Origin of the sequence: Aquaspirillum sp. LM1 (assembly GCF_002002905.1) — a bacterium.
Classification (GTDB): domain Bacteria; phylum Pseudomonadota; class Gammaproteobacteria; order Burkholderiales; family Aquaspirillaceae; genus Rivihabitans.
Window position 1 is genome coordinate 227,956 of sequence record NZ_CP019509.1, and the last position, 55,128, is coordinate 283,083.

At 59.6% G+C, this 55,128-nt stretch carries 64 protein-coding genes, 1 tRNA gene and 1 pseudogene (2 of these 66 cut by a window edge); 48 read left to right on the forward strand and 18 right to left on the reverse strand.

What is annotated here, in order from left to right; all coding sequences use genetic code 11:
• The 36 genes from rpoC to BXU06_RS01140 all read left to right on the forward strand — a co-directional run.
• A protein-coding gene (gene rpoC / locus BXU06_RS00965; protein ID WP_077296088.1) for a DNA-directed RNA polymerase subunit beta' crosses the window boundary here: on the forward strand, positions 1 to 677 show its final stretch. Its footprint begins 3,520 nt before the window's first position; 677 of the gene's 4,197 nt are visible here — the last part of the coding sequence; its start codon lies beyond the left edge, outside the window; it ends in the stop codon at positions 675 to 677.
• Between the two features lie 154 nt (positions 678 to 831).
• The gene (gene rpsL, locus BXU06_RS00970) at positions 832 to 1,206 is read left to right on the forward strand and encodes a 30S ribosomal protein S12 (RefSeq protein WP_077296089.1); all 375 of its coding nucleotides are present in this window, start codon (positions 832 to 834) and stop codon (positions 1,204 to 1,206) included.
• Positions 1,207 to 1,321: 115 nt separating this feature from the next.
• Complete coding sequence (gene rpsG / locus BXU06_RS00975) at positions 1,322 to 1,792, forward strand: 30S ribosomal protein S7 (RefSeq protein ID WP_077296090.1); 471 nt, start codon at positions 1,322 to 1,324, stop codon at positions 1,790 to 1,792.
• A gap of 30 nt (positions 1,793 to 1,822) precedes the next feature.
• Complete coding sequence (gene fusA / locus BXU06_RS00980) at positions 1,823 to 3,922, forward strand: elongation factor G (RefSeq protein WP_077302533.1); 2,100 nt, start codon at positions 1,823 to 1,825, stop codon at positions 3,920 to 3,922.
• 80 nt (positions 3,923 to 4,002) lie between these two features.
• A complete protein-coding gene (gene tuf, locus BXU06_RS00985) occupies positions 4,003 to 5,193 on the forward strand; it encodes an elongation factor Tu (RefSeq protein ID WP_077296091.1) in 1,191 nt (396 codons plus the stop codon).
• A 17-nt stretch (positions 5,194 to 5,210) separates the two neighbouring features.
• Complete coding sequence (gene rpsJ, locus BXU06_RS00990) at positions 5,211 to 5,522, forward strand: 30S ribosomal protein S10 (RefSeq protein WP_077296092.1); 312 nt, start codon at positions 5,211 to 5,213, stop codon at positions 5,520 to 5,522.
• Positions 5,523 to 5,674: 152 nt separating this feature from the next.
• Positions 5,675 to 6,319 (forward strand): 50S ribosomal protein L3, encoded by a 645-nt coding sequence (gene rplC / locus BXU06_RS00995; RefSeq protein ID WP_077296093.1) that lies wholly within the window; start codon positions 5,675 to 5,677, stop codon positions 6,317 to 6,319.
• Entirely contained in the window at positions 6,319 to 6,939 is a 621-nt protein-coding gene (gene rplD / locus BXU06_RS01000) for a 50S ribosomal protein L4 (protein ID WP_077296094.1), read from the forward strand. The genes rplC and rplD overlap by 1 nt, the downstream gene beginning before the upstream one ends.
• On the forward strand, positions 6,930 to 7,232 hold the full coding sequence (rplW, locus tag BXU06_RS01005) for a 50S ribosomal protein L23 (RefSeq protein ID WP_216352518.1): 303 nt from the start codon (positions 6,930 to 6,932) through the stop codon (positions 7,230 to 7,232). The genes rplD and rplW overlap by 10 nt, the downstream gene beginning before the upstream one ends.
• Positions 7,233 to 7,244: 12 nt before the next feature.
• Positions 7,245 to 8,078: a 50S ribosomal protein L2 gene (rplB, locus tag BXU06_RS01010; protein WP_077296096.1), complete on the forward strand. Its 834-nt coding sequence runs from the start codon at positions 7,245 to 7,247 to the stop codon at positions 8,076 to 8,078.
• 6 nt (positions 8,079 to 8,084) lie between these two features.
• Entirely contained in the window at positions 8,085 to 8,360 is a 276-nt protein-coding gene (rpsS, locus tag BXU06_RS01015; RefSeq protein WP_077296097.1) for a 30S ribosomal protein S19, read from the forward strand.
• A gap of 9 nt (positions 8,361 to 8,369) precedes the next feature.
• Entirely contained in the window at positions 8,370 to 8,699 is a 330-nt protein-coding gene (rplV, locus tag BXU06_RS01020) for a 50S ribosomal protein L22 (RefSeq protein ID WP_077296098.1), read from the forward strand.
• A gap of 10 nt (positions 8,700 to 8,709) precedes the next feature.
• Entirely contained in the window at positions 8,710 to 9,414 is a 705-nt protein-coding gene (gene rpsC, locus BXU06_RS01025) for a 30S ribosomal protein S3 (protein ID WP_077296099.1), read from the forward strand.
• Complete coding sequence (rplP, locus tag BXU06_RS01030; RefSeq protein ID WP_077296100.1) at positions 9,398 to 9,814, forward strand: 50S ribosomal protein L16; 417 nt, start codon at positions 9,398 to 9,400, stop codon at positions 9,812 to 9,814. The genes rpsC and rplP overlap by 17 nt, the downstream gene beginning before the upstream one ends.
• A complete protein-coding gene (gene rpmC, locus BXU06_RS01035; protein ID WP_077302535.1) occupies positions 9,814 to 10,002 on the forward strand; it encodes a 50S ribosomal protein L29 in 189 nt (62 codons plus the stop codon). Before rplP ends, rpmC begins: the two co-directional genes overlap by 1 nt.
• A gap of 1 nt (position 10,003) precedes the next feature.
• Positions 10,004 to 10,270 (forward strand): 30S ribosomal protein S17, encoded by a 267-nt coding sequence (rpsQ, locus tag BXU06_RS01040; RefSeq protein WP_077296101.1) that lies wholly within the window; start codon positions 10,004 to 10,006, stop codon positions 10,268 to 10,270.
• A gap of 177 nt (positions 10,271 to 10,447) precedes the next feature.
• Complete coding sequence (gene rplN / locus BXU06_RS01045) at positions 10,448 to 10,816, forward strand: 50S ribosomal protein L14 (protein ID WP_077296102.1); 369 nt, start codon at positions 10,448 to 10,450, stop codon at positions 10,814 to 10,816.
• A 13-nt stretch (positions 10,817 to 10,829) separates the two neighbouring features.
• Positions 10,830 to 11,144: a 50S ribosomal protein L24 gene (gene rplX, locus BXU06_RS01050; protein ID WP_077296103.1), complete on the forward strand. Its 315-nt coding sequence runs from the start codon at positions 10,830 to 10,832 to the stop codon at positions 11,142 to 11,144.
• A gap of 9 nt (positions 11,145 to 11,153) precedes the next feature.
• On the forward strand, positions 11,154 to 11,693 hold the full coding sequence (rplE, locus tag BXU06_RS01055; protein ID WP_077296104.1) for a 50S ribosomal protein L5: 540 nt from the start codon (positions 11,154 to 11,156) through the stop codon (positions 11,691 to 11,693).
• Between the two features lie 4 nt (positions 11,694 to 11,697).
• Positions 11,698 to 12,003: a 30S ribosomal protein S14 gene (gene rpsN, locus BXU06_RS01060; RefSeq protein WP_077296105.1), complete on the forward strand. Its 306-nt coding sequence runs from the start codon at positions 11,698 to 11,700 to the stop codon at positions 12,001 to 12,003.
• Between the two features lie 14 nt (positions 12,004 to 12,017).
• A complete protein-coding gene (rpsH, locus tag BXU06_RS01065; RefSeq protein ID WP_077296106.1) occupies positions 12,018 to 12,413 on the forward strand; it encodes a 30S ribosomal protein S8 in 396 nt (131 codons plus the stop codon).
• 12 nt (positions 12,414 to 12,425) lie between these two features.
• A complete protein-coding gene (rplF, locus tag BXU06_RS01070; RefSeq protein ID WP_077296107.1) occupies positions 12,426 to 12,959 on the forward strand; it encodes a 50S ribosomal protein L6 in 534 nt (177 codons plus the stop codon).
• A 13-nt stretch (positions 12,960 to 12,972) separates the two neighbouring features.
• A complete protein-coding gene (gene rplR / locus BXU06_RS01075; protein ID WP_077296108.1) occupies positions 12,973 to 13,326 on the forward strand; it encodes a 50S ribosomal protein L18 in 354 nt (117 codons plus the stop codon).
• A gap of 13 nt (positions 13,327 to 13,339) precedes the next feature.
• On the forward strand, positions 13,340 to 13,855 hold the full coding sequence (rpsE, locus tag BXU06_RS01080) for a 30S ribosomal protein S5 (RefSeq protein ID WP_077296109.1): 516 nt from the start codon (positions 13,340 to 13,342) through the stop codon (positions 13,853 to 13,855).
• The gene (rpmD, locus tag BXU06_RS01085; RefSeq protein ID WP_077296110.1) at positions 13,852 to 14,037 is read left to right on the forward strand and encodes a 50S ribosomal protein L30; all 186 of its coding nucleotides are present in this window, start codon (positions 13,852 to 13,854) and stop codon (positions 14,035 to 14,037) included. Before rpsE ends, rpmD begins: the two co-directional genes overlap by 4 nt.
• A gap of 2 nt (positions 14,038 to 14,039) precedes the next feature.
• Entirely contained in the window at positions 14,040 to 14,474 is a 435-nt protein-coding gene (gene rplO / locus BXU06_RS01090; RefSeq protein WP_077296111.1) for a 50S ribosomal protein L15, read from the forward strand.
• A gap of 11 nt (positions 14,475 to 14,485) precedes the next feature.
• Positions 14,486 to 15,811, forward strand: a complete 1,326-nt coding sequence (secY, locus tag BXU06_RS01095; protein WP_077296112.1) for a preprotein translocase subunit SecY — start codon at positions 14,486 to 14,488, stop codon at positions 15,809 to 15,811.
• Positions 15,812 to 15,830: 19 nt separating this feature from the next.
• On the forward strand, positions 15,831 to 16,049 hold the full coding sequence (gene infA / locus BXU06_RS01100; RefSeq protein WP_077296113.1) for a translation initiation factor IF-1: 219 nt from the start codon (positions 15,831 to 15,833) through the stop codon (positions 16,047 to 16,049).
• A gap of 32 nt (positions 16,050 to 16,081) precedes the next feature.
• Entirely contained in the window at positions 16,082 to 16,195 is a 114-nt protein-coding gene (gene rpmJ / locus BXU06_RS01105) for a 50S ribosomal protein L36 (RefSeq protein ID WP_077296114.1), read from the forward strand.
• Positions 16,196 to 16,254: 59 nt separating this feature from the next.
• Entirely contained in the window at positions 16,255 to 16,617 is a 363-nt protein-coding gene (gene rpsM, locus BXU06_RS01110) for a 30S ribosomal protein S13 (RefSeq protein WP_077296115.1), read from the forward strand.
• 16 nt (positions 16,618 to 16,633) lie between these two features.
• Complete coding sequence (rpsK, locus tag BXU06_RS01115; protein WP_077296116.1) at positions 16,634 to 17,026, forward strand: 30S ribosomal protein S11; 393 nt, start codon at positions 16,634 to 16,636, stop codon at positions 17,024 to 17,026.
• Positions 17,027 to 17,044: 18 nt separating this feature from the next.
• Positions 17,045 to 17,665 (forward strand): 30S ribosomal protein S4, encoded by a 621-nt coding sequence (rpsD, locus tag BXU06_RS01120; protein ID WP_077296117.1) that lies wholly within the window; start codon positions 17,045 to 17,047, stop codon positions 17,663 to 17,665.
• A gap of 23 nt (positions 17,666 to 17,688) precedes the next feature.
• Positions 17,689 to 18,675 (forward strand): DNA-directed RNA polymerase subunit alpha, encoded by a 987-nt coding sequence (locus tag BXU06_RS01125; RefSeq protein WP_077296118.1) that lies wholly within the window; start codon positions 17,689 to 17,691, stop codon positions 18,673 to 18,675.
• Between the two features lie 26 nt (positions 18,676 to 18,701).
• Entirely contained in the window at positions 18,702 to 19,100 is a 399-nt protein-coding gene (rplQ, locus tag BXU06_RS01130) for a 50S ribosomal protein L17 (protein ID WP_077296119.1), read from the forward strand.
• 250 nt (positions 19,101 to 19,350) lie between these two features.
• Positions 19,351 to 20,136 (forward strand): ABC transporter substrate-binding protein, encoded by a 786-nt coding sequence (locus BXU06_RS01135; RefSeq protein ID WP_077296120.1) that lies wholly within the window; start codon positions 19,351 to 19,353, stop codon positions 20,134 to 20,136.
• Entirely contained in the window at positions 20,133 to 22,016 is a 1,884-nt protein-coding gene (locus BXU06_RS01140; RefSeq protein ID WP_077296121.1) for a diguanylate cyclase domain-containing protein, read from the forward strand. The genes BXU06_RS01135 and BXU06_RS01140 overlap by 4 nt, the downstream gene beginning before the upstream one ends.
• 82 nt (positions 22,017 to 22,098) lie before the next feature.
• Here the strand turns inward: BXU06_RS01140 and BXU06_RS01145 are convergent, their stop codons facing one another.
• From BXU06_RS01145 to adh, 13 genes are all read right to left on the reverse strand, one after another.
• Positions 22,099 to 23,145, reverse strand: coding sequence for a DUF475 domain-containing protein (locus BXU06_RS01145; RefSeq protein ID WP_216352519.1), 1,047 nt, complete (start codon positions 23,143 to 23,145; stop codon positions 22,099 to 22,101).
• A gap of 195 nt (positions 23,146 to 23,340) precedes the next feature.
• Complete coding sequence (gene lnt, locus BXU06_RS01150; RefSeq protein ID WP_077296122.1) at positions 23,341 to 24,819, reverse strand: apolipoprotein N-acyltransferase; 1,479 nt, start codon at positions 24,817 to 24,819, stop codon at positions 23,341 to 23,343.
• Entirely contained in the window at positions 24,816 to 25,670 is an 855-nt protein-coding gene (locus BXU06_RS01155; RefSeq protein WP_077296123.1) for an HlyC/CorC family transporter, read from the reverse strand. The genes lnt and BXU06_RS01155 overlap by 4 nt, the downstream gene beginning before the upstream one ends.
• A 6-nt stretch (positions 25,671 to 25,676) precedes the next feature.
• Positions 25,677 to 26,180 carry an rRNA maturation RNase YbeY gene (gene ybeY, locus BXU06_RS01160; protein WP_077296124.1) on the reverse strand — a complete coding sequence of 168 codons (504 nt, stop codon included), beginning with the start codon at positions 26,178 to 26,180 and terminating at the stop codon, positions 25,677 to 25,679.
• A complete protein-coding gene (locus BXU06_RS01165) occupies positions 26,167 to 27,138 on the reverse strand; it encodes a PhoH family protein (protein ID WP_077296125.1) in 972 nt (323 codons plus the stop codon). Before BXU06_RS01165 ends, ybeY begins: the two co-directional genes overlap by 14 nt.
• Before the next feature lie 19 nt (positions 27,139 to 27,157).
• Entirely contained in the window at positions 27,158 to 28,498 is a 1,341-nt protein-coding gene (gene miaB, locus BXU06_RS01170; RefSeq protein WP_256364055.1) for a tRNA (N6-isopentenyl adenosine(37)-C2)-methylthiotransferase MiaB, read from the reverse strand.
• Positions 28,499 to 28,611: 113 nt separating this feature from the next.
• A tRNA-Met gene (locus tag BXU06_RS01175) sits at positions 28,612 to 28,688 on the reverse strand.
• Positions 28,689 to 28,935: 247 nt separating this feature from the next.
• On the reverse strand, positions 28,936 to 29,868 hold the full coding sequence (locus BXU06_RS01180) for a quinoprotein relay system zinc metallohydrolase 1 (protein WP_077296126.1): 933 nt from the start codon (positions 29,866 to 29,868) through the stop codon (positions 28,936 to 28,938).
• Between the two features lie 23 nt (positions 29,869 to 29,891).
• On the reverse strand, positions 29,892 to 30,671 hold the full coding sequence (locus BXU06_RS01185; RefSeq protein WP_077296127.1) for a quinoprotein dehydrogenase-associated SoxYZ-like carrier: 780 nt from the start codon (positions 30,669 to 30,671) through the stop codon (positions 29,892 to 29,894).
• 50 nt (positions 30,672 to 30,721) lie between these two features.
• Positions 30,722 to 31,549 carry an ABC transporter substrate-binding protein gene (locus BXU06_RS01190; protein ID WP_077296128.1) on the reverse strand — a complete coding sequence of 276 codons (828 nt, stop codon included), beginning with the start codon at positions 31,547 to 31,549 and terminating at the stop codon, positions 30,722 to 30,724.
• A 32-nt stretch (positions 31,550 to 31,581) separates the two neighbouring features.
• On the reverse strand, positions 31,582 to 32,010 hold the full coding sequence (pedF, locus tag BXU06_RS01195) for a cytochrome c-550 PedF (protein ID WP_077296129.1): 429 nt from the start codon (positions 32,008 to 32,010) through the stop codon (positions 31,582 to 31,584).
• A gap of 78 nt (positions 32,011 to 32,088) precedes the next feature.
• Positions 32,089 to 32,478 carry a DUF779 domain-containing protein gene (locus BXU06_RS01200; RefSeq protein WP_077296130.1) on the reverse strand — a complete coding sequence of 130 codons (390 nt, stop codon included), beginning with the start codon at positions 32,476 to 32,478 and terminating at the stop codon, positions 32,089 to 32,091.
• A gap of 174 nt (positions 32,479 to 32,652) precedes the next feature.
• Positions 32,653 to 34,173, reverse strand: coding sequence for an aldehyde dehydrogenase (gene adh, locus BXU06_RS01205; protein ID WP_077296131.1), 1,521 nt, complete (start codon positions 34,171 to 34,173; stop codon positions 32,653 to 32,655).
• Positions 34,174 to 34,514: 341 nt separating this feature from the next.
• On the opposite strand from adh, the gene BXU06_RS01210 reads away from it, so the two are divergent.
• From BXU06_RS01210 to BXU06_RS01220, 3 genes are all read left to right on the forward strand, one after another.
• Positions 34,515 to 35,645 (forward strand): porin, encoded by a 1,131-nt coding sequence (locus BXU06_RS01210; protein WP_077296132.1) that lies wholly within the window; start codon positions 34,515 to 34,517, stop codon positions 35,643 to 35,645.
• A 293-nt stretch (positions 35,646 to 35,938) separates the two neighbouring features.
• Positions 35,939 to 37,192, forward strand: coding sequence for an ATP-binding protein (locus BXU06_RS01215; RefSeq protein WP_150125059.1), 1,254 nt, complete (start codon positions 35,939 to 35,941; stop codon positions 37,190 to 37,192).
• Positions 37,189 to 37,713 (forward strand): response regulator transcription factor, encoded by a 525-nt coding sequence (locus BXU06_RS01220; RefSeq protein WP_077296134.1) that lies wholly within the window; start codon positions 37,189 to 37,191, stop codon positions 37,711 to 37,713. The genes BXU06_RS01215 and BXU06_RS01220 overlap by 4 nt, the downstream gene beginning before the upstream one ends.
• 188 nt (positions 37,714 to 37,901) lie before the next feature.
• Here BXU06_RS01220 and BXU06_RS17970 read toward each other — a convergent pair whose 3' ends face one another.
• Positions 37,902 to 38,159, reverse strand: a complete 258-nt coding sequence (locus BXU06_RS17970; protein WP_253189591.1) for a hypothetical protein — start codon at positions 38,157 to 38,159, stop codon at positions 37,902 to 37,904.
• Here BXU06_RS17970 and BXU06_RS01225 point away from each other — a divergent pair.
• From BXU06_RS01225 to BXU06_RS01255, 7 genes are all read left to right on the forward strand, one after another.
• Positions 38,064 to 39,221, forward strand: a complete 1,158-nt coding sequence (locus tag BXU06_RS01225; protein WP_374754338.1) for an AAA family ATPase — start codon at positions 38,064 to 38,066, stop codon at positions 39,219 to 39,221. The genes BXU06_RS17970 and BXU06_RS01225 overlap by 96 nt on opposite strands.
• Positions 39,218 to 39,976, forward strand: a complete 759-nt coding sequence (locus tag BXU06_RS01230; RefSeq protein ID WP_077296136.1) for a hypothetical protein — start codon at positions 39,218 to 39,220, stop codon at positions 39,974 to 39,976. The genes BXU06_RS01225 and BXU06_RS01230 overlap by 4 nt, the downstream gene beginning before the upstream one ends.
• A 343-nt stretch (positions 39,977 to 40,319) precedes the next feature.
• On the forward strand, positions 40,320 to 41,966 hold the full coding sequence (locus BXU06_RS01235) for an acyl-CoA synthetase (RefSeq protein WP_077296137.1): 1,647 nt from the start codon (positions 40,320 to 40,322) through the stop codon (positions 41,964 to 41,966).
• Between the two features lie 76 nt (positions 41,967 to 42,042).
• A complete protein-coding gene (locus BXU06_RS01240; protein WP_077302541.1) occupies positions 42,043 to 43,839 on the forward strand; it encodes an acyl-CoA dehydrogenase in 1,797 nt (598 codons plus the stop codon).
• A 37-nt stretch (positions 43,840 to 43,876) separates the two neighbouring features.
• Positions 43,877 to 45,532: an electron transfer flavoprotein-ubiquinone oxidoreductase gene (locus tag BXU06_RS01245; protein WP_077296138.1), complete on the forward strand. Its 1,656-nt coding sequence runs from the start codon at positions 43,877 to 43,879 to the stop codon at positions 45,530 to 45,532.
• Positions 45,533 to 45,778: 246 nt separating this feature from the next.
• Positions 45,779 to 46,090, forward strand: coding sequence for a DUF485 domain-containing protein (locus BXU06_RS01250; protein WP_077296139.1), 312 nt, complete (start codon positions 45,779 to 45,781; stop codon positions 46,088 to 46,090).
• Positions 46,087 to 47,763 (forward strand): cation acetate symporter, encoded by a 1,677-nt coding sequence (locus BXU06_RS01255; protein WP_077296140.1) that lies wholly within the window; start codon positions 46,087 to 46,089, stop codon positions 47,761 to 47,763. Before BXU06_RS01250 ends, BXU06_RS01255 begins: the two co-directional genes overlap by 4 nt.
• A gap of 142 nt (positions 47,764 to 47,905) precedes the next feature.
• On the opposite strand, the gene BXU06_RS01260 is transcribed toward BXU06_RS01255, so the two are convergent.
• The 4 genes and pseudogenes from BXU06_RS01260 to BXU06_RS17975 all read right to left on the reverse strand — a co-directional run.
• Positions 47,906 to 48,619, reverse strand: coding sequence for an HNH endonuclease (locus BXU06_RS01260; RefSeq protein ID WP_077296141.1), 714 nt, complete (start codon positions 48,617 to 48,619; stop codon positions 47,906 to 47,908).
• Positions 48,620 to 48,621: 2 nt separating this feature from the next.
• Positions 48,622 to 50,061, reverse strand: a complete 1,440-nt coding sequence (locus tag BXU06_RS01265; RefSeq protein WP_077296142.1) for an AAA family ATPase — start codon at positions 50,059 to 50,061, stop codon at positions 48,622 to 48,624.
• A gap of 268 nt (positions 50,062 to 50,329) precedes the next feature.
• The gene (locus BXU06_RS01270) at positions 50,330 to 51,481 is read right to left on the reverse strand and encodes a transposase (RefSeq protein ID WP_253189492.1); all 1,152 of its coding nucleotides are present in this window, start codon (positions 51,479 to 51,481) and stop codon (positions 50,330 to 50,332) included.
• Positions 51,482 to 51,500: 19 nt separating this feature from the next.
• Positions 51,501 to 51,551, reverse strand: a pseudogene (locus BXU06_RS17975) (hypothetical protein); the annotation flags it as partial.
• A 151-nt stretch (positions 51,552 to 51,702) separates the two neighbouring features.
• On the opposite strand from BXU06_RS17975, the gene BXU06_RS01275 reads away from it, so the two are divergent.
• Together BXU06_RS01275 and BXU06_RS01280 are read left to right on the forward strand one after the other, a co-directional pair.
• Positions 51,703 to 53,259 carry a P-loop NTPase fold protein gene (locus BXU06_RS01275; RefSeq protein WP_077296143.1) on the forward strand — a complete coding sequence of 519 codons (1,557 nt, stop codon included), beginning with the start codon at positions 51,703 to 51,705 and terminating at the stop codon, positions 53,257 to 53,259.
• Positions 53,260 to 54,186: 927 nt separating this feature from the next.
• A protein-coding gene (locus BXU06_RS01280) for an IS481 family transposase (protein WP_077296144.1) crosses the window boundary here: on the forward strand, positions 54,187 to 55,128 show its 5' portion. Its footprint extends 105 nt past the window's final position; 942 of the gene's 1,047 nt are visible here — the first part of the coding sequence; its start codon is at positions 54,187 to 54,189; its stop codon lies off the right edge, out of view.

Consider the following 55,128-nt stretch of genomic DNA (forward strand, 5'->3'; position numbering starts at 1 on the left):
AGCAGCGCCTGATCATTACCGATCTGGACGGCAGTGCCAGCGAAACCCTGATTCCGAAGGACAAGCATGTGCTGGTCCATGATGGTCAGGTGGTGAACCGTGGCGAAGTGATCGTTGACGGTCCGGTCGATCCGCACGACATTCTGCGCCTGCAGGGCATCGAAGCCCTGTCGCGCTACATCGTGCAGGAAGTGCAGGAAGTGTATCGCCTGCAGGGTGTGAAGATTAACGACAAGCACATCGAGGTGATCATTCGCCAGATGCTGCGTCGTGTGGTGATTTCGGATTCGGGTGATTCCGACTTCATCCAGGGTGAACAGGTGGAACGCGCGGAAGTGCTGGAAGCCAATGATCGCCTGAATGCCGACAACAAGATTCCGGCGCAGTACGAAAATGTGCTGTTGGGGATTACCAAGGCATCGCTGTCCACCGATTCGTTCATCTCGGCGGCTTCCTTCCAGGAAACCACCCGCGTGCTGACCGAAGCGGCCATCATGGGCAAGCGCGATGACTTGCGTGGCCTGAAGGAAAACGTGATTGTCGGTCGTTTGATCCCGGCAGGCACCGGTTTGGCCTATCATAACAACCGTCGTCGGCAGAATCAGGCCGGGGGCGCACGGATGCCGGCTGACCTGATGCTGGATGACAGCCCGCAGATTCAGGAACACAACGCCTGATGCGCTAACGAAAAACACAGCCAATCCAAGGTTTTACCGAGGGTTGGCTGTGTGTCATTCGTTGACGGTGGCAAATCTGTTCCCCTATAATGCCGGGTCTTTTGCGGCGGCATGTGTGCATGTCGCCATTGACTTTTCTAGGAACCAACCATCAATGCCAACAATTAACCAGCTTGTCCGTAAGCCGCGCACGCCGGTGCGCGAAAGCAGCAAGGTGCCGGCGCTTGAAGCCTGCCCGCAAAAACGTGGCGTATGCACCCGTGTGTACACCACCACCCCGAAAAAGCCGAACTCGGCGCTGCGTAAGGTGTGCCGTGTGCGCCTGACCAACGGCTTCGAAGTGACCAGCTATATCGGCGGTGAAGGCCACAACCTGCAGGAACACAGCGTGGTGCTGATCCGCGGTGGTCGTGTCAAGGATTTGCCGGGTGTGCGTTATCACACCGTGCGCGGTTCCCTGGATACGGCTGGCGTGAAAGATCGTAAGCAGTCGCGTTCCAAGTACGGTGCCAAGCGTCCCAAGAAGTAATCGGGCGGTGCTGTACAACTAGGCGGCCAGCAGCGCCGTCGAGTAAGTGGTCGACCCCGGATGGGCGACCGAGAGCGGGTTTCGCTCAACTGAATTGAAATATCTAGAGGTTATTATGCCAAGACGTAGAGAAGTACCGAAACGCGACGTATTGCCGGATCCGAAGTTTGGCAACGTCGAATTGTCCAAGTTCATGAACGTGGTGATGATGGACGGCAAGAAATCTGTTGCCGAACGCATCGTCTACGGCGCACTCGCCCAGATCGAGAAAAAGACCGGCAAAAACGCCATCGAAGTGTTCTCCACCGCCATCGGCAACGTGAAGCCGATCGTTGAAGTGAAGTCCCGTCGGGTTGGCGGCGCCAACTACCAGGTTCCGGTTGAAGTTCGTCCGTCCCGTCGTCTGGCTCTGGCAATGCGTTGGCTGCGTGAAGCCGCTCGCAAGCGCGGTGAAAAGTCCATGGACCTGCGTCTGGCTGGTGAACTTCTGGATGCAGCAGAAGGTCGCGGCGGCGCAATGAAAAAGCGTGACGAAGTGCATCGTATGGCAGAAGCCAACAAAGCCTTCTCGCACTTCCGCTTCTAACCGATCTTTATTGCTGAAAAGGTTTTGGCTGTGGCTAGAAAAACCCCTATTGAGCGCTACCGTAATATCGGTATTAGCGCACACATTGATGCCGGTAAGACGACAACCACCGAGCGCATCCTGTTTTACACCGGCGTGAACCACAAGATTGGTGAAGTGCACGACGGCGCTGCCACCATGGACTGGATGGAGCAAGAGCAAGAGCGTGGGATTACCATTACGTCGGCCGCAACCACGACGTTCTGGAAGGGCATGGGCCTGCAATTCCCCGAGCACCGCTTCAACATCATCGACACCCCGGGCCACGTGGACTTCACCATTGAGGTGGAGCGTTCCATGCGCGTGCTGGACGGCGCGGTGATGGTGTACTGCGCGGTAGGTGGCGTTCAGCCGCAGTCCGAAACCGTGTGGCGTCAGGCCACCAAGTATCAGGTGCCGCGTCTGGCCTTCGTGAACAAGATGGACCGTCAAGGTGCCAACTTCTTCCGTGCCGTTGAACAGATGCAAACCCGTCTGCGCGCCAACCCGGTGCCTATCGTGGTGCCGATTGGTGCCGAAGAAGGCTTCCAGGGCGTGGTTGACCTGCTGAAGATGAAAGCCATCATTTGGGACGAAGCCAGCCAAGGCATGAAGTTCGAATACGGCGAAATCCCGGCAGATCTGGTCGAGCTGTCGGCCAAGTGGCGCGAAAAGATGGTGGAAGCTGCCGCTGAAGCCAGCGAAGAAATGATGGACAAGTACCTCGAAGGCGGTGAGCTGACCGAGGAAGAAATCGTGTCCGGTCTGCGTACCCGTACCCTGAAGTGCGAAATCCAGCCGATGCTGTGCGGTTCCGCTTTCAAGAACAAGGGTGTGCAGCGCATGCTGGACGCCGTGATTGAGCTGCTGCCGAGCCCGCTGGATGTTCCGCCGGTTCCGGGCGAGCTGGAAGACGGCACCCCGGCTTCCCGCGAAGCCTCCGACGAAGCACCGTTCTCCGCGCTGGCATTCAAGCTGATGAACGACCCGTACGTGGGTCAGCTGACCTTCTTCCGCACCTATTCGGGTGTGGTGAAGTCGGGCGACACCGTGCTGAACTCGGTCAAGGGCAAGCGCGAGCGTATCGGTCGTATCGTGCAGATGCATGCCAACGATCGCAAGGAAATCGACGAAGTGCGCGCGGGCGACATCGCCGCCGCCATCGGCCTGAAGGATGTGACCACGGGTGAAACCCTGTGTGACACCGATTCCCCGATCATTCTGGAACGCATGGAATTCCCGGATCCGGTGATTCACGTTGCCGTTGAGCCGAAGACCAAGGCTGACCAGGAAAAAATGGGCGTGGCACTGAACCGCCTGGCCAAGGAAGACCCGTCGTTCCGCGTGCGTACCGACGAAGAATCCGGCCAGACCATCATTTCCGGTATGGGCGAACTCCACCTGGAAATTCTGGTCGATCGCATGAAGCGTGAGTTTGGCGTGGAAGCCAACGTGGGTGCCCCGCAAGTGGCTTACCGCGAAACCATCACCAAGAAGGTCACCGACGTTGACGGCAAGCATGTCAAGCAGTCTGGTGGTAAGGGTCAGTACGGTCATGCCGTGATTACCCTGGAACCGTCTGGCGAAGGTAAGGGCTACCAGTTCTTCGACGAAATCAAGGGTGGCGTGATTCCGCGCGAATTCATCCCGTCGGTGGACAAGGGCATCCAGAACACCCTGGGTAGTGGTATTCTGGCAGGCTTCCCGGTGGTGGACGTGACCGTGCGTCTGACCTTCGGTTCCTACCACGATGTGGACTCGTCGCAAATCGCCTTTGAACTGGCCGGTTCCATGGCCTTCAAGGAAGCCATGCGTCGCGCCAGCCCGGTGATTCTCGAGCCGATGATGGCCGTGGAAGTGGAAACGCCGGAAGACTACATGGGCGACGTGATGGGTGACCTGAACCGTCGTCGTGGTATTGTCCAGGGTATGGACGACGATGGCCTGGGTGGCAAGAAGATCAAGGCCGAAGTGCCGCTGGCCGAGATGTTTGGCTACTCCACCGACCTGCGTTCCGCGACCCAAGGCCGCGCAACCTACTCGATGGAATTCAAGCATTACTCCGAAGCCCCGCGCAACGTGGCTGAAGCCGTGATGGCCAGCCGCAAGTAATACGCTGCAACCCGGTTTCCGCTGGTGCGGGAGCCGGTTTTATCTCTCTACTATGCTCTTTATCGAAGGAATTTAGCGAAATGGCTAAGGAAAAGTTCGAGCGGAACAAACCGCACGTAAACGTAGGCACCATCGGTCACGTTGACCACGGCAAGACCACCCTGACCGCTGCGATCACCACGATCCTGTCGAAGAAATTCGGTGGCGAAGCCAAGGGTTACGACCAAATCGACAGCGCGCCGGAAGAAAAGGCTCGCGGTATTACCATCAATACCGCTCACGTCGAATACGAAACCGAAACCCGTCACTATGCTCACGTTGACTGCCCGGGTCATGCTGACTATGTGAAAAACATGATTACCGGCGCAGCCCAGATGGACGGCGCTATCCTGGTGTGCTCGGCTGCTGACGGCCCGATGCCGCAAACCCGCGAACACATCCTGCTGGCCCGCCAGGTTGGTGTGCCGTACATCATCGTCTTCCTGAACAAGGCTGACCTGGTGGACGACGCCGAGCTGCTGGAACTGGTGGAAATGGAAGTGCGCGACCTGCTGTCGTCCTACGACTTCCCGGGCGACGACACCCCGATCGTGACCGGCTCCGCCCGTCTGGCGCTGGAAGGCGACCAGTCCGAATACGGCGAACCGGCCATCTTCCGTCTGGCCGACGCCCTGGACAGCTACATCCCGACCCCGGAACGTGCCATCGACAAGCCGTTCCTGCTGCCGATCGAAGACGTGTTCTCGATTTCCGGTCGCGGTACCGTGGTGACTGGCCGTGTTGAGCGTGGCGTGGTCAAGGTGGGTGAAGAAATCGAAATCGTGGGTCTGAAGGCTACCGTCAAGACCACCTGCACCGGCGTGGAAATGTTCCGCAAGCTGCTGGACCAGGGTCAGGCAGGTGACAACGTGGGCGTGCTGCTGCGTGGCACCAAGCGTGAAGACGTTGAGCGTGGCCAGGTGCTGGCCAAGCCGGGTTCGATCACCCCGCACACCGAGTTCGGCGCAGAAGTGTATGTGCTGGGCAAGGAAGAAGGCGGTCGTCACACCCCGTTCTTCAGCAACTATCGTCCGCAATTCTACTTCCGTACCACCGACGTGACCGGCGCAGTGAGCCTGCCGGAAGGCGTGGAAATGGTGATGCCAGGTGATAACGTGGCCATTACCGTGGCCCTGATTGCCCCGATCGCCATGGAAGAAGGTCTGCGCTTCGCCATCCGTGAAGGTGGTCGTACCGTTGGCGCCGGTGTGGTTGCCAAGGTTATCAAGTAAGCCGGAGAGGATTGAAAATGCAAAGCCAGAAAATCCGCATCCGTCTGAAGGCGTTTGACTACAACCTGATCGACCGTTCCGCACAAGAGATCGTTGACACCGCCAAGCGTACCGGCGCCGTGGTCAAGGGTCCGGTGCCGCTGCCGACCAAGATCGAGCGCTATGACGTGCTGCGTTCCCCGCACGTCAACAAGACTTCGCGTGACCAGTTTGAGATCCGCACCCACCTGCGCCTGATGGACATCGTCGATCCGACCGATAAAACGGTTGATGCGCTGATGAAGCTGGACCTCCCGGCAGGCGTGGATGTCGAGATCAAGCTGCAATAAGCTGCAATAAAACGACACTAGATGGCTTATATGGCGGTAAGTACTTGCGGTCATTGAAAAATCTGTGTTAGATTCGCGGGCTCATCTGATGGTGAGCCCGTTTTTTGTTATTGTCGGTCAATCGTAACCGGCACCTGATAAAGGAAATAACGATGAGTTTAGGTCTTGTCGGTCGCAAAGTCGGCATGACCCGCGTCTTTGCCGAGGATGGTGCAACCATCCCGGTAACGGTGCTGGACATGTCGAACAATCGCGTCACGCAAATCAAAACCGCCGAAACCGACGGCTACAATGCCGTCCAAATCACCTTCGGTTCGCGTAAAGCCAACCGTGTGAACAAGGCTGAGGCCGGTCACTTTGCCAAAGCCGGTGTTGAAGCCGGTCGTGGTCTGCACGAATTCCTGCTGGACGCCGCCAAGTTGGGCGAGCTGAAGGCTGGCGATGCAATCACCGTCGAAGTGTTCCAGGTCGGTCAGCTGGTCGATGTGACCGGCACCAGCCAGGGTAAAGGCTTCGCCGGCGCGATCAAGCGTCACAACTTCTCCTCGAACCGCGCCTCCCACGGTAACTCCGTGTCGCACCGTTCCCCTGGTTCCATTGGTATGGCCCAGGATCCGGGTCGCGTGTTTCCGGGCAAGCGCATGGCCGGTCAGCTTGGTAACGTCAAGAGCACCGTGCAGAGCCTGGAAGTCGTCCGCATCGATGTTGAACGTCAACTGCTGCTGGTCAAAGGTGCCGTTCCGGGCGCCAAGGGCGGTGATGTGGTCGTTCGTCCGGCAGTGAAGGCAGGTGCGTGATGGAACTGAAAGTAATCAATCAGCAAGGTCAGGCCGTTGAAAGCCTGCAAGCGTCCGACACCCTGTTTGGCCGCGAATACAACGAAGCGCTGGTTCACCAGGTGGTGACCGCCTATCTGGCCAATGCCCGTAGCGGCAACCGTGCCCAGAAGGGCCGCAGCGAAGTGGCCAAGTCCACCCGCAAGCCGTGGCGTCAAAAGGGTACGGGCCGTGCTCGTGCCGGTATGGCGTCCAGCCCGATCTGGCGTGGGGGCGGCAAGATCTTCCCGAACAGCCCGGAAGAAAACTTCGGCCAAAAAGTGAACCGCAAGATGTTCCGTGCAGGTGTGTCGGCCATCCTGTCGCAACTCGTGCGTGACGAGCGTCTGGTCGTGGTGGATTCCATCACGGTGGATAGCCCGAAGACCAAGGAATTCGCTGCCAAGGTGAAAGCCCTGGGCCTGGAACAGGCTCTGGTGATCACCAAGGAACTGGACGAAAACCTGTACCTGTCTTCGCGCAACCTGACCAACGTGCTGGTGATCGAAGCCGCTCAAGCTGACCCGTACAGCCTGGTGCGTTTCAAGAAGATCGTCATCACCCGTGACGCGGTGAAGCAACTCGAGGAGCAATGGGCATGAACCAGGAACGTCTGATGCAAGTAATCCTTGCTCCGGTTGTCTCCGAGAAAAGCACCCTCGTCGCAGACAAAAACGAGCAAGTTGTTTTCAAGGTGGCCACTGACGCGACCAAGCCGGAAGTGAAAGCTGCCGTCGAGCTGCTGTTCAACGTCAAAGTGGACAGCGTGCAAATCCTGAACGTGAAGGGTAAGGTCAAGCGTTTCGGTCGTTTCATCGGCCGTCGCAGCGACTGGAAAAAGGCTTATGTTTGCCTGACCCCGGGCCAGGAAATCGACTTTTCCGCCGCGCAGTAAGGGAGACAGAACATGGCATTAGTGAAAGTTAAACCGACGTCTCCGGGTCGCCGTGCGGTCGTCAAGGTTGTTACGCCGGACCTGCACAAGGGCGCTCCGTACGCTCCGCTGCTGGAAAAGCAAATCCAGAATGCTGGCCGTAATAACAACGGTCACATCACCACCCGCCACAAGGGCGGTGGTCACAAGCATCACTACCGTGTTGTTGACTTCCGTCGCAACAAGGATGGCATTGCTGCCAAGGTCGAACGCATCGAATACGATCCGAACCGTACCGCGCACATTGCCCTGCTGTGCTACGCCGATGGCGAACGTCGCTACATCATCGCCCCGAAGGGCGTGAAGGCCGGCGCTGTGCTGCTGTCTGGCTCGGAAGCCCCGATCAAGGCCGGTAACTGCCTGCCGCTGCGCAACATCCCGGTGGGTACCACCATCCACTGCATCGAGATGCAGCCGGGCAAGGGTGCGCAAATCGCCCGTTCCGCTGGCGCTTCCGTGCAGCTGCTGGCTCGCGAAGGCACTTACGCCCAGCTGCGTCTGCGCTCCGGTGAAATCCGCCGCGTGCACGTTGACTGCCGCGCGACCGTGGGTGAAGTGGGTAACGAAGAGCATCAGCTCGAATCGATCGGCAAAGCTGGCGCCAAACGCTGGAAGGGTATTCGCCCGACCGTGCGTGGTGTGGCGATGAACCCGGTGGATCACCCGCATGGTGGTGGTGAAGGCAAGACCGCTGCCGGTCGCGATCCGGTCAGCCCGTGGGGCACGCCGGCCAAGGGTTACCGCACCCGTCGCAACAAGCGTACGAACAATATGATCGTGCGCCGTCGCTATTCGAATAAAGGGTAATTGACAATGGCACGTTCGATTAAAAAGGGCCCGTTCGTTGACCTGCATCTGATCAAGAAGGTCGATGCGGCCCGTGCAACGAGCGACAAGCGCCCGATCAAGACCTGGTCCCGTCGCTCCACCGTGTTGCCCGAGTTTGTTGGTTTTACCATTGCCGTGCATAACGGCAAGACCCATGTGCCGGTGTATGTCACCGAAAACATGGTGGGCCACAAGCTGGGTGAATTTTCCCTGACTCGCACCTTCAAAGGCCACGCGGCTGACAAGAAGGCCAAACGGTAAGGTGATGCGATGAGAGTTTCTGCTGTTTTGAAAAACGCTCGCCTGTCGGCACAAAAGTGCCGTCTGGTGGCGGATCAAGTCCGTGGCCTGCCGGTTGACGCTGCGTTGAATATTCTGACGTTCAGCCCGAAAAAAGGCGCTGGTCTGCTGAAAAAAGTGCTGGAAAGCGCCATTGCCAATGCCGAGCACAACGAAGGTGCTGACATCGACACCCTGAAGGTGACGACGGTTTACGTGGACAAGGGCCCGAGCCTGAAGCGTTTCACTGCCCGTGCCAAGGGTCGTGGTAACCGCATCGAGAAGCAAACCTGCCATATCACGCTGACCGTGGGCAACTAAGGACAAGAACATGGGACAGAAGATTGATCCGCGGGGCTTTCGCCTCTGCGTAAACAAAAACTGGTCTTCCAAGTGGTTTGCCAATAGCCAGAACTTTGCCGGCATGCTGAAGGAAGACATCGAAGTGCGCGACTTCCTGAAAAAGAAGTTGAGCCATGCTTCGGTAAGCCGTGTGGTCATTGAGCGCCCGGCCAAAAGTGCCCGCATCACCATTCACAGCGCCCGTCCGGGTGTGGTGATTGGCAAGAAGGGTGAAGACATCGAGCTGCTGAAGCAGGAACTGGCCCGCCGCATGGGTGTGCCGGTGCATGTCAGCATCGAAGAAGTCCGCAAGCCGGAAATCGATGCGCAAATCATCGCTGACGGCATTGCCGCTCAGCTGGAAAAGCGCGTGATGTTCCGTCGCGCCATGAAGCGTGCCATGCAAAACGCCATGCGCATGGGTGCCCAGGGCATCAAGATCATGAGCTCGGGCCGTCTGAACGGTATTGAAATTGCCCGTAGCGAATGGTATCGCGAAGGTCGTGTGCCGCTGCACACCCTGCGTGCCGACGTTGACTACGCCACCTCTGAAGCCAAGACCACCTACGGGATCATCGGCATCAAGGTATGGGTGTACAAGGGTGAGGTGAAGCCGGGCCAGGTACAGGCCGAGCCGGTGCAACCTGAGAAGAAATCGAGAAAGGCAGGGGCGCGTCATGCTGCAACCAACTAGACTCAAGTACCGTAAACAGCAAAAAGGCCGTAACACCGGCGTGGCCACCCGTGGCAACAAGGTGAGCTTCGGTGACTTTGGTCTGAAAGCTGTGGGTCGTGGTCGTCTGACCGCCCGTCAGATCGAAGCAGCCCGTCGTGCGATGACCCGTCACATCAAGCGTGGCGGCAAGATCTGGATCCGCGTGTTCCCGGACAAGCCGATTTCGTCCAAGCCTGCCGAAGTCCGTATGGGTAACGGTAAGGGTAGCCCGGAATACTACGTGGCTGAAATTCAGCCGGGTAAGGTGCTGTACGAAATGGATGGTGTGGCTGAAGAGTTGGCGCGTGAAGCCTTCCGCCTGGCCGCTGCCAAGCTGCCGATCCCCACCACGTTTGTCGTGAGACAGGTAGGTCAATGATGAAAGCGTCTGAACTGAGAGCCAAGTCGGTCGATGAGCTCAAGTCCGAACTGCTGAGCCTGTTGAAGGCCCAGTTCGGTCTGCGCATGCAGATCGCGACCCAACAGCTGGCCAAGACCAGCGAGTTTAAGAAGGTGCGTCGTGACATTGCTCGCGTTCGTACCGTATTGCATGAAAAGGCAGCTTGATATGAGCGAAACCGCGAAAATCGTCCGTACGCTGACCGGCAAGGTGGTTAGCGACAAAATGGATAAGACCGTTGTCGTGCTGGTTGAGCGCAAAGTCAAGCACCCAATCTATGGCAAGGTGATCCGTCTGTCGAAGAAGTTTCACGCCCATGACGAGAAAAACGAGTTCGGTATTGGTGACACGGTGGTGATTGCCGAGTCCCGTCCGCTCTCGAAGACCAAGACCTGGGTAGTTTCGGCGTTGGTGGAAAAGGCACGTCAGGTGTAATGCCTGTTGCAGAGGACGCCAGTCCTCTGTATAATGCCGTTTTTTCAATCGCCAATTTTTCTGGCGACTTACCCGTACGGGTTCCAAAACTGGCCGTTTGATGCGCCGCACCGTCAGTGTGCGGCGCTTCACCAAATTTTGGTGAACGAGACGGGTTAAGTTGGAAAGGTAAAATTCATGATTCAAATGCAGACCATGCTGGAGGTCGCAGACAACACTGGTGCGCGTCAGGTTATGTGCATCAAGGTTCTCGGTGGCTCCAAGCGTCGCTACGCATCTGTGGGCGACATCATCAAGGTGAGCATCAAAGATGCTGCGCCGCGTGGCCGTGTCAAAAAGGGCGACGTGTACAATGCCGTGGTGGTTCGCACCGCCAAGGGTGTGCGCCGTCCTGATGGCTCGCTGATTAAGTTCGACGGCAATGCCGCCGTGCTGCTGAACAACAAGCTCGAGCCGATCGGTACCCGTATTTTTGGGCCGGTAACCCGTGAGCTGCGTACCGAGCGCTTCATGAAGATCGTTTCGCTCGCGCCGGAAGTGCTGTAAGGAGAGGCCCAGCATGCAAAAGATTCGCAAAGGTGACGACGTGATTGTTCTCACCGGCAAAGATAAAGGCAAGCGTGGTACCGTACTGCGCGTCCTCGAAGGCAAATTGGTCGTCGAAGGCGTCAATGTGGTGAAGAAACACCAGAAGCCGAACCCGATCAAGGGCGTTCAGGGCGGTGTTGTCGAAAAAACCATGCCGATTGATGTTTCCAACGTGGCTCTGTTCAACCCGGCAACGCAAAAGGCCGATCGTGTTGGCTTCAAGCTGCTGGAAGATGGCCGCAAGGTTCGCGTGTTCAAATCGAACGGCGAAGTTGTCGGTGCTTAAGGAGTGAACATGGCACGTCTGCACGATTACTACACGAGCACCGTGGTGCCGGATCTGGTCAAACAGTTCGGTTACCAATCGGTCATGGAAGTTCCGCGTATTGAAAAGATCACCCTGAACATGGGCGTGGGCGAAGCAGTCGCGGACAAAAAAGTTCTTGAACACGCCGTGGGCGACATGCAGAAGATCGCAGGTCAGAAGCCTGTGGTGACCACTGCACGCAAATCGATCGCTGGCTTCAAGATTCGTGATGGCTACCCGATCGGCTGCAAGGTGACCCTGCGCCGCGAACGCATGTACGAATTCCTGGACCGTCTGATCACCATCGCCCTGCCGCGCGTGCGCGACTTCCGTGGTATCAACGGCAAGTCCTTCGACGGTCGCGGTAACTACAACATGGGTGTGCGTGAGCAAATCATTTTCCCGGAAATCGAGTACGACAAGATCGATGCGCTGCGCGGGATGAACATCACCATCACCACTACTGCGAAAACTGACGAAGAAGCCCGCGCGCTGCTGGCTGCGTTCAAGTTCCCGTTCAAGGGTTAAGAAAATGGCAAAACTCGCACTGATCAACCGCGAAGAAAAGCGGGCCAAGCTGGTCGCCAAGTACGCGGCCAAGCGTGAACAGTTGATGGCCGTCATCAACAACGCCAGCCTGTCCGACGAAGAGCGCTTTGCTGCCCGTCTTCAGCTGCAACAGCTGCCGCGCAATGCCAGCCCGGTACGCCAGCGTAACCGCTGCGCCCTGACCGGTCGTCCGCGTGGCGTATTCCGCAAGTTCGGCTTGGGCCGTAACAAGCTCCGTGAAATTGCGATGCGTGGTGAAATTCCGGGCATCGTAAAAGCCAGCTGGTAATAGGAGAATAAACTATGAGCATGCATGATCCTATTTCCGATATGCTGACCCGCATCCGTAACGCTCAGCGCGCTGACAAGACCGCAGTTTCCATGCCGTCGTCCAAGCTGAAGGTTGCGATTGCCCAAGTATTGAAAGACGAAGGTTACGTCGAAGAATTCGCTGTCCGCGAAGTGGACAACAAGCCGGTGCTCGACATCCAGCTGAAGTACTACGCTGGTCGCCCGGTCATTGAGCGCATCGAACGTGTTTCCCGTCCTGGCCTGCGTATTTACAAGGGCTCCAGCGACATTCCTAAGGTGATGAACGGTCTTGGCGTTGCCATCGTTTCCACCTCCAAGGGTGTCATGACTGATCGCAAGGCACGCGCAGCCGGTATCGGCGGCGAACTGCTGTGCATCGTGGCGTAAGGGGAGGAAACAATGTCTCGCGTCGCTAAAAACCCGGTCGTTCTGCCTGCTGGTGTTGAAGCCAAGTTTTCCGCTACCGACCTGACCGTCAAAGGTTCGTTGGGCTCCATCTCCCTGCCGTTGAGCAGCGAAGTGGAAATCAAGCTGGAAGACAATGCTCTGACCTTTGCAGCCAAGAACGAAAGCAAGTTTGCCCGTTCCATGTCCGGCACCCTGCGTGCCCTGGTCAACAACATGGTGATTGGCGTGTCCAAGGGCTTCGAGAAGAAGTTGAACCTGGTTGGCGTGGGCTATCGTGCCCAGGCCCAGGGCGATACGCTCAACCTGACTCTTGGCTTCTCCCACCCGGTTGCCCACCCGATGCCGGCTGGCGTCAAGGTGGAAACCCCGACCCAAACCGAAATCCTGCTCAAGGGTGTCGACAAGCAAAAAGTGGGTCAGGTTGCTGCCGAGATCCGTGCTTACCGTTCGCCTGAGCCTTACAAGGGCAAGGGTGTGCGTTACGCCGACGAAGTGGTGGTTTTGAAAGAAACCAAGAAGAAATAACTGAGGCCCAGTCATGGATAAGAAAGAAGCTCGACTCCGTCGTGCACGTAAAACCCGTGCCAAGATTGCGGAGCTCAAAGTGGCACGCCTTAGCGTGCATCGCAGCAACTGCCACATTTACGCTCAGATCATTGACGAGACTGGCAGCAAAGTGCTGGCCAGCGCTTCCACCCTCGAAGTTGAAGTGCGCAAAGAGCTGACCAACGGCGGCAATGCCAAAGCTGCTGCCTTGGTGGGTCAACGCATCGCCGAGAAGGCCAAGGCCGCCGGCATCGAGAAAGTCGCGTTCGATCGTTCCGGTTTCCACTACCATGGCCGCGTCAAGGCTCTGGCAGAAGCCGCACGCGAGCACGGTCTCGTATTCTAATTCGGAGTGAATAATGGCTAAGCACGAAATCGAAGAACGCGGCGACGGCCTCATCGAGAAGATGATTGGTGTGAACCGTGTGACCAAAGTGGTCAAGGGCGGTCGCATCATGGCTTTCTCCGCGCTGACCGTGGTCGGCGATGGCGATGGCGGCATCGGCATGGGCAAGGGCAAATCCAAGGAAGTGCCGGTTGCTGTGCAAAAGGCAATGGAAGAAGCCCGTCGCAAGATGGTCAAGGTTCCGCTCAAGAACGGCACCCTGCACCACGCCGTGACCGGCAAGCACGGTGCTACCACCGTGTTCATGCAACCGGCAGCTGAAGGTACCGGCATCATCGCTGGCGGCCCGATGCGCGCTGTGTTCGATGCCCTGGGTGTCAAGAACGTGTCGGCCAAGTGCCACGGTTCGACCAACCCGTACAACATCGTTCGCGCCACGCTGGACGGTCTGTCCAAGATGTACACGCCGGGCGACATTGCCGCCAAGCGCGGCAAGACCGTGGCGGAAATCCTTGGAGTCGAAGAATGAGCGACAACAAAACCGTCAAAGTAACCCTGGTGAAGAGCCTGATTGGCCGTCTGGAATCGCACAAGGCCTGCGCACGCGGCCTGGGGCTGAAGAAGATTCGCCAGTCTGTCGAAGTGATCGACACCCCTGAAAATCGCGGCATGATCAACAAGATCAGCTACCTGTTGAAGTGCGAGGGTTAACCATGCAACTCAATACCATCAAGCCGGGCGCTGGTGCCAAGCACGCCAAGCGTCGCGTCGGTCGCGGCATTGGCAGTGGCCTGGGCAAGACCGCTGGCCGTGGTCACAAAGGCCAGAAGTCCCGCTCCGGTGGCTTCCACAAAGTGGGCTTCGAAGGCGGTCAAATGCCGCTGCATCGCCGCCTGCCCAAGCGCGGTTTCAAGTCGCTGACCAAGCACCTGACCGTGGAAGTGCGTCTGGACGAGCTGAACAAGCTGCCGGTCGATGAAATCGATCTGCTGACCCTGGCACAGGCTGGCCTGCTGCCGAACGGCGCCAAGGCTGCCAAAGTCATTGCGTCGGGTACCGTGGAACGTGCGCTCACTTTGCGTGGCATTTCGGCAACTGCCGGTGCCCGCGCTGCGGTGGAAGCCGCAGGTGGCCGTTTCGCTGAATAAGGCGCGATTAAGTGGCCACTCCTTCTCTAGCCGCGAACACCAACAAGTTTGGTGATCTGAAGCAGCGCATCTGGTTTTTGGTAGGTGCGTTGATCGTTTACCGTATCGGTGCGCACATTCCGGTTCCGGGGATCAATCCGGTCGAGCTAGCGAAGTTGTTCCAGTCGTCGCAGACGGGCCTCCTCGACATGTTCAACATGTTTTCGGGTGGGGCCCTGTCCCGGTTTACGGTGTTTGCCATCGGCATCATGCCGTACATCTCGGCTTCGATCATCCTGCAGCTGGCTGGCGAAGTGATTCCCAGCCTGAAGCAGCTGAAAAAAGAAGGTGACGCGGGACGCCGGAAGATTACCCAGTACACACGGTACGCCACCGTGCTGCTGGCAACCTTCCAAAGCTTCGGTATTGCCGTGATGTTGTTCAAGCAGCCCAATCTGGTGGTGGTCAGCTCGCCGTTCGAGTTCTACCTCACCACCGTGGTCACCCTGGTGACCGGCACCATGTTCCTGATGTGGTTGGGTGAACAGATTACCGAACGGGGTATTGGCAATGGTATTTCCCTGATCATCTGCGCGGGGATTGCCGCAGGGGTGCCGTCGGCTATCGGCAAGACGCTGACGCTGACTTCACAGGGCAGTCTGCCCATCCTGCTGGTGATTGCGCTGTTTATTGGGGTGGTTGCCGTGACGTATCTGGTCGTGTTCGTCGAACGCGGTCAGCGCAAGGTGCTGGTGAACTATGCCAAGCGCCAGGTGGGCAATCGGGTGATGCAGGGGCAGAGTACCCATCTGCCGTTGAAGCTGAACATGGCCGGGGTCATCCCGCCGATTTTTGCTTCCAGTATCATTCTGTTCCCTGCCACGGTGGTGGGATGGTTTGGTAACACAGAAGGGCTGGGCTGGCTGAAATCCATCAGCGATTCCCTGCATCCGGGGCAACCCGTGTATGTGCTGCTGTACGCGGCAGCAATCGTTTTCTTCTGCTATTTCTACACCGCTTTGGTGTTCAATCCGAAGGAAACAGCTGACAACCTGAAAAAGAGCGGTGCGTTTATCCCAGGCATTCGGCCGGGTGAACAAACCTCACGCTATATCGAGCGGATCATCATGCGTCTGACGCTGATCGGTGCTGTGTACATCGGCCTGGTCTGTCTGATGCCTGAGTTCCTGATCCTGAAGTGGAATGTGCCGTTCTACTTTGGGGGCACATCGCTCCTGATTATTGTTGTCGTTACCATGGACTTCATGGCGCAAGTGCAATCGTATGTGATGTCCCATCAGTACGAAAGCCTGCTCAAGAAGGCAAACTTCAAGAATAGCGGCCTGATGTCGCGCTAACCGGATCAGGCAAAGTAAGATGGCTAAAGAAGATACGATCCAGATGCAAGGTGAAATCCTGGAAACGTTGCCGAATGCAACGTTCCGGGTAAAGCTCGAGAACGGGCACGTGGTGCTGGGCCACATCTCCGGCAAGATGCGCATGCACTATATCCGCATCCTGCCTGGCGACAAGGTAACAGTGGAACTGACCCCGTACGATCTGAGCCGCGCCAGAATCGTGTTCCGTGCCAAGTAAATCTGGCACCCAGTTCTTTTGAAAGGAAAATCATGAGAGTTCAGCCGTCGGTAAAGAAAATTTGCCGTAACTGCAAGATCATCCGTCGCAATCGCATCGTTCGCGTGATCTGCACGGATCCGCGGCACAAGCAAAAGCAGGGCTGATTTGTTGCCCGTGCGATTGCGTGCTAGAATCGCCAACTTTTTAGATTTGAGGATAATGTATGGCCCGTATTGCTGGGGTAAACATTCCTAATCATCAGCATACCGTGATTGGCCTGCAAGCCATCTACGGTATCGGCCAAACCCGCGCCAAGGCTATTTGCGTAGCTGCTGGCGTTGCCGAATCGACCAAGGTCAAAGACCTGACCGATGCTGAAATGGAAAATCTGCGTGACCAGGTCGGTCAGTTCACTGTTGAAGGTGATCTGCGCCGTGAAGTTACGATGAACATCAAGCGCTTGATGGATCTGGGCTGCTACCGCGGCCTGCGCCATCGTCGCGGCCTGCCGTGCCGTGGTCAGCGTACTCGCACTAACGCCCGTACCCGTAAGGGCCCGCGTAAAGCGATTGCTGGCAAGAAGTAATTCGTAAGGATAGATAATGGCTAAAGCAAACACAGTGCGTGTACGCAAAAAAGTGAAGAAGAGCGTATCCGAAGGGATCGTTCACGTTCACGCGTCCTTTAATAACACCATCATCACCATCACCGATCGTCAAGGGAATGCTTTGTCTTGGGCTACCTCCGGCGGTGCTGGTTTTAAAGGTTCGCGCAAAAGTACACCTTTCGCTGCTCAGGTAGCTGCGGAAGCCGCTGGTAAAGTTGCCCAAGAATATGGCGTTAAGAATCTTGAAGTGCGCATCAAGGGCCCCGGCCCGGGCCGTGAATCGGCTGTGCGTGCATTGAACTCGCTGGGTTTCAAGATTACCAGCATCTCCGATGTGACGCCGGTTCCGCACAACGGTTGCCGGCCTCCCAAGAAACGTCGCATCTAATCAGGAGAGAGAGTCAACATGGCACGTTACATCGGCCCGAAATGTAAACTCGCGCGTCGCGAGGGCACCGATCTGTTTCTGAAGAGCGCACGTCGCTCGCTGGACAGCAAGTGCAAGCTGGATACCCGTCCGGGCCAGCATGGCGCAAAAAACACCCGTGTGTCGGACTATGGCGTCCAACTGCGCGAAAAGCAAAAAATCCGCCGTATCTACGGTGTGCTGGAGCGTCAGTTCCGCAAGTACTTTGCTGAAGCAGCCCGTCGCAAGGGCTCCACGGGTGAAAACCTGCTGCAAATTCTTGAGTCCCGCCTGGATAACGTCGTGTATCGCATGGGCTTTGGCTCCACCCGCGCGGAAGCCCGCCAGCTGGTGAGCCACAAGGCTCTGAGCGTGAACGGCCAGGTCGTGAACATTCCGTCGTACCAGGTCAAGGCTGGCGATGTGGTGGCGGTGCGTGAAAAATCCAAAAAGCAGGTTCGCATCCAGGAAGCACTGGTGCTGGCCGAGCAAATTGGCTTCCCGGCTTGGGTTTCGATTGATGCCAAAAAGATGGAAGGCGTCTTCAAGTCCGCTCCGGAACGTACCGATCTGTCTAGCGATATCAACGAGCAACTCGTCGTTGAGTTCTACTCCAAGTAATCGCTAGCCAACAAGGAAACACTATGCAAAACAGCGCTTCGGAATTTCTCAAACCGCGTCTGATCGACGTGCAGCCGGTTTCGGCTACGCAAGCGCGAGTCACCATGGAGCCGTTCGAGCGTGGCTATGCCCATACCCTGGGTAATGCGCTGCGCCGCATCCTGCTGTCGTCCATGCCGGGTTTTGCGCCGACCGAAGTGTCTATCGCTGGCGTTTTGCATGAATACTCCGCGCTCGACGGCGTTCGGGAAGATGTTGTTGACATCCTCCTGAACCTGAAGGGCGTGGTGCTCAAACTTCATGGTCGCGACAGTGTGCTGCTTACCCTGAAAAAAGAGGGTGAGGGCCCTGTGCTGGCCGGCGATATCGAGCTGCCGCATGATGTCGAAGTGGTGAATCCGGATCATCCGATTTGCCATCTCGCCGCCAACGGCAAGATCGAAATGGAGATCAAGGTTGAGAAAGGGCGGGGCTATCAACCGGTAGCAACGCGCGTCAACCAGGATGATAACCGCACCATTGGCAACATTCTGCTGGATGCCTCGTTCAGCCCGGTCTACCGTGTCAGCTTCACGGTGGAAAATGCTCGTGTTGAGCAACGGACTGATCTTGACCGTCTGGTGATGGACATCGAAACCAATGGCGTGATCGAGCCGGAAGAAGCGGTGCGCGCTGCCGCGCGTATCCTGATGGATCAGTTGTCCATCTTCGCCGATCTCCAGGGCACTGCTGTCGAAGTGGAAGAAGTCCGCGCTCCGCAGGTCGATCCGATTCTGCTGCGTCCGGTGGACGACCTTGAGCTGACTGTCCGCTCTGCCAACTGCCTGAAGGCAGAAAACATCTATTACATCGGCGATCTGATTCAGCGCACCGAGACCGAGTTGCTCAAGACCCCGAACCTGGGTCGCAAGTCGCTCAATGAAATCAAGGAAGTATTGGCTTCCAAGGGTCTGACGCTGGGCATGAAGCTGGAAAACTGGCCGCCGGCAGGGCTGGACAAGCAGCCGTAAGCGGTGTGTGACAAAAGGATAAAGACATGCGTCATCGTTTAAGCAATCGTAAACTCAATCGCACGACGAGCCATCGTCTGGCGATGCTCCGCAATATGGCGAACTCGCTGCTGCGTCACGAAGCCATCGTGACCACGCTGCCGAAAGCCAAGGAACTGCGCCGTGTCGCAGAACCGCTGATCACCCTGGGCAAGAAGCCGTCGCTGGCTAACCGTCGCCTGGCCTTTGACCGTACGCGTGACCGTGAAATCGTGGTCAAGCTGTTTGACGTGCTCGGCCCGCGCTACGCAACCCGTAACGGTGGCTACCTGCGCATTCTGAAGTACGGTTTCCGCAAGGGCGACAACGCACCGATGGCACTGGTTGAACTGGTTGACCGTCCGGACGTTGAAGCTGTGGAACTGGCTGACGAAGCCGAAGCATAATTGGTCTGCTGTTGGGATCAATGCCACAAAACCCCGCCTTGGCGGGGTTTTGTTTTATCTGGCCCAATCCCGTTGGTATTTATGTCTGGATGAGCAATTCGACTTGCATTTTGACTAAAATATATCGAAATCAGCAGGGAAACTGGGTAAGATAGCTTGAAGATATATCGTAGTTTTACGTATTGCTCTCTAGGTGTGCTCCTCACAAAGCGGGGCCTGGGCTGCTGAGGGAGTGTGAACAGGAATTGACATGAAATCTTGGCTTGTTTTTGCTTGCTTGCTGAGCCTGAGCGCCGTCAGCCTGGGGGCAGAGCGTCTGGACGAGATCAAGGCGCGCGGTGAACTGCGCGTGTGCATCTGGCCAGAGTATTACGGTATTTCGTTTCGCAACGTCAAATCAGGCGCAGTGGCCGGGGTGGATGCCGATATGGCGCGTGACCTGGCCGCTCACCTGGGCGTGCCACTGAGTTTTGTCGATAGTCACTTTGCCCGGCTCAAGGATGATTTGCTGCACAACCAGTGCGATGTGGGCATGTTTGCCGTGGCGATTACTCCCGCCCGGCAGGCAGTGATGGCGTTTACCCAACCGCATATGTTCAGCGATGTGTACGCCGTTACCAGCCGCACCAACAGTGCTATCCAGCGCTGGCAGGACATCGACCGGCCTGGCCGGGTGGTGGCGGTGGCGGCTGGCACCTATCACGAGCCGCTGATGCGCGAACGCCTGCAGTACGCCAAATTGCTGGTGGTGTCGCCGCCGGCCACCCGCGAAGGCGAGGTGGAGTCTGGCCGGGCTGATGTGTTCATGTCGGATTACCCATTTACCCGGCGCATGGTCAAGGACCACGACTGGGTGCGCATCATTGCCCCGCCCAAGCCGTTTTATCTGGTGAACTACGCTTATGCCATCGCCCCTGGTCAGGGGCGATGGCTGGCCACGCTGAACCAGTTCATCCAGAACCAGCAGCGTTCTGGCCGGTTGCGCCAGCTGGCGCAGCGCTACGATCTTCAATTGATTGTCAGGGATAGCCGGTGATTTTGTCTGACTTTTCCTGGAATGCACGCTGGCAAATCCCGGCCACCCTGTGGCGCTCCAATACCCTGCTGTATGTCCTGGTTGGTGCCTTTGCACTGGCCGGTGCCATCTTGCTTGGCCTGAATGTCGCGCGCAGTTACCAGCAAACCCTGGAACTGCATTCCCGCCAGCTGGATGTTGGTGCCATGGTCACCGAAGACTATCTGTCGCAAACCCTGGAACAAACCCGGCTGTTGCTGCTGGATCGCGCCAGTCAGTGGCAGCAGTTGCCCGAGTCGGCCCGGCAGGGGGCACCCGCGCAGACACTCTTGCAGGCCGGTTTACAGGGCATGTCCCATGTGCGCAGCGTTTCGCTGGTGGACGCGCAGGGCGTGGTGCGCGCCAGTTCCGAACCGGGCAATCTGGGCCAGCTGTTGCCGGAAGCGCCACAGCGCGGGGCACTGATATGGTTGTCACAAGCGTATCCTGGGCGTGACCTGACCGAAGCCGGTCATCCGCAAATCAACGATGCGCCGGGGTTTGTGCTGGCCGCCTTGCCCTTGGATATCCAGGGGGGCCACTGGTGGGCGGTGGCTACCTTATCACCGGAAACCTTCCGCAATTATTTTTCCCGCCTGGAGCCGCTGGCTGATGCCCGGCTGGAAGTGTATCGCTATGACGGCGTGCCGCTGTTTGCCTATGGCTCAGGGCACTGGCTGACGTCGATTGAGCGGCAGGAGCGCTTCAGCGTACAACTGGCCGACCGTGAAATTGGCCCGGCAGTTGAACGTTTGCGCAACAGTACGCCAATGATGGAAAGCTATCGGGCGGCCAGACGCATGCCGCTGGTGGTGATGTTAAGCCAGAACAAAGCCCAGATGCTGCAGGACTGGCGGCAGGATCTGGAACTCTTGCTGTGGATTTTTACCCCGCTGCTGGCTGGACTGGCGTCGGCTACGCTGGTGATGGTGCGTCAGCGCATCAGTGCCGCCAAGGTGCTGGAGCAGCGTAGCATGGCGGAAATTAGCCGCTTGTCACAACTGATCGACAGTTTGCCCGATGCCGTGGTGGTGCTGGGGCGCGGTGGGTTTCCGCTACATGGCAACCCGGTGTGGCAACGCTTTGCCGGAGGGCTGAATCCGCACGACAGCCTGCCGTCCCTGTACCGTGCCCGCGCTGGCGATCGCCCGGTGACCGAAGCCTGGCTGGGCAAGCTGGCCAGGGTTCTGCAGGGCGAGGCCGAACTGCAGGAAGAAGAGCTCAGCCTGTTTGACGCGCAGGGCCAGCCCCGGATCTATCAGCTGACCCTGCAGCGTCTGGCAGGCGCATCTGACGCAATGGTGCTGGTGCAGCATGACCTGACCGACAGCCATGCCCGCGCCAACAAACTGCGCTATCTGTCCAGCCACGATGAATTGACCGGGCTATACAACCGGGCCTGCTTCAATGAACTGCTGGGCCAGGCACTGGAAAGCCAGGCCTTGCCGCTGGCGGTGCTGTTTATTGATCTGGACCACTTCAAGGAAATCAATGACACCCATGGCCATCAGGTCGGCGATGCGATTCTGGTGGAAGCCGCCCGCCGCTTGCAGGAGGTGGTGCGCGCTACTGATATTGTCGGGCGCTATGGTGGCGATGAGTTTGTGATTGTGCTGGGCGCGCCGGCCTTGCCTGCCCTGGCCGAGCGGGTGGCACACCGGCTGAATCAGCAACTGAATACGCCATTTGAAATCAATGGTCAGCGCTATCTGCTATCGGCCAGCATTGGCATTGCCCATGCGCCAGCGCATGGCCGCACCCTGCAGGCGCTGGTGGCAGCAGCAGACGAGGCGATGTATCAAAGCAAGGCGGCGGGCCGCAACCGGGCTACCTGCTATACCCCGCCGCCCTTGCCGTATTGAGTGCATCTGCAAGGGCTGGCGGCGGGGGGCGCAGTGCACGCCTCCCCGTCGCCAGTAGCCTTCCTGAGGTGATCCGCGCTGCTTAACCCGCTGCGCTGGCACCCTGCTGACGCTGATGGCGGATCGACGACCACACCGACAGCACAATCAGCGCAATGCCAATCAGGCCGGTGAGCAGCTCCGGAATATGCCACTTCATCGACGCCAACATGATCAGCGCCAGCGCACCGATGGCGTAGTGGGCACCGTGTTCCAGAAACACATACTCGTCCAGCGTGCCTTTTTCCACCAGATAGATGGTGATCGAACGGACAAACATGGCACCAATGCCCAGGCCGGCCATGATGATGACGATATCCTTGGTAATGGCAAATGCGCCAATCACCCCGTCAAACGAGAACGACGCATCCAGCACTTCCAGGTACAGGAAAGCCCCCAGCCCGCCCCGGCGCACCGCCTGGCCGCTGTTGTCCTGGTCGTTCTGTTCCAGTAGTGCCGCCACGCAATCCACCAACAGATAGGTCAGAATCCCCCATACCCCGGCCAGCAGCACGACAAACTGATGGCTGCTTTCCACCAGCTGCAGCGTGCCCATCAGCGTCAGCAGCGCCACCAGCACGCTGATGGCATCAATCCGTCCCAGCCCGCCCAGCCGGCTTTCCAGCCAGTGAAACCAGTGGGTTTCTTTTTCATCGTCAAAAAAGTAGTTCAGGAACACCAGCAGCAGAAACATGCCACCAAATGCCGAGACTTCGGCATGGTGGGCGGTCAGCTTGGCGGCGTATTCGTTGGGCTGTTCCAGCGCCATGCGCACCACGTCGGTCATGCCGATATCGGCGGCCATCGACACAATCAGGATCGGGAACACCAGGCGCATGCCAAACACGGCAATCAGAATGCCGATGGTCAGGAACATCACCCGCCAGAAGTGGTTCATGGTTTTCAACACACCGGCGTTGACTACCGCATTGTCAAACGACAGCGACACTTCCATGGCGGCCAGCACGGCCGCCAGGGTGACTGCTGCCATGGCACCGCTTACCCCATTAAGGTGAAAGCCCCACACACCCACCAGGGCCAGCGCCATCGCGGTGAATACCAGAGAAAACGTAAAATGCTTCATCGTCATGCTGCGCAACATCCGTGAGGATGGGCAAAACCCGCTGAACTGGGCTGGCCGCTGCCTGATGCGCCAATTCCTTTCTCGGTGGCCAAATCATTAAAGTGCCAGGGTTGACCTGGGGCGCTGCGTTGCAGCATGCCCTGGCGGAATCTCCCGGAACCCGATTAGACCCCGACATAGGCCGCTGCCTGGCGGACAAGTTCAATCCCGTCGGCGCAATCGGGCCATCAGCAGGGCCAGTGCACATAGCAGCAGCACCGGGCTATCACCCCAGATCAGGTAGGGCGTGCTGCCCAGCCGGGTTTCCACCTGGGCGCGCAGACCGCCAACGGTAAAATCGGCCAGACGGGCCTGGATACTGCCATCCGGGCGCACAATGGCGGTGGCACCCGTGTTGGTGGCGCGCAACATCGGGCGCCCGGTTTCCAGCGCCCGCGCCTGTGAGAGCTGCAAATGCTGGTCGGCGGCGTTGGAATGGCCAAACCAGGCCAGATTGCTCAGGTTGACCAGCACCGATGCCTGCAGCGCCCCCATGCGCAGTCCTTCGCCAAAGCTGTCTTCGTAGCAGATATTGAACGCCACCTTGTGCCCGGCCAATTGCATGGGAGCCTGCTGGCTGCCGCCCGAGGTAAAGCCGGCCAGCGGCATGTTCATGTAGCGGTACACCCAGCCGGTCAGCCACGGCAGTGGCACAAATTCGCCAAACGGCACCAGATGATCCTTGCCGTACACCGGTTGCGCCGAGGTCAGCGCCAGCGCCGCGTTGTAATACACCTCGGGTTGGCCTGGATGCTGGTAAGGAATGCCAGTTACCAGCTCGCTGCCCTGGGCACGGGCGATGTGGCCCAGGGCAGGCAAAATACCGGCTGGCACCTGTTCGGCAAACATTGGAATGGCGGTTTCCGGCAGAATCACCAGCTTGGCCGGGTATTGGCGCAACAGGGCGTGGTAGGTGTCCAGGGTGTGGGCAAAGGCTTCTGGCTGCCATTTCATCTGCTGGGGAATATTGCCTTGCAGCAGGGCCACGTCGAGCTTGCCGGCGGGCTGGGTCCAGCTCACCGGCTTGAGCGCTGCGCCGCCCAGCCAGGCCAAGAGCAGCACTGCCAGCGCCCGGCGCGGCAAGCCATGGCGCAGCGTCTGCGCCAGCATGACCGCGCTGAATGCGGTCAGCACACTGAGCAGATACACCCCACCCAGCGGCGTCCAGCCGGCCAGCGGGCTGTCTGGTACCTGGCTATAGCCAATATTGCCCCACGGAAAGCCGGTCATCACCCAGCCGCGCAGCCACTCGCCCAGCGTCCACGCCGCTGGCAAGGTCCACAGCGCATGGCGTGGCCCCAGCCGATGGGCCAGGCCCAGCGCCAGCGCCGGATACAGGCATAAATACGCCGGCAGCAGCAGGGTCATTGGCCCGGCCAGCCAGGCCGGCATGCCGGCGATATCGTGCAGGCTGAGATAAATCCAGTAGAAATTGGCGGTATACGCTGCCAGCCCCCACCATGCGCCCAGTTTGGCCGCATCGCGGCTGCGGCCTTGCTGCTGGCTCAGGGCAAACAGCACGGCCAGCAGCAGCGGCATCAGCCAGAACAGCCGGTAGGGGGCAAAGCACAGCACGCTGAGCGCGCCACTGAGCACGGCCAGCGCAGTCTGGCCGTGACGGGAGGCAGGGAGAAAGGTCATGCGTCGCCAGGCAGCAGGGAAAGCGGGTCGGGCAGGCGTTCCACCAGCAGCGAGTGAATCCGCCGGCTGTCGGCGCGAATCACCTGAAACCGCAGGCCCGCGTGCTGGATGCTTTCGCCGCGCTTGGGCAGGTGGCCAAAGCGTGACACCACCAGCCCGCCAATGGTGTCGTATTCGTCGTCAGACAATTCACAGCCCAGCGCTTCGTTGAAGTCGGTGATCTCCGTCAGCGCCTTGACCCGGTAACGGCCCTGGCGCTCGGGGATGATATTGCTCTCGGTTTCGTCGAAGTCGTATTCGTCCTCGATGTCGCCGACAATCTGCTCGATCACGTCTTCGATGGTGACCAGCCCGGCAATCCCGCTGTATTCGTCCACCACAATGGCCATGTGGTTGCGCGTGCTGCGAAACTCCTTGAGCAGCACGTTCAGCCGTTTGGACTCGGGCACAAACACTGCCGGGCGCAGGCTGTCGCGCAGGTCGAATGCTTCCGGGTCGGCAAAGTAGCGCAGCAGGTCTTTGGCCAGCAGAATGCCCAGCACATCGTCCTTGTCGCGGCCAATCACCGGAAAGCGGGAGTGGGCGGTATCCAGCACAAAGGGCAGGAAGGTGGTCACCGAGTCGCTGACCCGGATCACGTCCATCTGGCTGCGGGGAATCATGATGTCGCGCACCGATAATTCGCCAACCTGCAGCACGCCTTCAATCATGCCCAGCGCGTCGGCGTCGAGCAGGTTGCGTTCAAAGGCTGCGTGCAGCAGTTCAATCAGTTCTTCCCGGTCTTCCGGTTCGCGCATCAACAGCGCGGACAGGCGCTCCAGCCAGGTGGGTTTACTACCAGCATCGTCCATAGGGGTTCAGTCAGCCGCCTCAGCATAAGGATTGGCATATCCTAACCTTGCCAGGATGGCGGTTTCAAGCGCTTCCATGCATTCGGCTTCGGCATCGTCAGCATGATCGTAGCCACGCAGATGCAATACGCCATGCACGGTCAGGTGCGCATAATGTGCGGCCAGGGTCTTGTTTTGTTCTGCCGCTTCAGCGGCCACCACCGGGGCGCACAGCACAATATCGCCAAACAGCGGCAGATTGGCCAGGGTTTCCTCGCCTTCGTTCAGGGCAAAGCTCAGCACATTGGTGGCGCTGTCCTTGCCGCGATAGTCGTGGTTCAGGCTGCGGCCTTCGGCCTCATCGACCACGCGCAGGCCAATTTGCGCCACGCGCGGACCACAGCGCAGGGCGGCGGCTACCCAGTGGGCAAATTGCTCGGCATTGGGCAGGCCCACTGGCGAAACAGCAAAATGGACGTCCAGCTCCAGTTGACGCGGGGCGGGACGCAGACGGGTTTTAGCGATTTTCATGAGAAGATTCCGGGCTGGCAGCTTGCCAGCGGTCGTAGGCGTCGACGATTTTTTGCACCAGCGGGTGGCGCACCACATCGTCGCTCTGGAAATGATGGAAACAGATGCCGCGCACCTCAGACAGGATTTTTTCCACTTCGATCAGGCCGCTTTTCTGGTGGCGGGCCAGGTCGATCTGAGTCACGTCGCCGGTAATCACCGCCCTGGAGCCAAAGCCAATGCGGGTCAGGAACATTTTCATCTGTTCCGGCGTGGTGTTTTGCGCTTCATCCAGAATAATAAAGGCATGGTTCAGCGTGCGCCCGCGCATATACGCCAGCGGGGCGATTTCAATCAGGTTTTTTTCAAACAGCTTGGCCACCCGGTCAAAGCCCATCAGGTCGTACAGCGCGTCGTACAGCGGACGCAGGTACGGGTCTACCTTCTGTGCCAGATCACCGGGCAAGAAGCCCAGCTTTTCGCCGGCTTCCACCGCCGGGCGCACCAGCACAATGCGCTTGACCGCGTCACGCTCCATGGCATCCACCGCGCTGGCCACCGCCAGATAGGTTTTACCGGTGCCCGCCGGGCCGATGCCAAAGGTGATGTCGTGATTCTGGATGGCGCTCAGATAATGGTTTTGCCGGGGCGTGCGTCCGCGCAGGTCGCCGCGCCGGGTCATCAGCACCGGTACGCCTGCCTCCACCGCTTCGGGCGGGGCGCGCTGGAACTCGACCAGCCCAAGCTGGATGTCTTCCACTTCCAGCGGCTGATGCTCGGCGCGCAGGTAAAACATCTCCAGCGCGGTCACTGCGTCGGCGGCGCGGGCACCGAGCACCTTGAAGCCTTCGCCGCGCCGGGCAATGCTGACTTCCAGCGCGGTTTCAATCTGCTTGAGGTTCTCGTCCAGCGGGCCGCACAGGTTTTGCAGGCGGGCGTTGTCCACCGGGGTGAACTGGATGCGTTGGCTTAATGACATGATGGCTTTCGTGCTGGCATCAGGCGATGCTTTCCCGGGTCACAATTTCTCCGCTGAGCGAATGCGGGTGCGCCTCGGTAATCCGGACTTCAATCATCTGGCGCAGCAAGCGTGGCAGACCAGGGAAGTTCACCACCCGGTTATTCATTGTGCGTGCCGCCAGCATGCTGGCGTCGCGGCGGGAGATGTCTTCCACCAGCACCCGTTGCACACTGCCGACCATGCCCTGATTGATGCGCAGGCCCTCGGCCTCGATCACCTCATTCAGTGCTGCCAGCCGGCGTACCTTCTCGCTGTGCGGGATGTCGTCCGGCAGGTTGGCCGCCGGCGTGCCGGGGCGCGGGCTGTAAATGAACACAAAGCTGAAATCAAACGCCAGATCCTGCACCAGCTTCAGCGTGGCGTTGAAATCTGCCTCGCTTTCGCCAGGGAAGCCGACGATAAAGTCCGAGCTCAGGCACAAGTCCGCACGCACGGCGCGCAGTTTGCGAATGATCGACTTGTATTCCAGCACAGTGTAACCGCGCTTCATTGCCGCCAGAATGCGGTCCGAGCCGGATTGCACTGGCAGGTGCAGGTGCGATACCAGCTTGGGCAGCCGGGCAAAGCAGTCGATGATGCGGTCGGTGAATTCGCGCGGATGGCTGGTGGTGAAGCGGATGCGCTCGATACCGGGAATCTCGTGTACGTATTCCAGCAGCAGGGCAAAGTCGGCCATCTCGCCGTCGTGCATCGCACCGCGATAGGCGTTGACGTTCTGTCCCAGTAGGGTGATTTCCTTCACCCCCTGCTGCGCCAGGCCGGCCACTTCCACCAGCACATCGTCCAGCGGGCGCGAGACTTCCTCGCCACGGGTGTAGGGCACCACGCAGAAGGTGCAGTATTTCGAGCAGCCTTCCATGATCGACACAAACGCCGCACCGCCTTCCACCCGGGCCGGTGGAATGTGGTCGAACTTTTCGATTTCCGGGAAGGAAATATCCACCTGCGACAGACCGCTGCTGGCGCGTGCACGCAGCATGTCGGGCAGGCGGTGCAGGGTTTGCGGGCCAAACACCACGTCCACATAGGGCGCACGCTTGACGATGGCCTCGCCTTCCTGGCTGGCCACGCAGCCGCCCACGCCAATCAGCAGATCGGGCTTGAGCTGCTTGAGTTCGCGCACGCGGCCCAGGTCGGAAAACACTTTTTCCTGGGCCTTTTCGCGCACTGAACAGGTGTTGAACAAAATAATATCGGCGTCTTCCGGGGTATTGGTCCGGACTGCGCCCTCGGCGGCCCCCAGCACGTCCAGCATTTTGTCCGAGTCATACTCGTTCATCTGGCAGCCGAAGGTTTTAATGAAGACTTTCTTGCTCACGGGAATCCGTCTGGTGGCAGGTAGCTAAACAGCCCGCCATGATACCCCAAGCCTGCCGGCGTATGGCGAGCACAAAGCAAAAGGCCCGCCGCTTTCGCGACGGGCCTGAATCTTGGTGGCTATGACTGGAGTTGAACCAGTGACCCCAGCATTATGAGTGCTGTGCTCTAACCAACTGAGCTACATAGCCAAAAGAGAGCGCTATTCTAGGGAGGCGGTTTTGGCGTGTCAACTGTTTTTTGTGTTGGATGGGCTGCTGGCGGGCTGTGTGTGGTTTTGCGCCGCTAACGCCCCCTGGCGTGGTGGTGTCACCTTGCCGTATGACTTCCCACTGTCTGCGGCGGCACGCCCAGTCAGGGCCGCTGCGCTGGATGTGGTGAGCGGCGCTTAATGCACCAGCGGGCAGCGGGTTTCTGGCCAGCGAACAGCGCGCTGCCTCAACGCGCCGGCGTCAGCCACGGCAGGGCCGCCCGTTCGTACTGGCTGTAGCGAAAACCAATGCTGCGCCGCCATTCTGCCTGTGCTTCCCCCCACTGGGCAAACCGGGCCGGAATGGGTAGCTGCATCACTTCGGTGGGGGCCAGGCCGCGTTCGGCGGCGCTTTGCAAGGTGGTGTCCAGCCAGGTCAGATAGTCGCGGGTGGCTTCAATGGGTTTGGCGTCCCGGCTGACCGGGCCATGGCCAGGTACCAGCAGCTTGAATGGCAGCGCCTGCAGGGTGTTGAGTGCATTGTGCCAGTTGGCCAGGTTGGCGTTGGGCAGGGTGGGGGTGCGCTGGTTGAACACCTGGTCGATGGCAAACAGTACGCCAGTGCTGTGGTCAAGAATGGCAATGTCCGACTGGGTGTGGCCAGGAACAGACAGAAACTCCAGCCGGTGGCCGCCAATGCTGCGCATGCCCAGCGGCAGTGGGGCGGTGGGGGCCAGGGCTTCGGTGCCGCGCATGCCATCGCCCACCAGCCGGTACAGGTTTTCTGCCAGCCCTTCGCCTTCAGCACGGATCATCGCCGTGGTGGCGGCGTCGGCGCGGATGGGCACATCGCTGAAGGCCTGATTGCCGAGAAAGTGGTCCGGGTGCTTGTGGGTGATGATGACTTCCAGAATGCGCTTGCCGGTGGTTTGCTCAATCAGCTGGCGATACTGCTCGCCAAACCGGCGTGATGGCCCGCTGCCGATCACCACCACGCCTTCTTCGGTAGCAATAAACGCGGTGTTGACCAAAAACCCGCCGTTTTCCGGGGTGAAGTAGCCGGTATCGGCCTCCACCATCCAGGTGTCGGCGGCAATCGGCTGGGCGCGCAGCTCAAACGCCAGCGCCAGGTTGGCGCAGGCCAGCCAGCACAGGCTCAGACAGGTCAGCAGCAGAGGCATGGCGAAAGCTCCTCCATTCAGGATCAGGGCACAAGCGGCAAGCTGGCGCGGTAGTGGTTGCCATCGTTGTCCACGCTGCTGGCGTGCAGCTGGGTGGTGGCGGTGCGATTCAGGTGCAGGGTGAACAGCGGGTTTTCTGCCAGCGAGGCGTCGGTTTCCAGCTTGGCCAGCGGGCGCTGGCTGGCGTCGCTTAGCGTGACCTGCTCGATATTGAAACGCGCCACGCTGGTGACCAGGCCGGTGTCCATTGGATGCATGATGCCCAGCCGCACGCGCAGCACGCCGTCTTCCTCGCGCCAGACCCGGCCACTGACCCGGCCTAGCAGGGTATTCCAGTCGGTGGTCGAGCGGGTCTGGCTGGGCAGGGCACAGCCGCCGCCGGGCGCATCCAGCCATTTTCCGTTAACGTGCCAGACGCCCTTGTCGTCCAGCGCGGCGGCGCGGATGGGGGTGGCCTGGTTTACCCGCATGGCCACCGACAGGCGTGGCTGGGCGTGCAGTGGCTGGTAGCGCAAGGCGCGTGGAATCGGGTTGTAGTCGGCAAATAAAATCAGCTCGCGCACCGCGCCCACGTCACGGGCATCCACACTGACCGGCACAAAATGGCCGTCTTCCACCCGTTCGGGCAGGGTCACTTTCACCCGGTCGTCAAACACCACCTTGCCACCGCCCAGCACCACGCGCTGCATGCTGCTCCACAACGGCGAGTTGAACGGGTCGCCGCCCGGCGGCGGTGCGGCGTAGGCGTTAAGCGCCATCAGCACACCGGCGCTCAGGGTCCATCCAGTCCAGCGGGGTTTCATCAGCGGATACTCCTGCAAACAACCGGTTGAATGAGGCAGTGGGGGGGGAGTCAGTGCGCCGCTGCCGGGGTGTAACGCACCTGATAGCTGGCAAACAGCTTGGCCAACAGTCCCGACTGACGAATGGTTTCCAGCGCGTCGGTCACCGCCCAGCCCAGGTCGCGCAGGGTTTCCTTGGTGGCCATGCCGATTTCCCAGCTGGCCTTGACCAGGCCGGGGGTGGCCAGCGGGGCGACGGGCTTGGCGCTGGCGGCCAGCACCCAGTCCAGCTCGCTTTGCGGGCCAAACACGGCATCGATCTCGCCAGCCAGCAGCGCGCGGGCGGCGCTGGGGGTGTTGGGGTAGTGTTGCAGGCTGGGGCGCAGACGGCCACCTTGCAAGGCGGCCAGGTATAAATCGGCCAGGCTGTCGTTTTCTACGCCGATGCGGGTGCCATGGTCGATCAGGGTTACCGCGCCTGGTGGGCGCTGGCCGGCCCAGGCCATCTGTTCGGTGTAGTACGGGCCAAACAGCACGGCGTTGTGGATGCGCTGGGCCAGCTCGGGGTCGAAGGGCACATGCAGCATCAGGTCGGCGGTGCCGCCGCCCAGATAATGGCCTTTCCAGATGGCGTTGCGCAGGTCGCCATCAATATCGTCAGCGGCGGTCAGTGGCATGAAGTTCACCTTCAGCTCCAGCGCCTGGCCGATGGCGCGGGCCAGATCAACGTCAATGCCGCGCAGTTCGCCGTTTTCCGTCCAGGAGAACGGCGGGAAATCCCGATACACCGCCACGCGCATACTGCCGTTGGCCTTCAGGTCATCCAGATTGGTGGCGGCCCGCAATGGGGCGGCCAGCGCACTGGCCAGCGCGGCCAGCAAGAATTGACGGCGGTTCATCCTGTTTCCTTGGCGCTGCCCGATGGGTCGGGTCAGTCAATACGGACGGTTTCCAGCCAGCTGCGAATGGCCCAGGCGGCTTCCTGCGCCAGAATGCCTTCAAACGACGGCATATAAGTGACGCCGTTGCGCACCGAGCCATGACGGATGCGTTCCTGGAAAATCGGGTCGCCTTCGTCCTGCCCTGGCAGTTTGCGCAGGTCAGGGGCAATGCCGCCGGAAACAGCGTCAATGCCGTGGCAGCGGGCGCAGTTCTGGGCGAAGGCTGCCTTGCCAATGCTGATGGCTTCGGCATTGCCACGATACGGGTTGCTGTCCAGCCAGGTGCTGCCCAGCTTTTTCAGGTTGCCGGTGTCCACCGGCTGGGGTACCACGTCGCCGTGAGCGCTGGCAGCGCCCGCCACAACCAGGGCACCAGCGGCCAGCATGGCCAGGGAAAGCAGACGCAGACGGTGTTTCATGATGGTTAATCCTTGCGTGTCATCGGGGGGATGCGAGGCGCTGGGCCACATGGGCGGCCGGCAGCGCATCGGGTTTAATCAGGTGGGCGTATCGGCGCGCGGTGGTTCGCCCGCGTGGGCCAGCTCGGCTTGTTCGGCATCGCTGAACAGCCGTGACCGGGTGAGAAAGCGCACACCCTCGGGCGCTTCCACTGAAAAACTTGACCCGCGACCTTCAACCACGTCGATGGTCAGCTGGGTATTGCGCCAGTAGTCAAACTGGAACGCACTCATATAAAACGGGCAGCCGGCAATCTGGCCCAGCAGCACGTCCTGATGGCCGAGGTGGAATTCTCCTTGCGGGTAACACATCGGTGCGCTGCCATCACAGCAACCGCCCGACTGATGGAATAACACCGGGCCATGCCGAGCAATCAGCCGTTCGATTAAATCGGCAGCCGCAGGGGTCAGGGTGACGCGTTCAATCATGGTGTTTCTCCAGCAGACGGGGGTGGAGGGAAACCGGCCCATGCACGGGGCGGGTTTCTCCGGACCTGAAGCCAGTGACTTCTTGGCGTGGTTCACCAACCCGGCGTAGCGTGCCGCGCCGAAGCCATACAGCAAGGCAGCGCAACCACGCCAGGCGGGTTGAGTGAGCGACGCTTAGAAGAAGCCCAGTGCGTTCGGGCTGTAGCTCACCAGCAGGTTTTTGGTTTGCTGATAGTGTTCCAGCATCATCTTGTGGGTTTCGCGGCCAATGCCGGACTTCTTGTAGCCACCAAAGGCAGCGTGGGCCGGGTACAGGTGGTAGCAGTTGGTCCACACACGGCCAGCCTTGATGCCACGGCCCATGCGATAGGCCAGGGTGCCATCACGGGTCCACACGCCTGCGCCCAGACCAAAGGCCGAGTCGTTGGCAATGGCCAGGGCGTCTTCCTTGTCCTTGAAGGTAGTCACGGCGACCACCGGGCCAAAGATTTCTTCCTGGAACACGCGCATCTTGTTGTGGCCGGCCAGGATGGTCGGTTCCACGTAGTAGCCTTCGTCCAGCCCGCTGCCCAGCTTGGCCTGTGCGCCGCCGATCAGCACTTGTGCGCCTTCCTGGCGGCCAATGTCGATGTAGGACAGGATCTTGTCCAGCTGTTCGCGGGAAGCCTGGGCACCAATCATGGTGCTCGGGTCGTACGGGCTGCCTTGCTTGACGGCCTTGACGCGTTCCACGGCGCGTTCCATGAATTTTTCGTAGATGGATTCCTGCACCAGCACGCGGCTCGGGCAGGTGCACACTTCGCCCTGGTTCAGCGCGAACATGGAGAAGCCTTCCAGTGCCTTGTCGAAGAAAGCGTCGTCTTCGTTCATCACGTCGGCAAAGAAGATGTTGGGCGACTTGCCACCCAGCTCCAGGGTCACCGGAATGATGTTTTCCGAGGCGTATTGCATGATCAGACGGCCAGTGGAGGTTTCACCGGTAAATGCCACTTTATTGATGCGGCTGTTGGTGGCCAGCGGCTTGCCGGCTTCCAGACCAAAACCGTTTACCACGTTGAGCACGCCCGGCGGCAGCAGGTCGCCAATCAGGTCGAGCAGCACCACGATGCTCATCGGGGTTTGTTCTGCCGGCTTGAGCACCACGCAGTTGCCTGCCACCAGGGCCGGGGCCAGTTTCCAGGCGGCCATCAGCAGCGGGAAGTTCCACGGGATGATCTGGCCCACCACGCCCAGCGGCTCGTGGAAATGGTACGCCACAGTGTTGTCGTCGATTTCGCAGATCGAGCCTTCCTGGGCGCGGATACAACCGGCGTAGTAGCGGAAGTGGTCGATGGCCAGCGGGATGTCGGCGGCGTTGGTTTCGCGGATCGGCTTGCCGTTGTCGGCGGTTTCCACGGCGGCGATGAAGCTGGCGTACTGCTCCATGCGGTCGGCAATCTTGAGCAGGATATTGGAGCGTTCGGTGGTGGACGAGCGGCCCCATTTGTCGGCGGCGGCGTGGGCGGCATCCAGTGCCAGTTCGATATCTTCAGCCGACGAGCGGGCAATTTCGCACAGCGGCTTGCCGTCCACCGGGCTGGTGTTCACAAAGTACTGGCCACGAACCGGGGCAACCCAGCCACCGTTGATGAAGTTGTCGTAGCGGCTGCGCAGCGGAATCTTTTTGTCGATGCAATCAAGGGTGTTTTGCAGCATGGCGGTGTCTCCTGGCTCTGGGGTGGACAAACTTCTGTCGGCATTGACAGTAAGCGGATTGTCGTCACCCACAGCCCGATCAGCCATGCTACTTTGGTCGCAAGACCGATCTGTTGCATTTTGCAACAGCCATGGGTGACGCAAAATGGCACAACTGACACAGTGTGCCACACTCATGTCATATCCGGATATCGTAGAACTACCGGGTCAGTGCAGAATTGTGCTGGCAGATCAAGCCATTGGCCGGGGGGGACCAAAGTCGTAGTCGGGCGGGGAAATTTGGGCATGTGGCTTGCGCCAAGGGGCGGGCAGTCACATCACCCCAAAAATACGGAGAAGACATGAAACACGCATCCCCCCTGACGCTGGCCGCCCTGGCCGTGGCTGGCCTGGCCAGCGCGCCCGCCATGGCGCTGGAAGTTTACAATAACAAGGGCTGGACGCTGGACATCAGCGGCTCGGTCAATGCCTTCTACACCACCAGTAAAACCGAACAAAGCAGCCGCTCCAGCCAGATTGAAAACGGCCTGCTGCCGGGCTACTTCAATATCACCGCCGCCACCCAGCAGCGTGGCTGGGATATCAAGGGCGTGATTGGCATCTGGCCGGGGCTGGATTCCGACTCGCCGGCGCTTTCCAGCGCCACCGCCGGGGTGGGCAAATCCACCGTGGATGCGCGGACCAACTACCTGAGCTTTGGCAAGCCCAATGTCGGTACCTTCAAGTTTGGCCGCGATGTGGGCCTGTTCCAGTCCAATGCCATCCTCAACGACATGACCCTGATTGGCGTGGGCGGTGGCGGTGGTCAGGCGCGTAACATCAATACCACGCTGGGGGGCATTGGCGCGGGCTACATCTATGCCGAATTCCAGCCGCAAATTACCTACACCACGCCCAAGTTCAACGGCTTTTCCGCCACCATTGGTGCCTATGACAACAAGGACGTGAATGGTGCTGGCAAAACCGGGCGCAATGTGGGCTATCAAGGCCAGGCCTTGTATGAATTCAAGAACAACACCCTGTCTGGCAAGGCCTGGCTGGGCTTTGTCAACCAGAAGTTCAACCTGATTCGCAGCAACAACGCCACCGGCTTCGAGTTTGGTGCCAAGATGGACATCGGCAACCTGGGCCTGATGGCCGAAGGCTTTACCGGCAAGGGCATTGGCGACACCATTCTGTTTTCTGGCGGCACCGATGCGCTTGGCCAGAACCGCCGCTCGGATGGCTATCTGCTGCAAGCCACCTACAAGTTTGACGACCTGAAAGTCGGCCTCAGCCACGGCGAAAGCCGCACCAAGCGCACCGGCAGCGAAGGCAGTGGCTACGCCAACCGCGTGGTGGGCACCACCCTGGGCGGCTACTACAGCCTGACTGACAACCTGACCCTGGTGGGCGAAGTGAACCGCCGCACCAACAAGGTGACCAACCGCGACACCGATGGCGTTTCGCTGGGCGCGATTCTGTTCTTCTGATTTTTCCCGAACGCCCTCCCCCCACGTTCAGGCAGAGCGCACCCCGCCGGGTTTGTCCCGGTGGGGTTTTTTGTCTTGTTGCGACTGATATCCATCACCTCGGCGCAGATAGAACCCTGGCGCGGCCACAGGGTGAGCGCGAGGCCGCTGCGAACAGTGCGCCATCGCACTCTGGTGGAGTCGGTATTTCCATTTCTTCTGCTCTTGCGACAATTTGCCGCAGGGCGCTGCTGCCTGCCCATCACCAGCTTGTGCTATGGTAAACGGCCTGATGGCTCTCACCTCTGGCTCGCATGTTGCCCGATTCTTATGCTCCGGCTTTTTCCCGATTGATTGCCCTGCGCTGGGGCTTTTTGCTGCTGGCGGCGCTGGGCCTGGGCCTGGCGGTGCAGGACGGCATGGCGCTGCCCTGGCTGCCCATGCTGGCGGTGTTGGCGGCGCTGGCGCTGGTCAATGGCTTTTCCCAGTTGCTGTCCCGCCGCCGGCTCATTGAACGGCCCTGGGCGGTGGCAGCGGCCTTGGCGCTGGACTGCACCATCCTGGGTATCTTGCTGTTTTTCAGCGGCGGGGCAAATAATCCGCTGGTCACCCTGTACCTGCTGCCGCTGGTGTTTGCCGCGCTGGTGCTGCCCATCCAGCTGGCCTGGCTGCTGGCCGGCCTGGCCGTGGTGGATTACACCTTCCTGATGGAATTCTTCATCCCGCTGCCGGGCTCGGCAGAAGACCCGGCACTGGCGTTTCGCCTGCATACCGTGGGCATGTGGGCCACCTTCTGCGGGGCTGCCGTGCTGATGGTGGGGCTGATTGGCCGGATGACCCGCGAACTGCACGCCCGCGATATCGCCCTGCGGGATTTTCGCGAAAAACAACTGCGCGATGAAAAATGGGTGGCCATGGGCACCCTGGCCGCCAGCGCCGCGCACGAGCTGGGCACGCCGCTCTCCACCCTGGCGGTGCTGATTGGCGAATGGCAACACCAAGCCGCCGACCAGCCCGACCTGGCCGATGATCTGGAACTGATGCACGCCCAGGTCACTGCCTGCAAGGCCGCGCTCAACCGGCTGGCCAACGAGGCTGGCGTCAGCCGGGGCGGCGATGCCGTCCAGGAAGTGCAGGCCATTGACCAGACGCTGGCCAGCCTGCTGCGGCAATGGCGTACCCTGCGCCCGGACGTGGTGGTGAACTACCAGCCCGATCCGGCCCCCGCCCCCCGGCTGGCGCTGGATCCCAGCCTGGCCCCGGCGCTGCTGAATCTGCTGAACAATGCCGCCGACGCCTCGCCGGAAGCCGTGGACATTCGCGCCCAGTGGAGCGGCCCGGCGCTGGGTCTGACCATCCACAACCATGGCCCCGGCCTGCCAGCGGCGTTTGCTCAGGGCATTCCGCCGCTGGGCACCGCCAGCAGCAAGGGCGGCATGGGCCTGGGCGTGGCGCTGGCGCATGCCACCATTGAACGACTGGGCGGCGAAGTCCGCCTGCGCAATCGACCCGATAGCGGGGTGGAGGCCACCGTCACCCTGCCCTGGCCCCCCGGAACCCAACGATGACCCTGCTGCTGATTGATGACGATCCTGCTTTCAGTCTGGTCCTGCGCCGCGCCCTGTCGCGGCGAGGCTACGACGTTCACACCGCCGCCACCCCGGAACAGGCGCTGGAGGCCGCCAGCGCGCATGACCCGGACGGGATCGTGCTCGACCTGAACCTGGCCGGCGAAAGCGGCCTGCGCATCCTGCCCACCCTGCGCCAGCACTGCCCTGACGCTGCCATTGTGGTGCTGACCGGCTACGCCAGCATCGCCACCGCCGTGGACGCCATCAAGCTGGGGGCCACCCAATACCTGGCCAAACCGGCCAGCGCCGACGACATCCTGGCCGCACTGGGCCACAGCGAGCCTGACCCGGAACAGGCGCTGCCAGAACAGCCGATGTCGGTGCGCCGGCTGACCTGGGAGCATATCCAGCGCGTACTGGCCGAACACGACGGCAACGTGTCGGCCACCGCCCGCGCGCTGGACATGCACCGGCGCACGCTGCAACGGATGCTGGCCAAACGGCCTGCCAATCGGTGAGGGGGGCTGGCAATGGGCAAGGCGCGGCGCTGAATGAGGGAGAGGGAGGGGTGAAACCCTATTAAACCTTGTCTCAATAAAGTTTAATAGTGACGAGCCTTGTTAAACGATGTGGGAGGGATGGGGCTGCCGGAACGGGGTGCCATACGGTGGTGTCACAGCGCCAGGCGCGAGGGCGGGGCAGGTGCTCAGTCAGATGGCGTTGAGCCTTCCAGGTTGGTGCGATGGTGATCAGGAGAGGGTGGCAAGCGGGGGGATTTGGTGGAGAATGCAGCGGATATCGTGGGGTGGAATAGGTAATGATTGAAGCAGTCATCATCGGAAACTTCAAATCGCTGGAGCGGATAGAACTGCAATTTGGCAAATTCAATTGCCTGGTGGGCATGAATGGTGCGGGTAAAAGCACCATCTTGCAGGCCTTGGATCTCTTGACGCAGTTGATGCACGGCACTGTGGATCAATGGCTGGAGGCCAGAGGCTGGGCCAGTAAGGATTTGTACTGTCGGACAGGAGGCTCCCGCGCTGTGCCTCGTGGCATTCCGCTAACGATAGGTTTACGCTTGGACGATGGCAGGCAGCTTAGCTGGGGAGGCATTCTCAGTCACGGCAATATGCGTATCACCGCTGAGAAAGCGCTGCTTGAAAACAAACCAATCTTCGTCGTGTTGAACAATAAATATGATCTGCTTGGTCAGAAGCATGAAATCACCCAAGACTACACCGGCTCACTATTGGCCAGCCTGAAAGAAAATCTACTCCCGCCCGAGCTGAAAACCCTACGCGACGCCATCCGCAATATCCGCTCACTCGAACTGCTGTCCCCACACTTGCTGCGCAAACGCTCGCGCGCGCAGGACCAAGACATTGGCGCTGGCGGAGAAAAATTGTCCGGCTTTCTGGCCACGCTCAAGGGCGAGCAAAAAGCCCAGCTGCTGGCGGTGTTGCGCCAGTTTTATCCCCAACTGCGCGATTTTCGGGTGGCGAATGTCAGAGGCGGCTGGAAGCGGTTGATGGTCACCGAGGCGGTGCAATCCGCCGATGACCCCTCACAGGAAAAATTGCTGGAAACCGAAGCCAGCCAGCTGAATGACGGCCTGTTGCGCATTCTGGCCATGCTGGCGCAGGCCAACAGCCAGCGCAGCGGCATGCTGCTGCTGGATGAAGTGGAAAACGGCGTCAATCCGGAGATTGTCGAAAAGCTGGTCAATGCCTTGGTCAATAGCCCGGTGCAGGTGCTGGTGACCTCGCATAGCCCGATGATTTTGAATTATCTGGACGACGAGGTGGCGCGCGAAGCGGTGCAGTTTGTCTATAAAAATCCGTGCGGCCAAACCCGGGTGCGGCGCTTTTTTGACCTGCCGGGTATTGGCGACAAGCTGAACTATATGGGGCCGGGCGAAGCGTTTGTGGACACCAATCTGGCGGCGCTGACCGACGAATGCGTGGCGCTGGATGCCGCCGAGGACGCAGAAGAGGCCGCCAAGGCGGCAGACAAGGCGCAGCCATGATCGTGGTGCTGAGTGGAGAAGGCCGCTCCGACCTGGGCGCGTGCCGCAATGCGCAAGGCCATTGCTCAGGCGACACGTTCGCACCAGGCCCGATGACCGTGCTGGTGGACCAGGAAATCGCTAGCCATTTGCACTATTCGCCGCTGGCGTGCGCCCCTGAGGCGTATCTCTATGTGTCAGAAACCTGGCTGAGCGAGCAAGCACGCGTACGCAAACAAAACAGCCGCAAAATAAGCCTCACCGGCCAGAAACGCGGCCAGGAAACCGGGTATTACCATATCAACGCCTGGATGCTGGGCGAGGCCGCAAAGGACTTCGAGCAGCAGCACAACGACATCGCCATTGCCGTGTTGTTTCGTGACAGCGATGGCTCACATGCAGCCAGGGCAAGCGAATGGTCAGATAAATGGCAGTCAATGCGCAGTGGTTTTCAGCGCGCCGAGCTGGGCGCGCGCGGCGTGCCGATGCTGCCCAAGCCCAAGTCAGAGGCCTGGCTACTGTGCGCAGTGGCCAATGGTTACCAGCATTGTCAGGCATTGGAGGGCTTGCCCGGCAACGATGATTCACCGTATTCGGCCAAGAAGCAGTTGCAGGCGGCGCTGGGCGGCGATGCGTCTACCGAGGCGCAGCTGAACTGGCTGCAAGCGCATGGCTTCGACCATGAGGCGGTGGCTGCCAATATGCCCAGCTACCAGCAGTTTAAAACCAGCCTGGCCGCGGCCATCGGCGAGGTGCGCAGCCATCACCGGTCATAACCCCCGTGGCACCAGATTGTCAGAGGCTGGCGCTGGTCATGTGGTTCCCGGCCTGGCGTGCGTTCATTCCTAACCAAAAATTCAGCAACACCAGCCACTTGCCCGCTGCAAACATTCGTTACATTTGCACAATAGTTCCGACACCTTCTCCTGCGAATCTCTTACCCGTCACATACGTCCCCTGTGACGGTACACCAGTTTCCTCCCCGACCGTCTCCCCGTCGGTCGGGGTGTACCCGGTGTCTATAGAATAAGAGCCGTCAACAAAACGCAGCACACGCGTTCGGCCTGGCTGCGCAATACCGCCCCGGTTTTGTTGGCCGACCCAAGGAGAGGAGAAGTCGTGTCTCAAGAAGCCTATCGTCAAGGTCTGGATCAGAATCCGGCCAACTATGTTCCGCTGTCCCCGCTGACCTATCTCGAACGCGCCGCCTATGTGTACCCAAGCCGCTTGTCGGTGGTGTACAACGACCGCCAGTACACCTGGGCGCAAACCTATGAGCGCTGCCGCCGTCTGGCCTCGGCGCTGCAATTGGCCGGCGTGAAGCCGGGCGACACCGTGGCCACCATGCTGCCCAATGTGCCGGCGATGTACGAAGCCCACTTTGGCATTCCGATGTCTGGCGCGGTGCTCAACACCCTGAACACCCGCATCGATGCCGATTCGGTGGCCTTCATGCTCAAGCATGGCGAAGCCAAAGTGCTGTTCACCGACCCGGAATACGCCGATATCGTTGGCAATGCGCTGGAGCTGATGGAGCCGGCTGAGCGCCCGCTGGTGATTGACGTGGCTGACGCCAGCTACGCCGGGCCGGACTACCGCCTGGGCCAGCAGGAATATGAAGACTTTATCGCCACCGGCGACGCCGGCTTTGTCTGGAGCATGCCAGACAACGAATGGGACGCGATTTCGCTGAACTACACCTCCGGCACCACCGGCAACCCCAAGGGCGTGGTCTACCACCATCGCGGTGCTTACCTGAACGCGGTGAGCAATATCGTATCGTGGGGCATGCAGCCGCACGCGGTATACCTGTGGACGCTGCCGATGTTCCACTGCAATGGCTGGTGTTTCCCGTGGACCATGGCCGCCAACGCCGGGGTGAATGTCTGCCTGCGCCGGGTGGATGTCAATCGTATTTTCGAGCTGATCCGCACCCTGAAGGTCAGCCATTTCTGCGGTGCACCGATCGTGCACGGCATGCTGATCAATGCCCCGGAATCCGTCCGCGCTGGCATCGATCATCCGGTTAACGGCCTGATTGCCGGCGCTGCGCCGCCCGCTGCCATTATCGAAGGCATGGAGCGCATCGGCTTCAACATCACCCATGTGTACGGTCTGACCGAAACCTACGGCCCGGCCTCGGTGTGCGCCAAGCATCCGGAGTGGGACAGCCTGCCGATTGAACAGCGCGCCGAGATGAATGGCCGCCAGGGCGTGCGTTACCACATGCAGGAAGCGGTATCGGTGCGCGACCCGATCACCCTGGAAGCGGTGCCGGCTGATGGTGAAACCATGGGCGAAGTGATGTTCCGTGGCAATCTGGTGATGAAGGGCTATCTGAAAAACCTGAACGCCAGCGATGAAGCCTTTGCCGGCGGCTGGTTCCACACCGGTGACCTGGCGGTGATGCAGCCGGATGGCTACATCAAGATCAAGGACCGCTCCAAGGACGTGATTATCTCCGGCGGCGAAAACATTTCGTCGATCGAAGTGGAAGACGTGCTCTATCGCCACCCGGCGGTGTCGGCGGCGGCGGTGATTGCCATGCCCGACCCGAAATGGGGCGAGGTGCCGTGTGCCTTCCTCGAGCTGAAAGACGGCGCGGACACCACCGAAGAAGCCATCATCGAATACTGCCGCGAGCATCTGGCCCGCTTCAAGGTGCCCAAGAAGGTGTTCTTTGGCCCGTTGCCGAAAACCTCCACCGGCAAGCTGCAGAAGTACCTGCTGCGCCAGCAGATGAAGTCTGCTTCGGCCATCGGTTGATCGCTGCGGCCCTGCCCACCCGCCTGTTCTGACCGCCCCGCTGCCGGGGCGGTTTCTCGAAAGCACATACCTCATGATGACGAATTACACTGCGCCGCAGCGCGATATGCTGTTTGTCCTCAACCATCTGGCCGGTCTGGAAGACATTGCCGGCCTGCCAGGCCTGGAAGATGCCACCCCGGACATGGCGGCTGCCATTCTGGACGAAGCGGCCAAGTTTGCCGCCGGCGTGCTGGCCCCGATCAATGCCAGTGGCGACCGCCAGGGCTGTCAGTGGGACAACGGCACGGTCACCCCGGCAGACGGCTTTGCCGACGCTTACGCCAGTTTTTGTGAAACTGGCTGGAACGCCATGCCGGCAGCGCCGGAATTTGGCGGCCAGGGCCTGCCCTCGCTGGTGTCGTCCGCCGTGCAGGAAATGTGGAAGTCGGCCAATATGGCCTTTGCCCTGTGCCCGATGCTGACGCTGGGCGCGGTGAACGCCATTGCCGAACACGCCAGCGACGAGATCAAGGCCACCTACCTGCCCAAGATGGTGTCTGGTGAGTGGACTGGCACGATGAACCTGACCGAGCCGCAGGCCGGTTCTGATCTGGCAGCGGTGCGCAGCCGCGCCGTGCCGGTGGGCGATGGCAGCTATCGCATCAGCGGCACCAAGATTTTCATCACCTGGGGTGAGCACGACATGGCCGAGAACATCGTCCATCTGGTGCTGGCCCGTCTGCCGGATGCGCCGGCGGGGGTGAAGGGCATTTCCCTGTTTGTGGTGCCCAAGTTTATGGTCAACGCCGACGGCTCGCTGGGCGCGCGCAATGACCTGGCCTGTGCCTCGATCGAACACAAGCTGGGCATCCACGCCAGCCCCACCGCCGTGATGGTGTTTGGCGAAAACGACGGTGCCATTGGCTATCTGGTGGGCGAGGCGCACAAGGGCCTGGGCTATATGTTCACCATGATGAACCATGCCCGCCTGAACGTGGGCATGGAAGGCGTGGCCATTTCCGAGCGTGCTTACCAGCAGGCGCTGGCTTACGCCAAGGATCGCGTGCAGGGCAAGCCGATGGGCGACACCAGCGGCCAGACCCGCACCATCCTGCACCACCCGGATGTGCGTCGCATGCTGATGGACATGAAGTCCCGCATCGAAGCCATGCGCGCGCTGGCCTACCAGACCGCCGCCCACATGGACTATGCCCACCATCATCCGGATGACGCCGTGCGCCGTCAGCACCAGTCGCGTGTTGACCTGTTCACCCCGGTGGTCAAGGGCTGGTGCACCGAAAGCGCCGTGGGCATCACCTCCACCGGCATCCAAGTGCACGGCGGCATGGGCTTTATCGAAGAAACCGGCGCGGCCCAGCATCTGCGCGATGCGCGGATTACCCCGATTTACGAAGGCACCACCGCCATTCAGGCCAACGACCTGATTGGCCGCAAGGTGGCGCGTGAAGGCGGCAGCTCGCTGCGCACTCTGCTGGCCGACATGGCCGCCACCCGCGATGCGCTGACCGCCGAAGGCGATGCCAATCTGGTGGCCATTGGCGTGGCGCTGGGCCGGGGCATTGGCGCGCTGAGCGAAGCTGGCGACTGGCTGCTGGCCCATTACGACAGCCAGCCGGCGGCTGCCGCTGCCGGTGCCGTGCCCTTCCTCAAGCTGACCGGCGTGGTGGCAGGTGGCTGGATGATGGCACGCGCGGCCCAGGTGGCCACGCAATTGCTGGCCGCAGGCGACGCTGATACGGTGTTCCTCAATGCCAAGCTGGTGACTGCCCGCTACTACGCCGACCATGTGCTGCCGGAAGCCGCGCTGTACGCCGCTGGCGTGACCCAGGGCGCGGGCTCGGTGCTGGCACTGGACGAGGAGGGCTTCTGATGCCCGCCACCAGTCACGCAATCCACGGAGGCGGGCGATGAGCGAACGCGATTCGATGGAATACGATGTGGTGATTGTTGGTGGCGGCCCGGCTGGGCTGTCAGCAGCCATCCGCCTCAAGCAACTGGCCGCCGCCGAAGGGCGCGAAGTCAGCGTCTGCCTGCTGGAAAAAGGCTCGGAAGTGGGCGCGCACATCCTGTCGGGCGCGGTCATCGACCCGATTGCGCTCAATGAGCTGATTCCGGACTGGAAAGCCCAGGGCGCGCCGCTGAATACCCCGGTGAGCGAAGACCGCTTTTTGTTTCTCAGTGAAACCGAAGCCACGCAGTTTCCCGAAAAACTGATGCCGCCGCTGCTGAACAACCACGGCAACTACATCATCAGCCTGGGCAATCTGTGCCGCTGGCTGGCGACGCAGGCCGAGGCGCTGGGCGTGGAAATCTACCCCGGCTTTGCTGCCGCTGAAGTGCTGTACCACGAAGACGGCTCGGTCAAGGGCGTGGCCACTGGCGACATGGGCGTGGGCCGCGATGGCCAGCCCAAGGGCGACTACGCCCCCGGCATGGAACTGCATGCCCGCTATACGCTGATTGGCGAAGGGGTGCGCGGCAGCCTGGCGCGTGAGCTGGAAGAACGCTTCCAGCTGCGCGAGGGCATCGACCCGCAAAAGTACGGCATCGGCATGAAAGAGCTGTGGGAAATCGACCCGGCCAAGCATCAGCCCGGCCTGGTGATGCACTCGCAGGGCTGGCCGTTGGGCAGCCACACTGGCGGTGGGTCTTTCCTGTATCACCTGGAAAACAATCAGGTGATGGTCGGGTTTGTCGTGCATCTGAACTACGACAACCCGCACCTGAGCCCGTACGACGAGTTTCAGCGCTTCAAGACCCACCCGGCCATCCGCACCTTCTTTGAAGGTGGCAAGCGCATCGCCTACGGCGCGCGCGCCATCAACGAAGGCGGCCTGCAGTCCATCCCCAAGCTGGTATTCCCCGGCGGTGCGCTGATTGGCTGTTCGGCTGGCTTTGTCAATGTGCCGCGCATCAAGGGCAGCCACAACGCGATGAAGACCGGCATGCTGGCCGCCGAGTCGGCCTTTGCCGCCATCGTGGCCGACCGGCACAGCGATGTGCTGGACAGCTACCCGGTGGCACTGAATCAGTCGTGGGTGTACGACGACCTGCACAAGGTGCGCAATGTCAAGCCAGCACTCACCCGCTTTGGCATGGTGGGCGGCACGTTGTACGGCGGGCTGGACATGTGGCTGCACTGCCTGGGCATCAAGCTGCCGTGGACCTTCTCGCACGGCAAGCCCGACTACGCGTATCTCAAGCCCGCAGCAGACATGCCCAAGATTGCCTACCCCAAGCCGGACGGCAAGGTGAGCTTTGACAAGCTGTCCAGCGTGTTCATTTCCAACACCAACCACGCCGAGGATCAGCCCTGTCATCTGCGGCTGAAAGATGCCTCCGTGCCAATCCGGGTGAATCTGGCCCAGTTTGACGCGCCGGAGCAGCGCTATTGCCCGGCTGGGGTGTACGAGATTGTCCGCGAAGGCGACACCGCCCCGCGTTTGCAGATCAACGCACAAAACTGCCTGCACTGCAAAACCTGTGACATCAAGGACCCCACCCAGAACATCGTCTGGAGCGTGCCGGAAGGGGGCGGGGGGCCGAACTACCCGAATATGTAACCTATCTGCCGCTGACGCGGGCAGCCAGAAATACTGGCCAGCCAGCATCAGCGGCCTGTACCGAGTTTGCCGTCTGACGACGGCCAACCCCGCCGGCTTGTCGCAGGGACGGCGGGTGCTGTAATGCATGGCTGATAACGGCTATCGCAGGGAAATTCAGGCTGCCCGGCCTGAAACAGAGAAGGTCAGCAGAGCCTTCCGACTACATCCTACAAAGCAAGAAACCCCGGAAACACAGGAGGAACAATGTCTCGCAATATCTACCAACGGGTGCGTGAAAACCCGAAATTCAATGAGCTGGTCACCCGGCGTGGTCGCTTGGGCGCCCTGCTGTCGCTGATGGTGCTGGGCAGTTATTATCTTTTTGTCATGGTGGTGGCGTTCAGCCCGGACACCCTGCGCACACCGCTGCACGAAGGCGGCATGCTCACCGTGGGGGTGCCGGTGGGTGCCGCCATCATCATTGGCTCGTGGTTGCTTACCGGCTACTACGTGCACAAGGCCAATAGCGACTTCGATCGCCTGAGTGCCGATCTGGTCAAGGAGGTGAGCAAATGATCGCCCGTCTGACCTCACGTTTGAGCGCGCTGCTGCTGGCCGGCAGCGCCACCCTGGCCTGGGCTGGCCCCGGTGCCGTGGAAGAAGCGCAGAAACAGCCGCTGAACCTGACCGCCATCGGCATGTTCTTCGTGTTTGTGCTGGGCACCCTGGCCATCACCTACTGGGCCGCGCGCCGCACCAAGTCCACCTCGGACTTCTACACTGCCGGCGGCGGGATTTCCGGCTTCCAGAATGGCCTGGCCATTGCCGGTGACTACATGTCTGCCGCCACCCTGCTGGGCCTGTCCAGCATGGTGTTTGCCAAGGGCCTGGACGGTTTCATCTTTGCCGTGGGCTTCTTTGTTGGCTGGCCGGTGATTTTGTTCATGATGGCCGAGCGCCTGCGTAACCTGGGCCGCTTTACCTTTGCCGACATCGCCAGCTACCGGCTGGACCAAGGCAAGATCCGCACCTTTGCCGCCATGGGTTCGCTCACCGTGGTGTGCTTCTACCTGATCGTGCAAATGGTCGGTGCCGGCCAGCTGATCAAGCTGCTGTTCGGTCTGGATTACGCCACCGCCGTGGTGGTGGTGGGCGTGCTGATGGTGGTGTACGTCACCTTTGGCGGCATGATCGCCACTACCTGGGTGCAGATCATCAAGGCCTGCCTGCTGCTGGCTGGCGGCATCGTGTTGCTGTTCATGACCATGAGCAAGTTTGGCTTCAGCCTGGAAGAAATGGCCGCCAAGGCCGTGGCCACCCACAAGGACGGCATGAAGATTGTCGGCCCCGGCTCGCTGCTGGCTGACCCGGTGTCTGCTGTGTCGATGTCGCTGGGCCTGGTGTTTGGCACCGCTGGCCTGCCGCACATCCTGATGCGCTTCTTTACCGTGCCCAACGCGGTGGAAGCGCGCAAGTCGGTGTTTGTCGCCAGTGGCTTTATCGGCCTGTTCTTCCTGGTGGTGTGCACCCTGGGTCTGGCTGCGATTTCCATCGTGGGTGGCGACCCGCAGTTCTTTGAAGGCGGTAACCTGGCTGGCAAGCTGATCGGCGGCGGCAATATGCCGGTGATGCACCTGGCCAATGCGGTGGGCGGCAACCTGTACCTGGGCTTTATGTCCGCTGTGGCGTTTGCCACCATTCTGGCCGTGGTGTCTGGCCTGGCGCTGGCTGGCGCTTCCGCCATTGCCCATGACATCTACGCCCGCGTGATCCGTCAGGGCAAAGCCACCGAAGCCGAAGAAATGCGCGTGTCGCGCTGGGCTTCGCTGGGCCTGGGCGTGGTTGCCGTGGTGCTGGGCATTGCCTTTGAAAAGCAGAACGTGGCCTTCCTGGTCGGCCTGACCTTCGGTATCGCCGCTTCGACCAACTTCCCGATCCTGATCCTGTCGATGTACTGGAAGGGCCTGACCACTCGTGGCGCACTGGTGGGTGGCATTGTCGGCCTGGTGTCGGCAGTCACCTTCGTGGTGCTGTCCAAGGCGGTCTGGGTGGTGGTGCTGAACAACCCGGCTCCGATCTTCCCGTACGAACAACCGGCCTTGTTCTCCATGCCGCTGGCGTTCTTCTTCACCTGGCTGTTCTCGGTGACCGACAAGAGCGCACGCGCCAAGAGCGAAATTGAAGCTTTCGACGACCAGTATGTCCGCTCGCAAACCGGGATCGGCGCTGCCGCCGCCTCGGCTCACTAAGCGACTAGCTGTTTCGTAACGACTCTCTCTCCGCCAGCGGAGTTTGCCCGACCGTTCCCCCGGTCGGGCTTTTTTTATGTGTTCGACGGGGCAAAGCAGTGAAGCTCAGGGGTTGACGGGGTTTGGATGGCAGGCCAGCCGGTCAATATTTGGCCCCATCCTGTAGTTGGTCTGGATTGAGGGCAGGGCATACCGGCTGTGTGCTCACTGGATCAAAACAGCCGCTGCCCCGTGTGCCAGGAAATGCATCAATCAGCCGTTGTCGCATGTCTATATCATTGGCAAACACCGTCATCCAGATACTGAAAAAGCCTTCTGCCTGAGCCAGGTAAACAACGTATTGGCGCAAGATACTGTTATCAGGCTGAGCATCAATGTCCATTTTTGCGGATTCGGCCTTACCCCAAACCTCCATCCGCTGCGCCACGCGATCCAGCGCCACCTGCTTGCCATTAGCATCCAGCGCAAGCGATATCGGCTTGTCCAAGCCCACCAGCGACAATAAGCGGGTAGCCATAGGGCCATCAGAGTCAATTTGGCCGTCAGCGGAATACGTCAATGCGGCAAACGTGTTGTCCCGGTCTGGCAGCAAGACATCGGCCAGCACGACATCTTTATTTAATTTGGTTGAGTTGCAGTTGACGCAGCCCAGCAGAAAATTGTCCCAGCGCCCAGCCAGCCGCCTATACGCCGCCAAGCCCTTTGGCTGAATATGCTCCACAGCCAGATTAGTTGGCACTCGCCGCTCGCAATAGCTGCAATACCGGCCAAGACGAGACACCAGTTCCGTTTTGGCGTCGGTATAGTCAGCAAAATCAGTGGTCTGTGGCGAAGCGCCGCGTTGTACTGGCCTCATGGTCATGCCCCAAGCTTGGCGACACGCTTCATTTCCAAAAAGGCTTGATACGCCGGATTGTGTGCATACGGCGCAATCGCCTCCGCCAGCCGGTGTTGATATTCTGCCTGTTTGTCTGCGGATGCCGTGGCGGCTTCTTCCAACGTCTCCAGGTAATGCTTGGCCACCTGCTTCATGTCTTCATACTCTTGGCTGACCTCGGTATTGCTGACCCCCATGATGCCATGGGCAATTTCTTCTACCGGCATGTGTCCCAGATTGGCGGTGGGTTGGCCATCCAGCACAATCAGCTCTTCGCCGCTGCGCAGCGATTGAATCAGGAACGGCGAATGGGTGGTGCAGATAAATTGCAGCATCGGGAAGGTTCGCCGCAGGTCGGTAATCACCCGGCGCTGCCACTTGGGATGCAGATGCAAATCCAGCTCATCAATCAGCACCACTCCAGGCGTCATCTCCAGCGCTTTTTCTGCCAGCTGGGGATTCAACATTGCCGCCTTGATTGCCAGATCGGCGGCGATGGCCACCACATTGCGGTAACCATCGCTCAGCTCGGAAAAAGTGTGTCGCTCCCCGTTCTGGTATTTCAACACCAGTGTGCGCAATTTGACGCTATAGCGCGCCGAGGCGATTTCCGGCAGCATGGTTTTGATTGCCTGATACACCAAGCGCAGTGCAGTAGAGGGGGTTTCTTCGTCCAGCTCATTGTGCCGTTCAACCTCCATCCAGCGAAGCAGATCATCCGGGTTGCAACGCTTATCCACGCTCATGCGGTAGCCGTAAAAAGGCTCGGATAATTTTGCTGCTTCATGAAACATTCGATCTAATTCGTCGGCGTTTTCAGCGAGCTCAGCAGGCTGTCGCCCTTTGTGCTTGCTCAAGGCTTTACCCTGGGTGTCGCGCACCGATTCCCATAATCGTCCGGCACCAAAATATCGGATCAGCGGCAAGATTCGTGGCTCTTCCATCAGGACCGCACGAGCCATGTCATCAGCAAAATGTTTCAGAGGCGCGGCACCACGTCGGGTGGTTTTACCTCCGGCGGCTTCAATTGTACGTTCCCAATCTACAGGCTGAGAGTAAGGATATCGTTGTCCTTTTGTCGTCTGCCCAAAATACCCAATCTCCCCCCCCTCGCCTACTCTGCCAGCCCTGGCGATGTGCAGCGCACCCGTGGCGCGCACGCGTACCGGATATTGCGGCAACTCACGGTAGCGATTTTCCACCGACTCCAGCACTCGACGGACATCCCGCTCCAGAATATTGCGTGAATCATGACCGGGAAAACCAAGCAGCCAGGAGCCAATGGCGACGGCGGCGGCTTCTAGAAACGATGTCTTGCCGGTCCCGTTTTCGCCAATCACAAGATTGAACTGTGGATGAAGATGAAATTCTCGTTCCACATAGCCCCGAAAATTTTGCAGATACAGGGTTTCAAGACGCATAAGGGATATTTATTCCTATCAAGCCAAGACACACAGAACGGCTGTCTCCCCGCCTGGCGTGGCAGCAAAAACGGATGGCGGCACCTGCGTCGGGCAGGCATGGGCAGCGATGCCGCCGACGCCCGTATGGGGGACATGGGATGGGGCTAGTGTAGTCGGGGCGATGCACAAGGACAACGAGATTTGTCCGATGCAAGCCAGGCAAACGGCAGGCCACACAGTGATTTGACATCCTCCCCGGCCTAAAGGCCGGAGATTCCTACGGCGCTCAGGCGCGGCATTGAACCGCCCCTGAGTCGCTTCGCTGGGTTCCTGCTGCTGGCGGCATGACTGCACCGCTCACTTCACAGGCTAACCGGGCGTGTCCCGCCCTTAGCACGTTGATCGCGCCGACCAGATCGGCGTTTTCCTCGAAACCACACGCCACACATTCGAACCGGGCTTGCGTCTGGCGGTTGTCCGCCGACACATGGCCGCAGCACGGACACGTCCGGCTGGTGTTCTGCGCCGGCACGGCGATGAGATGTCCTCCGTTCCACGCCAGTTTGTAGTCCAGTTGGCGGCGGAACTCGGCCCAGCCTTGATCGAGGATGGACTTGTTCAGGCCAGACTTGGCCCGAACATTTCTTCCCGGTGCATCTGCCGTGCCTGCTGCCGACTTGGACATGTTCCTCACCTGCAAGTCCTCGATACACACCATCGCGTGGTTTTGGCTGATCGTGGTGGAGCACTTGTGCAGGTAGTCCCGGCGGGCATTGCCGATGCGGCAATAAATCTTCTGAACGCGGGCTTTCGCCTTTTTCCAGTTGCTGCTGAACTTCACTTTGCGGCTCATGGCCTGCTGCGCTTTGCGCAAGCGGGCTTCGTGCCGCCTGAAGCTGTTGAGCGGCGCGTAGAACGCGCCATCCGAGAGCGTGGCGAACCGTGCAATGCCCATGTCGATGCCGACTGCACCGCCCTTTGGAATTGGCTGCTCGACCTCGCGTTCGGTCTGGATCGACACGGACCATTTGCCGCAGGACTGGCTCACGGTGACGTTCTTCACCACCCCCAATACTTCCCGGCTGTTGCAGTAGCGCAGCCAGCCGAGCTTGGGCAGGAAGATTCGGGCATTGGCCTGGTCGAGCTTGATCTGTTTCGGGTCTGGATAGCGGAAGCTGTCGGACTGGCCCTTCTTCTTGAAACGCGGGAAGTCGGCCCGCTTGGCGAAGAAGTTGGTGTAGGCCCGTTCCAAATCCTTGAGCGCCTGCTGCAGCGGATGAACCGGCGCATCCGCCAGCCATGCTGTCTCCGCGCTGTGGCACCACTCGGTGAGCAGCTTGCACAGGCCCGCATAGCCCAGTTTCTTCTCTCCACGCTCGTAGCGCGCCTTCTGCAACGCCAGCGCCTTGTTGAAGACGGAACCGGCACGAGCCAGCAAAGCGGCGCATTTGCCGCTCTTGCTGGCCGTCTGGCCGCAATTCGTATTTGTAGGCTTGAAGTCGTTGCATACGGTATTTTTACAGTCCACACCCATCGACGGCAAGGACGGCTACGCCGTCCGCGCTATCCTTTCCCGCCCTGAACGGCGGGGCTTGCCGCGCACCGGGTCAATCTGTCGAATCGCGCTGACTTCAAAATGGGGCACAACACCGCTCACACATGGGCTTTGGCGTAAAATTGCCGTACACAGATCAACGGCATGTGCCGCCACCCCGGATGGCGCGCCGCGATGTGCTCAATCCAAGGCAACATATGGACAACATCTCCTTTATATCAAAGGCCTGTCATCAGGAATGGCAGCATACGCACAACTGGGATACTTGCAAGCTGAACCGCCGCGAGTATGGTGAGTTCCTGCTGAATTACCTGCTGGGTGAGCCGGGTGAGTTTGTGCTCAACCTGAATGGCACCTGGGGCTCGGGCAAGACGGAATTTCTCAAGCGCCTGTATGTGGCGGCGCTGGAGCGCGGCCATCCGGCGATTTACATCAATGCCTGGGAGAGCGATTTTTCGCAACAGCCGCTGGTGGTGGTGGCGAGTGAGTTGCTGGCGCAGTTGAATTGCTTTAATGACAATATTGGTGAGGGTTTTGATGAGGCCAAAAAAGCATTTGGCCGCTTCATCCGTGGTTCGATCATCGTCGGTGCTGCGGCGCTATCCCATCACTTGACCGGAGAGGTAGAGTTTGGCAAGGCGGCTGCCGAAAATATGCTGGGTGCAGAAACGCCACCGGAAACCCTGATGGATGGTTTATCCAAGAACCATGCGGAACAAAAAGCTACCATGCAGGAGATCCGCAAACGCTTGACTGCCCTGGCTGAGGTACTGGAAACAAACCTCGGGGCAAAATTGCCTATTCTGGTGCTGGTGGACGAGCTGGACCGCTGTCGGCCCACTTACGCTATCGAAATGCTGGAAGTGATCAAGCACTTCTTTTCGGTAGACAAGCTAGTGTTTGTGGTGGCCACCGACACCGATCAGCTCAGCCATTCGATCAAGGCGGTGTATGGCGAAGGGTTTGATGCAGATACTTACTTGCGGCGGTTTTTTCAGCAGCGGGCCAAGCTGCCGGAGCCGGATTTGATGCAGTATATTCTGGCTAAGTATAGCGAAGAGGACTTTATTCGCGGCAACACAAATCATCTGTTCGGAATGCACTGGGAATTCGTTGTGGAAGTCTTGGCTGCTAGTGCAGGCACATTAAATTTGTCAATTCGCAGTTTGGATAATATTATTCTGCGGGCAAAAGCCATCATGCATCACCATGCGCAAACCACAACCAAGCTTACATGTATACTCATACTGTTTCTTGGATTGCTTGAGCATGAAAAATTGAACGAGTCATTTGTTATGCGAAGAGACCATGAAAAAGTTCCAGCATTACCCATACTATTTGATAAGTTGGGCAATGCAATTCGTGGAAGCATGATTTCAGAACTATGCGGGGATATTTTGCACCAGAAAAGTGTAACAAATTACTATGATGAGAGTGAATCATACTATGAGATCGAAAATAGACGTTCGTCTTATTTGAAAGAAGATCGCCGTATTGATCGATCTAAAAACTTTGGAAGTGAGTCGGAGCTCTGGGGTACTGTTGCTGAGTGGCATCGAATGGTTTACGACCGGCATCATCATAAAACGCATAGTCATATTTTCCGCCCTTGGTCCGACTACAAAAAAATGATCGAGCTCAGCGACGTGCTCACTCTCTGACCTTACCACACCCAGCATACCCGGCGCGGCTCACTCCGTGCCATTTCACCTAAATTGCATACATCCCCACCATCCCGCCCACCTAGGGACACGCTGATTTATTCAGAAAAATCGTGTCAGAAAAATCGTGTTTGCCAAAAGCAAAACCCAGAAAAATCAACACCCTGGATTCCCGCCTTCGCGGGAATGACGATTTTTTCAGCGTATCCCTAGAATCCCCGCTCTTTGATTGACGAGGTCATCTTCATGTGGCTGGGTGTTTGGGCCGAGGCGGGTATGTTTCTGGCGTGCTTGTGCGCCATCACTACAGTGGCGTTTGCCATGCCAATTACGTTTTTTCCTTTACGCTGGGCGCGGATATGCTGGGCTTAATTGGGGCGGGAGTTCGTCCCGCAGCTGGCTGCCACCTACGGCGACGACGGCGCCCTGTACTTCTCGCCAGCCCGGCGCGCTTTACCGGGAGGCAAAGCGGCTAAGGAACTGAAAATCTAGACCTTGTCATTGGGCGCATAGGGCGCAACGAATTGCGGACGGCGCTGTCGTTGTGTACCACTTCGGTGTTTTACCCCGCCATCGCGTCGTCCCCGCGCAGGCGGGGACCCAGGCAAGGGGGCACAGCGTGGTGACGGTGAAAACGCGTTGACCGGGGTTTGGTGAGTGACTCACTCACCCCACGCTGTGGTGAATTCTGGATTCCCGCCTGCGCGGGAATGACCGGGTGGAGTGCGACGGGTGAGCGTGATGGAAATGACCAAGGGAGCACGACGGGCCGCGGACGGTGCCATCGTTGTGTGTCACTTCGGTGCTTTACCTGTAGAAGTTCAGACTTGATCTGACAGCAGGGCCTTGCCAAAGGGTGGGGTTACCCGTTTTGATAGAGGTGCGAATCTTCATCAAAACAGCGCGAGAGCGCCAGGGAGTAACCCCATGAGCAGTTTCAACCAGAATGTCATTCGTCACAAGATCGGCCTGCTGAATCTGGCCGCCGAATTGGGCAACGTCTCAAAAGCTTGCAAGGTGATGGGCCTGTCCCGTGACACCTTCTACCGTTACCAGAATGCCGTTGCCGAAGGCGGTGTCGAAGCACTGTTCGACAGCAACCGGCGTAAACCGAACCCAAAGAATCGGGTGGAAGAAGCCACAGAAACGGCTGTTCTCGCCTACGCCATTGAGCAACCCGCCCACGGCCAGGTCAGAGCCAGCAACGAACTTCGCCAGCGAGGCATCTTCGTTTCACCGTCTGGCGTTCGTTCCATCTGGTTGCGCAATAGTCTGGCTTCGTTCAAGCAGCGTCTGGCCGCACTGGAGAAACAGGCTGCCGAACAAGGCATCCTGCTGACTGATGCCCAGGTGGCGGCGCTGGAGCGTAAGCAGGACGATGATCTGGCCCATGGCGAAATCGAAACCGCCCATCCCGGCTACCTCGGGTCGCAGGACACCTTCTACGTCGGCACGATCAAAGGTGTTGGGCGGATTTATCAGCAGACTTTCGTCGATACCTACAGCAAGGTCGCCATGGCCAAGCTCTACACGACCAAGACGCCAATTACCGCCGCTGATCTGTTGAATGACCGGGTGTTGCCGTTCTTTGACGAACACGGCATGGGCATCATCCGCATGCTGACCGATCGCGGCACAGAGTATTGCGGCAAGCCGGAAACCCATGATTACCAGCTTTATCTGGCCCTGAACGACATTGAGCACACCAAGACCAAGGCGAGGCATCCACAGACGAACGGCATCTGCGAGCGCTTCCACAAAACGATCTTGCAGGAGTTTTATCAGGTGGCGTTCCGGCGCAAGCTGTACCTGTCGCTGGACGAGTTACAGGCTGATCTTGATGCCTGGATGGCCTATTACAACAATGAG

Coding starts and splice junctions, on each gene's coding strand:
- rpsL (WP_077296089.1), top strand. CDS start 832: ATGCCAACAATTAACCAGCTTGTCCGTAAGCCGCGCACGCCGGTGCGC.
- rpsG (WP_077296090.1), top strand. CDS start 1,322: ATGCCAAGACGTAGAGAAGTACCGAAACGCGACGTATTGCCGGATCCG.
- tuf (WP_077296091.1), top strand. CDS start 4,003: ATGGCTAAGGAAAAGTTCGAGCGGAACAAACCGCACGTAAACGTAGGC.
- rpsJ (WP_077296092.1), top strand. CDS start 5,211: ATGCAAAGCCAGAAAATCCGCATCCGTCTGAAGGCGTTTGACTACAAC.
- rplC (WP_077296093.1), top strand. CDS start 5,675: ATGAGTTTAGGTCTTGTCGGTCGCAAAGTCGGCATGACCCGCGTCTTT.
- rplD (WP_077296094.1), top strand. CDS start 6,319: ATGGAACTGAAAGTAATCAATCAGCAAGGTCAGGCCGTTGAAAGCCTG.
- rplW (WP_216352518.1), top strand. CDS start 6,930: ATGGGCATGAACCAGGAACGTCTGATGCAAGTAATCCTTGCTCCGGTT.
- rplB (WP_077296096.1), top strand. CDS start 7,245: ATGGCATTAGTGAAAGTTAAACCGACGTCTCCGGGTCGCCGTGCGGTC.
- rpsS (WP_077296097.1), top strand. CDS start 8,085: ATGGCACGTTCGATTAAAAAGGGCCCGTTCGTTGACCTGCATCTGATC.
- rplV (WP_077296098.1), top strand. CDS start 8,370: ATGAGAGTTTCTGCTGTTTTGAAAAACGCTCGCCTGTCGGCACAAAAG.
- rpsC (WP_077296099.1), top strand. CDS start 8,710: ATGGGACAGAAGATTGATCCGCGGGGCTTTCGCCTCTGCGTAAACAAA.
- rplP (WP_077296100.1), top strand. CDS start 9,398: ATGCTGCAACCAACTAGACTCAAGTACCGTAAACAGCAAAAAGGCCGT.
- rpmC (WP_077302535.1), top strand. CDS start 9,814: ATGAAAGCGTCTGAACTGAGAGCCAAGTCGGTCGATGAGCTCAAGTCC.
- rpsQ (WP_077296101.1), top strand. CDS start 10,004: ATGAGCGAAACCGCGAAAATCGTCCGTACGCTGACCGGCAAGGTGGTT.
- rplN (WP_077296102.1), top strand. CDS start 10,448: ATGATTCAAATGCAGACCATGCTGGAGGTCGCAGACAACACTGGTGCG.
- rplX (WP_077296103.1), top strand. CDS start 10,830: ATGCAAAAGATTCGCAAAGGTGACGACGTGATTGTTCTCACCGGCAAA.
- rplE (WP_077296104.1), top strand. CDS start 11,154: ATGGCACGTCTGCACGATTACTACACGAGCACCGTGGTGCCGGATCTG.
- rpsN (WP_077296105.1), top strand. CDS start 11,698: ATGGCAAAACTCGCACTGATCAACCGCGAAGAAAAGCGGGCCAAGCTG.
- rpsH (WP_077296106.1), top strand. CDS start 12,018: ATGAGCATGCATGATCCTATTTCCGATATGCTGACCCGCATCCGTAAC.
- rplF (WP_077296107.1), top strand. CDS start 12,426: ATGTCTCGCGTCGCTAAAAACCCGGTCGTTCTGCCTGCTGGTGTTGAA.
- rplR (WP_077296108.1), top strand. CDS start 12,973: ATGGATAAGAAAGAAGCTCGACTCCGTCGTGCACGTAAAACCCGTGCC.
- rpsE (WP_077296109.1), top strand. CDS start 13,340: ATGGCTAAGCACGAAATCGAAGAACGCGGCGACGGCCTCATCGAGAAG.
- rpmD (WP_077296110.1), top strand. CDS start 13,852: ATGAGCGACAACAAAACCGTCAAAGTAACCCTGGTGAAGAGCCTGATT.
- rplO (WP_077296111.1), top strand. CDS start 14,040: ATGCAACTCAATACCATCAAGCCGGGCGCTGGTGCCAAGCACGCCAAG.
- infA (WP_077296113.1), top strand. CDS start 15,831: ATGGCTAAAGAAGATACGATCCAGATGCAAGGTGAAATCCTGGAAACG.
- rpmJ (WP_077296114.1), top strand. CDS start 16,082: ATGAGAGTTCAGCCGTCGGTAAAGAAAATTTGCCGTAACTGCAAGATC.
- rpsM (WP_077296115.1), top strand. CDS start 16,255: ATGGCCCGTATTGCTGGGGTAAACATTCCTAATCATCAGCATACCGTG.
- rpsK (WP_077296116.1), top strand. CDS start 16,634: ATGGCTAAAGCAAACACAGTGCGTGTACGCAAAAAAGTGAAGAAGAGC.
- rpsD (WP_077296117.1), top strand. CDS start 17,045: ATGGCACGTTACATCGGCCCGAAATGTAAACTCGCGCGTCGCGAGGGC.
- BXU06_RS01125 (WP_077296118.1), top strand. CDS start 17,689: ATGCAAAACAGCGCTTCGGAATTTCTCAAACCGCGTCTGATCGACGTG.
- rplQ (WP_077296119.1), top strand. CDS start 18,702: ATGCGTCATCGTTTAAGCAATCGTAAACTCAATCGCACGACGAGCCAT.
- BXU06_RS01135 (WP_077296120.1), top strand. CDS start 19,351: ATGAAATCTTGGCTTGTTTTTGCTTGCTTGCTGAGCCTGAGCGCCGTC.
- BXU06_RS01145 (WP_216352519.1), bottom strand. CDS start 23,145: ATGACGATGAAGCATTTTACGTTTTCTCTGGTATTCACCGCGATGGCG.
- lnt (WP_077296122.1), bottom strand. CDS start 24,819: ATGACCTTTCTCCCTGCCTCCCGTCACGGCCAGACTGCGCTGGCCGTG.
- BXU06_RS01155 (WP_077296123.1), bottom strand. CDS start 25,670: ATGGACGATGCTGGTAGTAAACCCACCTGGCTGGAGCGCCTGTCCGCG.
- ybeY (WP_077296124.1), bottom strand. CDS start 26,180: ATGAAAATCGCTAAAACCCGTCTGCGTCCCGCCCCGCGTCAACTGGAG.
- BXU06_RS01165 (WP_077296125.1), bottom strand. CDS start 27,138: ATGTCATTAAGCCAACGCATCCAGTTCACCCCGGTGGACAACGCCCGC.
- BXU06_RS01180 (WP_077296126.1), bottom strand. CDS start 29,868: ATGCCTCTGCTGCTGACCTGTCTGAGCCTGTGCTGGCTGGCCTGCGCC.
- BXU06_RS01185 (WP_077296127.1), bottom strand. CDS start 30,671: ATGAAACCCCGCTGGACTGGATGGACCCTGAGCGCCGGTGTGCTGATG.
- BXU06_RS01190 (WP_077296128.1), bottom strand. CDS start 31,549: ATGAACCGCCGTCAATTCTTGCTGGCCGCGCTGGCCAGTGCGCTGGCC.
- pedF (WP_077296129.1), bottom strand. CDS start 32,010: ATGAAACACCGTCTGCGTCTGCTTTCCCTGGCCATGCTGGCCGCTGGT.
- BXU06_RS01200 (WP_077296130.1), bottom strand. CDS start 32,478: ATGATTGAACGCGTCACCCTGACCCCTGCGGCTGCCGATTTAATCGAA.
- adh (WP_077296131.1), bottom strand. CDS start 34,173: ATGCTGCAAAACACCCTTGATTGCATCGACAAAAAGATTCCGCTGCGC.
- BXU06_RS01210 (WP_077296132.1), top strand. CDS start 34,515: ATGAAACACGCATCCCCCCTGACGCTGGCCGCCCTGGCCGTGGCTGGC.
- BXU06_RS01215 (WP_150125059.1), top strand. CDS start 35,939: ATGTTGCCCGATTCTTATGCTCCGGCTTTTTCCCGATTGATTGCCCTG.
- BXU06_RS01220 (WP_077296134.1), top strand. CDS start 37,189: ATGACCCTGCTGCTGATTGATGACGATCCTGCTTTCAGTCTGGTCCTG.
- BXU06_RS01230 (WP_077296136.1), top strand. CDS start 39,218: ATGATCGTGGTGCTGAGTGGAGAAGGCCGCTCCGACCTGGGCGCGTGC.
- BXU06_RS01240 (WP_077302541.1), top strand. CDS start 42,043: ATGACGAATTACACTGCGCCGCAGCGCGATATGCTGTTTGTCCTCAAC.
- BXU06_RS01245 (WP_077296138.1), top strand. CDS start 43,877: ATGAGCGAACGCGATTCGATGGAATACGATGTGGTGATTGTTGGTGGC.
- BXU06_RS01250 (WP_077296139.1), top strand. CDS start 45,779: ATGTCTCGCAATATCTACCAACGGGTGCGTGAAAACCCGAAATTCAAT.
- BXU06_RS01255 (WP_077296140.1), top strand. CDS start 46,087: ATGATCGCCCGTCTGACCTCACGTTTGAGCGCGCTGCTGCTGGCCGGC.
- BXU06_RS01260 (WP_077296141.1), bottom strand. CDS start 48,619: ATGAGGCCAGTACAACGCGGCGCTTCGCCACAGACCACTGATTTTGCT.
- BXU06_RS01265 (WP_077296142.1), bottom strand. CDS start 50,061: ATGCGTCTTGAAACCCTGTATCTGCAAAATTTTCGGGGCTATGTGGAA.
- BXU06_RS01275 (WP_077296143.1), top strand. CDS start 51,703: ATGGGCTTTGGCGTAAAATTGCCGTACACAGATCAACGGCATGTGCCG.